Source organism: Sphingomonas sp. 3-13AW (assembly GCF_049311085.1).
GTDB lineage: Bacteria > Pseudomonadota > Alphaproteobacteria > Sphingomonadales > Sphingomonadaceae > Sphingomonas.
Map to the genome: position 1 here is coordinate 224,172 of NZ_JASNVZ010000001.1, position 57,028 is coordinate 281,199.

The 57,028-nt window shown below is 60.4% G+C and carries 57 protein-coding genes and 1 tRNA gene (2 of these 58 only partly in view); 7 read left to right on the forward strand and 51 right to left on the reverse strand.

Annotation, left to right across the window (positions count from 1 at the left end):
• The 6 genes from QP045_RS01195 to QP045_RS01220 all read right to left on the reverse strand — a co-directional run.
• Positions 1–25 carry the 5' end (the start) of an ATP-dependent helicase gene (locus QP045_RS01195; protein WP_422513123.1) on the reverse strand. 2,036 nt of this gene lie to the left of the window's left edge, so 25 of the gene's 2,061 nt are visible here — the first part of the coding sequence; the start codon lies at positions 23–25; its stop codon lies off the left edge, out of view.
• Positions 26–74: 49 nt separating this feature from the next.
• On the reverse strand, positions 75–2,180 hold the full coding sequence (locus QP045_RS01200) for a type IV secretory system conjugative DNA transfer family protein (protein ID WP_422513124.1): 2,106 nt from the start codon (positions 2,178–2,180) through the stop codon (positions 75–77).
• Positions 2,181–2,857: 677 nt separating this feature from the next.
• Positions 2,858–3,499 carry a hypothetical protein gene (locus QP045_RS01205; protein WP_422513125.1) on the reverse strand — a complete coding sequence of 214 codons (642 nt, stop codon included), beginning with the start codon at positions 3,497–3,499 and terminating at the stop codon, positions 2,858–2,860.
• A gap of 19 nt (positions 3,500–3,518) precedes the next feature.
• Positions 3,519–4,157, reverse strand: a complete 639-nt coding sequence (locus QP045_RS01210; protein ID WP_422513126.1) for a ribonuclease HII — start codon at positions 4,155–4,157, stop codon at positions 3,519–3,521.
• Between the two features lie 37 nt (positions 4,158–4,194).
• Positions 4,195–5,976, reverse strand: coding sequence for a helix-hairpin-helix domain-containing protein (locus QP045_RS01215; protein WP_422513127.1), 1,782 nt, complete (start codon positions 5,974–5,976; stop codon positions 4,195–4,197).
• Positions 5,977–6,812: 836 nt separating this feature from the next.
• Positions 6,813–7,724, reverse strand: a complete 912-nt coding sequence (locus QP045_RS01220) for a hypothetical protein (protein ID WP_422513128.1) — start codon at positions 7,722–7,724, stop codon at positions 6,813–6,815.
• 256 nt (positions 7,725–7,980) lie between these two features.
• Here QP045_RS01220 and QP045_RS01225 point away from each other — a divergent pair.
• Positions 7,981–8,053, forward strand: a tRNA-Asp gene (locus QP045_RS01225).
• Here the strand turns inward: QP045_RS01225 and QP045_RS01230 are convergent.
• Positions 8,053–8,310 carry a hypothetical protein gene (locus QP045_RS01230; protein WP_422513129.1) on the reverse strand — a complete coding sequence of 86 codons (258 nt, stop codon included), beginning with the start codon at positions 8,308–8,310 and terminating at the stop codon, positions 8,053–8,055. The genes QP045_RS01225 and QP045_RS01230 overlap by 1 nt on opposite strands.
• A gap of 130 nt (positions 8,311–8,440) precedes the next feature.
• On the reverse strand, positions 8,441–8,755 hold the full coding sequence (locus tag QP045_RS01235; RefSeq protein WP_422513130.1) for a hypothetical protein: 315 nt from the start codon (positions 8,753–8,755) through the stop codon (positions 8,441–8,443).
• A gap of 1,283 nt (positions 8,756–10,038) precedes the next feature.
• Here QP045_RS01235 and QP045_RS01240 point away from each other — a divergent pair.
• Both QP045_RS01240 and QP045_RS01245 read left to right on the forward strand, forming a co-directional pair.
• Positions 10,039–10,245 carry a hypothetical protein gene (locus QP045_RS01240; RefSeq protein ID WP_422513131.1) on the forward strand — a complete coding sequence of 69 codons (207 nt, stop codon included), beginning with the start codon at positions 10,039–10,041 and terminating at the stop codon, positions 10,243–10,245.
• A 38-nt stretch (positions 10,246–10,283) separates the two neighbouring features.
• Positions 10,284–11,396, forward strand: coding sequence for a hypothetical protein (locus QP045_RS01245; protein WP_422513132.1), 1,113 nt, complete (start codon positions 10,284–10,286; stop codon positions 11,394–11,396).
• A gap of 370 nt (positions 11,397–11,766) precedes the next feature.
• Here QP045_RS01245 and QP045_RS01250 read toward each other — a convergent pair whose 3' ends face one another.
• From QP045_RS01250 to QP045_RS01295, 10 genes are all read right to left on the reverse strand, one after another.
• Complete coding sequence (locus tag QP045_RS01250; protein WP_422513133.1) at positions 11,767–12,225, reverse strand: hypothetical protein; 459 nt, start codon at positions 12,223–12,225, stop codon at positions 11,767–11,769.
• 72 nt (positions 12,226–12,297) lie between these two features.
• A complete protein-coding gene (locus QP045_RS01255) occupies positions 12,298–12,570 on the reverse strand; it encodes a hypothetical protein (protein ID WP_422513134.1) in 273 nt (90 codons plus the stop codon).
• Positions 12,571–12,581: 11 nt separating this feature from the next.
• The gene (locus QP045_RS01260) at positions 12,582–12,869 is read right to left on the reverse strand and encodes a hypothetical protein (RefSeq protein WP_422513135.1); all 288 of its coding nucleotides are present in this window, start codon (positions 12,867–12,869) and stop codon (positions 12,582–12,584) included.
• Positions 12,870–12,881: 12 nt separating this feature from the next.
• Entirely contained in the window at positions 12,882–13,961 is a 1,080-nt protein-coding gene (locus QP045_RS01265; RefSeq protein ID WP_422513136.1) for an AI-2E family transporter, read from the reverse strand.
• Positions 13,962–14,451: 490 nt separating this feature from the next.
• Positions 14,452–14,862, reverse strand: coding sequence for a hypothetical protein (locus QP045_RS01270; protein WP_422513137.1), 411 nt, complete (start codon positions 14,860–14,862; stop codon positions 14,452–14,454).
• 29 nt (positions 14,863–14,891) lie between these two features.
• On the reverse strand, positions 14,892–16,175 hold the full coding sequence (locus tag QP045_RS01275; RefSeq protein ID WP_422513138.1) for a class II aldolase/adducin family protein: 1,284 nt from the start codon (positions 16,173–16,175) through the stop codon (positions 14,892–14,894).
• A gap of 166 nt (positions 16,176–16,341) precedes the next feature.
• Complete coding sequence (locus QP045_RS01280; RefSeq protein ID WP_422513139.1) at positions 16,342–16,593, reverse strand: hypothetical protein; 252 nt, start codon at positions 16,591–16,593, stop codon at positions 16,342–16,344.
• A 76-nt stretch (positions 16,594–16,669) separates the two neighbouring features.
• Positions 16,670–17,785 carry a hypothetical protein gene (locus QP045_RS01285; protein ID WP_422513140.1) on the reverse strand — a complete coding sequence of 372 codons (1,116 nt, stop codon included), beginning with the start codon at positions 17,783–17,785 and terminating at the stop codon, positions 16,670–16,672.
• A 112-nt stretch (positions 17,786–17,897) separates the two neighbouring features.
• The gene (locus tag QP045_RS01290; RefSeq protein ID WP_422513141.1) at positions 17,898–19,259 is read right to left on the reverse strand and encodes an anti-phage deoxyguanosine triphosphatase; all 1,362 of its coding nucleotides are present in this window, start codon (positions 19,257–19,259) and stop codon (positions 17,898–17,900) included.
• Between the two features lie 215 nt (positions 19,260–19,474).
• The gene (locus QP045_RS01295) at positions 19,475–19,726 is read right to left on the reverse strand and encodes a hypothetical protein (RefSeq protein WP_422513142.1); all 252 of its coding nucleotides are present in this window, start codon (positions 19,724–19,726) and stop codon (positions 19,475–19,477) included.
• A 179-nt stretch (positions 19,727–19,905) separates the two neighbouring features.
• Between QP045_RS01295 and ruvB the strand changes: the two genes are divergently transcribed.
• The gene (gene ruvB, locus QP045_RS01300) at positions 19,906–20,865 is read left to right on the forward strand and encodes a Holliday junction branch migration DNA helicase RuvB (protein ID WP_422513143.1); all 960 of its coding nucleotides are present in this window, start codon (positions 19,906–19,908) and stop codon (positions 20,863–20,865) included.
• Between the two features lie 12 nt (positions 20,866–20,877).
• On the opposite strand, the gene QP045_RS01305 is transcribed toward ruvB, so the two are convergent.
• The 22 genes from QP045_RS01305 to QP045_RS01410 form a co-directional block, all read right to left on the reverse strand.
• On the reverse strand, positions 20,878–22,860 hold the full coding sequence (locus QP045_RS01305) for an ATP-dependent helicase (RefSeq protein WP_422513144.1): 1,983 nt from the start codon (positions 22,858–22,860) through the stop codon (positions 20,878–20,880).
• Entirely contained in the window at positions 22,857–23,138 is a 282-nt protein-coding gene (locus QP045_RS01310; RefSeq protein ID WP_422513145.1) for a hypothetical protein, read from the reverse strand. The genes QP045_RS01305 and QP045_RS01310 overlap by 4 nt, the downstream gene beginning before the upstream one ends.
• Before the next feature lie 49 nt (positions 23,139–23,187).
• Positions 23,188–25,356 (reverse strand): NAD-dependent DNA ligase LigA, encoded by a 2,169-nt coding sequence (ligA, locus tag QP045_RS01315; protein WP_422513146.1) that lies wholly within the window; start codon positions 25,354–25,356, stop codon positions 23,188–23,190.
• 15 nt (positions 25,357–25,371) lie between these two features.
• Positions 25,372–26,169: a hypothetical protein gene (locus QP045_RS01320; protein WP_422513147.1), complete on the reverse strand. Its 798-nt coding sequence runs from the start codon at positions 26,167–26,169 to the stop codon at positions 25,372–25,374.
• A 33-nt stretch (positions 26,170–26,202) separates the two neighbouring features.
• On the reverse strand, positions 26,203–26,901 hold the full coding sequence (locus QP045_RS01325; protein WP_422513148.1) for a thioredoxin domain-containing protein: 699 nt from the start codon (positions 26,899–26,901) through the stop codon (positions 26,203–26,205).
• Between the two features lie 89 nt (positions 26,902–26,990).
• The gene (locus tag QP045_RS01330; RefSeq protein WP_422513517.1) at positions 26,991–28,391 is read right to left on the reverse strand and encodes a DNA cytosine methyltransferase; all 1,401 of its coding nucleotides are present in this window, start codon (positions 28,389–28,391) and stop codon (positions 26,991–26,993) included.
• A gap of 5 nt (positions 28,392–28,396) precedes the next feature.
• On the reverse strand, positions 28,397–28,720 hold the full coding sequence (locus QP045_RS01335; RefSeq protein WP_422513149.1) for a hypothetical protein: 324 nt from the start codon (positions 28,718–28,720) through the stop codon (positions 28,397–28,399).
• The gene (locus QP045_RS01340) at positions 28,717–30,090 is read right to left on the reverse strand and encodes an Eco57I restriction-modification methylase domain-containing protein (RefSeq protein WP_422513150.1); all 1,374 of its coding nucleotides are present in this window, start codon (positions 30,088–30,090) and stop codon (positions 28,717–28,719) included. The genes QP045_RS01335 and QP045_RS01340 overlap by 4 nt, the downstream gene beginning before the upstream one ends.
• Before the next feature lie 286 nt (positions 30,091–30,376).
• Complete coding sequence (locus QP045_RS01345; RefSeq protein ID WP_422513151.1) at positions 30,377–30,994, reverse strand: hypothetical protein; 618 nt, start codon at positions 30,992–30,994, stop codon at positions 30,377–30,379.
• A 627-nt stretch (positions 30,995–31,621) separates the two neighbouring features.
• A complete protein-coding gene (locus tag QP045_RS01350; protein WP_422513152.1) occupies positions 31,622–32,074 on the reverse strand; it encodes a tellurite resistance TerB family protein in 453 nt (150 codons plus the stop codon).
• Positions 32,075–32,116: 42 nt separating this feature from the next.
• Positions 32,117–32,521: a hypothetical protein gene (locus tag QP045_RS01355; protein ID WP_422513153.1), complete on the reverse strand. Its 405-nt coding sequence runs from the start codon at positions 32,519–32,521 to the stop codon at positions 32,117–32,119.
• A gap of 2 nt (positions 32,522–32,523) precedes the next feature.
• Positions 32,524–32,850: a hypothetical protein gene (locus QP045_RS01360; RefSeq protein ID WP_422513154.1), complete on the reverse strand. Its 327-nt coding sequence runs from the start codon at positions 32,848–32,850 to the stop codon at positions 32,524–32,526.
• A 460-nt stretch (positions 32,851–33,310) separates the two neighbouring features.
• On the reverse strand, positions 33,311–33,697 hold the full coding sequence (locus QP045_RS01365; RefSeq protein ID WP_422513155.1) for a hypothetical protein: 387 nt from the start codon (positions 33,695–33,697) through the stop codon (positions 33,311–33,313).
• Positions 33,698–33,876: 179 nt separating this feature from the next.
• Positions 33,877–34,959, reverse strand: coding sequence for a recombinase RecA (recA, locus tag QP045_RS01370; RefSeq protein ID WP_422513156.1), 1,083 nt, complete (start codon positions 34,957–34,959; stop codon positions 33,877–33,879).
• A gap of 44 nt (positions 34,960–35,003) precedes the next feature.
• Positions 35,004–35,252, reverse strand: a complete 249-nt coding sequence (locus QP045_RS01375) for a hypothetical protein (RefSeq protein ID WP_422513157.1) — start codon at positions 35,250–35,252, stop codon at positions 35,004–35,006.
• Between the two features lie 70 nt (positions 35,253–35,322).
• The gene (locus QP045_RS01380) at positions 35,323–36,495 is read right to left on the reverse strand and encodes a DNA methyltransferase (RefSeq protein ID WP_422513158.1); all 1,173 of its coding nucleotides are present in this window, start codon (positions 36,493–36,495) and stop codon (positions 35,323–35,325) included.
• Positions 36,495–37,505 (reverse strand): DUF7221 family queuine tRNA-ribosyltransferase-like protein, encoded by a 1,011-nt coding sequence (locus tag QP045_RS01385; protein ID WP_422513159.1) that lies wholly within the window; start codon positions 37,503–37,505, stop codon positions 36,495–36,497. The genes QP045_RS01380 and QP045_RS01385 overlap by 1 nt, the downstream gene beginning before the upstream one ends.
• A gap of 606 nt (positions 37,506–38,111) precedes the next feature.
• On the reverse strand, positions 38,112–38,648 hold the full coding sequence (locus QP045_RS01390; RefSeq protein ID WP_422513160.1) for a hypothetical protein: 537 nt from the start codon (positions 38,646–38,648) through the stop codon (positions 38,112–38,114).
• A gap of 325 nt (positions 38,649–38,973) precedes the next feature.
• Positions 38,974–39,906, reverse strand: a complete 933-nt coding sequence (locus QP045_RS01395; RefSeq protein WP_422513161.1) for an RNA polymerase factor sigma-32 — start codon at positions 39,904–39,906, stop codon at positions 38,974–38,976.
• Between the two features lie 4 nt (positions 39,907–39,910).
• Positions 39,911–40,762, reverse strand: a complete 852-nt coding sequence (locus QP045_RS01400) for a methyltransferase domain-containing protein (RefSeq protein WP_422513162.1) — start codon at positions 40,760–40,762, stop codon at positions 39,911–39,913.
• A 226-nt stretch (positions 40,763–40,988) separates the two neighbouring features.
• Entirely contained in the window at positions 40,989–41,420 is a 432-nt protein-coding gene (gene dksA, locus QP045_RS01405; RefSeq protein ID WP_422513163.1) for an RNA polymerase-binding protein DksA, read from the reverse strand.
• Positions 41,421–41,552: 132 nt separating this feature from the next.
• A complete protein-coding gene (locus tag QP045_RS01410; RefSeq protein ID WP_422513164.1) occupies positions 41,553–41,759 on the reverse strand; it encodes a hypothetical protein in 207 nt (68 codons plus the stop codon).
• Positions 41,760–42,170: 411 nt separating this feature from the next.
• On the opposite strand from QP045_RS01410, the gene QP045_RS01415 reads away from it, so the two are divergent.
• Positions 42,171–42,830 (forward strand): MucR family transcriptional regulator, encoded by a 660-nt coding sequence (locus tag QP045_RS01415; RefSeq protein WP_422513165.1) that lies wholly within the window; start codon positions 42,171–42,173, stop codon positions 42,828–42,830.
• 18 nt (positions 42,831–42,848) lie between these two features.
• Here the strand turns inward: QP045_RS01415 and QP045_RS01420 are convergent, their stop codons facing one another.
• The 6 genes from QP045_RS01420 to QP045_RS01445 form a co-directional block, all read right to left on the reverse strand.
• The gene (locus QP045_RS01420) at positions 42,849–44,171 is read right to left on the reverse strand and encodes a cation:proton antiporter (RefSeq protein WP_422513166.1); all 1,323 of its coding nucleotides are present in this window, start codon (positions 44,169–44,171) and stop codon (positions 42,849–42,851) included.
• Positions 44,172–44,392: 221 nt separating this feature from the next.
• Positions 44,393–45,934, reverse strand: coding sequence for a TerC family protein (locus tag QP045_RS01425; protein ID WP_422513167.1), 1,542 nt, complete (start codon positions 45,932–45,934; stop codon positions 44,393–44,395).
• Between the two features lie 165 nt (positions 45,935–46,099).
• The gene (locus QP045_RS01430; RefSeq protein ID WP_422513168.1) at positions 46,100–46,948 is read right to left on the reverse strand and encodes a M23 family metallopeptidase; all 849 of its coding nucleotides are present in this window, start codon (positions 46,946–46,948) and stop codon (positions 46,100–46,102) included.
• A 440-nt stretch (positions 46,949–47,388) separates the two neighbouring features.
• On the reverse strand, positions 47,389–49,176 hold the full coding sequence (locus QP045_RS01435) for an ATP-binding protein (RefSeq protein WP_422513169.1): 1,788 nt from the start codon (positions 49,174–49,176) through the stop codon (positions 47,389–47,391).
• Positions 49,177–49,272: 96 nt separating this feature from the next.
• Positions 49,273–49,938, reverse strand: coding sequence for an outer membrane protein (locus tag QP045_RS01440; RefSeq protein ID WP_422513170.1), 666 nt, complete (start codon positions 49,936–49,938; stop codon positions 49,273–49,275).
• 403 nt (positions 49,939–50,341) lie between these two features.
• A complete protein-coding gene (locus tag QP045_RS01445; protein ID WP_422513171.1) occupies positions 50,342–52,672 on the reverse strand; it encodes a hypothetical protein in 2,331 nt (776 codons plus the stop codon).
• 499 nt (positions 52,673–53,171) lie between these two features.
• Here QP045_RS01445 and QP045_RS01450 point away from each other — a divergent pair, with 499 nt between their 5' ends.
• The gene (locus QP045_RS01450; RefSeq protein WP_422513172.1) at positions 53,172–53,468 is read left to right on the forward strand and encodes a hypothetical protein; all 297 of its coding nucleotides are present in this window, start codon (positions 53,172–53,174) and stop codon (positions 53,466–53,468) included.
• A gap of 96 nt (positions 53,469–53,564) precedes the next feature.
• Here QP045_RS01450 and QP045_RS01455 read toward each other — a convergent pair whose 3' ends face one another.
• The 4 genes from QP045_RS01455 to QP045_RS01470 all read right to left on the reverse strand — a co-directional run bounded on the left by QP045_RS01455 (position 53,565) and on the right by QP045_RS01470 (position 55,478).
• On the reverse strand, positions 53,565–53,945 hold the full coding sequence (locus QP045_RS01455; RefSeq protein ID WP_422513173.1) for a hypothetical protein: 381 nt from the start codon (positions 53,943–53,945) through the stop codon (positions 53,565–53,567).
• Positions 53,946–54,071: 126 nt separating this feature from the next.
• Positions 54,072–54,380, reverse strand: coding sequence for a hypothetical protein (locus tag QP045_RS01460; RefSeq protein WP_422513174.1), 309 nt, complete (start codon positions 54,378–54,380; stop codon positions 54,072–54,074).
• A 160-nt stretch (positions 54,381–54,540) separates the two neighbouring features.
• On the reverse strand, positions 54,541–54,921 hold the full coding sequence (locus QP045_RS01465) for a hypothetical protein (RefSeq protein ID WP_422513175.1): 381 nt from the start codon (positions 54,919–54,921) through the stop codon (positions 54,541–54,543).
• A 38-nt stretch (positions 54,922–54,959) separates the two neighbouring features.
• Positions 54,960–55,478, reverse strand: a complete 519-nt coding sequence (locus QP045_RS01470; protein ID WP_422513176.1) for a hypothetical protein — start codon at positions 55,476–55,478, stop codon at positions 54,960–54,962.
• 137 nt (positions 55,479–55,615) lie between these two features.
• On the opposite strand from QP045_RS01470, the gene QP045_RS01475 reads away from it, so the two are divergent.
• Complete coding sequence (locus QP045_RS01475) at positions 55,616–56,581, forward strand: S8 family serine peptidase (protein WP_422513177.1); 966 nt, start codon at positions 55,616–55,618, stop codon at positions 56,579–56,581.
• Between the two features lie 91 nt (positions 56,582–56,672).
• Here QP045_RS01475 and QP045_RS01480 read toward each other — a convergent pair whose 3' ends face one another.
• Positions 56,673–57,028, reverse strand: the 3' portion of a protein-coding gene (locus QP045_RS01480) for a hypothetical protein (RefSeq protein ID WP_422513178.1). Its footprint extends 34 nt past the window's final position; 356 of the gene's 390 nt are visible here — the last part of the coding sequence; its start codon lies off the right edge, out of view; it ends in the stop codon at positions 56,673–56,675.

Consider the following 57,028-nt stretch of genomic DNA (forward strand, 5'->3'; position numbering starts at 1 on the left):
CGTTCTTGAGCTGCGGGTTCGCCATGATAATTCTCCTTGAGAGTTATCCCGAGGCCCATCATGGCGATGGAGCATCAGGCAGCTATTAAATCATCCGGATCCAGGTCGGTGTTACGCCTTGGAGGCGGAGCGATAGTTTTGGGCTGAAGGTGATTGTTTAGCTTTTTCCACTCTTCAATCCGCTTCTCACGGATATGAGGAGGAAGGGGCTGGGCAGGGGCTGGTCCCTTTCCGGTCCGCGGGTTGAACACCTTCGCGGCCATTTCCTTGTTTTGGAACCAGAACACGCTATCCATGATGAACGGCCGGTTCATGAATCCCTGGCAGATCAGCATATGAGTGCCCGGCTTCATGCCGGCGATGTCGCCCGGGCGGATCAGATCGACCTTTTCCAGCCCCTCGGAAACATTGGATTTGCCCCATTCCTTCATGTCGCCGCCGCGGCTCTTCGAGCGCGAGTGCTTCTTGATGGTGGTAGGGCCGACCATGCTGCAGATCAGCTGGACGGTGTCCTTGTCGTTCTGTGGGAGGACATACTTGACCGCTGTCGTCGCATAGATGATCTCCTGATCCTCTTTCGAGTACAGCTTGCCGATCTGAGCCGCCGACTGCGCGACGAGGCAGTAGTAAGTAGCCTTCCCGCGGCCGAGGTCCGGACCGGTCATCACGGCTTCGATGCGGGGCAGCTTTGCGAACTCGTCGAGCATGAAGCAGACAGGGTATTTGCCTAGCTTTACGCCGTTTCGGTTGACCTGATTCGGACCGTACGCGAGGAACTCGCGACTAAACACCTCATAGAGCAGCGACGTGATTGTCGCGAAGGCGGCGGCCTCTGCCTGGTTGACGCAGACGAACAAGGTTACCGGCTTGATCTCTCCCGTTACCGGATCGGGCATCCCCCGCAGGTCAGAGGGAAGGAAGTCGCACGACATGGTGCGTTCGCGCACGGCGGCGTTCTTGAACGGAATGAACGCTTTGTCCATCGTACCGAGGATGCCGGACCGTTCGTTTGGAGCCATCGAGATCAACGGCGTGATTTCCGTCGAGGCGCGTGGATTGTAGAGCTTTTCCTCGCACTCGCCCACGATCGCTTTCAACCAATCGCTGAGCGCATCGCCCTGGTAGAAGCTTTGAGCTTGTGCGGCCTCTTCCTTCTTCCGGTCATTTTCCGCCGCTGCTCGCCGCAGCCCCTCGTTGATCATATCAACGATCATTGGGATGCAAGCTTCCTTGCCGCGCCAGAAATCGGGCAACCCGTCGTAATCGCGGGAGTCATTCACCTTCGAGCAGATGTAGTGGAGAAAGCCGACGAGGGCCGCGCGCCCCTTCTGTTCGAAGTAGTCGTTTTTCCCGCCCTTGTCGCCGCCCGGGGAGAGCACGTTCGCGATCGCGTCGAGGTAGGTGTCTCGCTCCGCCGTGCCCGCCGGCGGCGTTAGCTGCGGAGAGAGCACGTTGAAGCGCGGATAGAAGACCGTCTTCTCGGGGTCATCGAGGTGGTCCGGATCGACCTTGTCAGTCGCCGACCAGTTTATCTCGAAGACGGGACCGATCGACGCCCGATGGCCTGAGCAGGCCTCAAACAGTTCAGGCTTCGGATCGTTGACAATAAAGCTCGAACCGTCCGTCTCGATGATCGATGGCACCACAAAGGTGGCAGTCTTACCCGTACCGGGAGGCGCGAGCACGAGCACCGATAGGGTTTCGATCAGCCCCATCCGATTCTGTGACTTGGGCCAGTTGCCGAGGACCAGCTTGTCACCGCCGATGATGCCGACCTGCTTGCGCTTTTCCATCTCACGCACGTCACGCATGTTGCCGAGGCGCGCGTCGCCGTGGATCAGATCGAACATCCGGAAGGGGTTTACGGCTGCGGCGACCACGGCGGGCGCTGCGCCGATGGCCATACTGAATAGCCCTGCGGCCGCGGTTGCCATCGGCCACTGGTCCCAGGAGTACCTGTAATAGTCGATGATCGAGCGGGGGTTATAGAGGCCACCCATATAGTTGCCGACCTGCTCCCAGGTCTTTGCGTCGAAGTCGCTGTGCGCGAGAAGGGCCGCCAGCGGCGCAAATTGCACCGTCGTTGCGATAAGCGGGAGGGACGCGGCCACGCCGCCCGCTACTACCAGCATTCCCTTGTTCTTCTCAGAAGAATGGTGCGTGGGGATGTTGTCTGCCATTGTGTGATCCCAAACCGTGGTAAATACCGGTTATAGGATGGAATAGGCATAATGGAAGCGCTTTCGGCAAATCCTTGCTTCTAGTCATTCGCCCCGCATCGCGGACGCGAGGATGAGGCATGTTTCAGCCGAGATTGTTTCCCAATCGTCATAAGTTACAAGGGGTACGCCCCTACGCAGTGCGGTCGCGACGGATGCCCCGGTAGTGCCGGCCTCCGGAACCACAAGGTATGCGCATCCTTCAACGAGGGTTCCGGCGACTTCCCAGCCATGCTCGATAGACATGTACTCGAGCGTAGTCCGACGAGAGCTCCGGCCGGTGAAGGAAACGAGAGGCTTCCGATGCTGAACGGCTCTTAGCGCGGCCGCGCTACGCACTGTAGGCAGCCCTCGCCACCGTCTGTTATCTCGCCAGGTGGCCTTCCACCCTTCGTGAGGGGCGATCTTTCCACGGGATATCACGCCGGCAAGGTTGGCCGCGCGCCAGTCCTCCGGCGGCACCATGTGCCGCTCTCCGGCCATGAGAGTGGCGTCGATGTGTGAGCACCAGCTCACTCCATTGCATGAGCACTCGACATCGCCGTCGAGAGGAACCGAGATGTAGTGGTGGACGCCTTGCTCGCTCATGCTGGAGCATCTGAAAACGACGCCCTCGGCTGTTACGATCGCGCCCGCCATCAGGTCTCTGTGCCCCCCGGTTGAGCGTCCTGGGCTCCATAGGATCCCAGCCTTTCAGAAATATCCGAGTTCATCAGCTGGGCGGACTCCTTGGCAGCTGAGGTCTCATCCTCAAGTCGTTCCGCGCGACGGCGGTTCTCCCGCACGTCAACGAATAGTAGCAACACCCACGCTAGCACCAGGACGGCGAGCGCGGCCTGCAGGCCGACGGTCAGTCGCTGATACATTTCGCCATCGTACCCACCATAGATAGACGAGAAGGCGCCCGCTACGACGGCTGCCAGCAGAACGGGCAGACGATCGGCTGCGAGCTGACCAGGGCTGCGCACCGCTGGGGCATTTACCTCGCGATGCTGGTGCCCATTGCCGGCGTTGAACAGGAACACAGGCCGCTCTGGATGGACGCTTACACCAGTCTCGACGTACAGCGAGTACAGACGGTCCCCGGTGCGCACTTCGGCTGGAAATCGTCGCACGATTTCACCAGCGTCGCCGGTGTCCCATACCATCGAGATTCTCTCCATGGTCGCGGAGCCAATCCCCGCCTGCAGAAGAGGTCCTTTGCCTTGGTCGACACCGGCCACGACCCCGGCCCGCAGGCGGTACGTATTGTGACGCCTGGGTATGATTTTGTCGTTCATCTTAATGTTCAGTTCCCTGTCAGGCTGCCGCCCGTGCCATTTCCTTCACTGGCGAAAAGCTCCGCCTGTGATGATCGGTAAAACCATGAGACCTGAGTCCGTCCTGATGCTTTTTCGTGCCGTACCCCTTGTTGGAGGCCCAGTCGTAGTGGGGGAACTCCATTGCAAGATCGGTCATCAAGGCGTCGCGGACTGTTTTGGCGACGATGGATGCGGCAGCGACCGTCGGGCAGTAACCGTCGAGGCCGTCGTGCGTGATCACGTTGTATCCCCTCTGACCGATGCCTGGGTCGAGCGGTCCGTCCACGAGGACAATCTTGGGGCGTAGCGGCAAGTTGCCGAAGGCTCGGCGCATCGCGAGGAAGGTCGCTTCAAGGATGTTGTAGCGATCGATCTCCTCGACCGTAGCGATCCCGATCCCGACGTGAGCGCAGCTCATAATCTGGGGGTACAACGTCTCGCGGCGCTTCGCGCTGAGCTTTTTTGAGTCGTTGATACCCAGGGGGAGGTCCCTGGTGCGGAAGGAGACTGCGGCGGCATAAACCGGACCAGCGATGCAGCCACGGCCAACCTCATCGATGCCACAGATTATCTCATCCGTTCCGCGGCAGCAGGGCACTGACGGATGGTAGTCCATATGCTTGAGCGGTTTTGCCATGATGACCTTTTAGGATGGGGGTTCGATGCGCGCAAATTCACGCACCGGCACGTAAGACCTCGTGTAGCTTTTCGGCCGTCTTCTTGCCGATACCGTCGATCTCGGCGAGGCGCTCGACGGTAGCTCGGGCTATGCCGGCGACGGAGCCGAACCTCTTCAGAAGCGCCGTGGATCGGGCGGGAGAAATACCAGGGATCGTTTCGAGCATCACTTTGGCGATCTCGATTGGACCTGCGCCTTTGAGGCGGACTGGTTCGAGGTCGAACTTGTTTCCAACGCCGAAGAAGTGATCTCTGATCGAAGTGACGATAGCATATACGGTGTGGGCCTGGTCGATCGTCTCGACGATGGGCATACGCATTCCGAAGACCAGCCTGCTCTGCATTGCCGCCAGCTTCGTGATCGGCAGGGACCGAGAGCCGAACACCCCTCCTTCAATGATGAAGCAGCAGGGGGAACCGTGCTCGCTGAGAGCACGGACCTGAGTGGTCATCCGTCCATCCTGGAGGGAGGCCACCAGGTCTGAGGATGTCTTTCGCTCGAACAGCAACTCGCGCGAGCCGTGGCGAGCTCGAAAATCTCCGATCGGCAGTCTGCTGCGGATCACGTGCAGGTTTGGCACTCCCGTTAGGCGGGTGAGCAGCCAATCGTTTTCCCGGTCATCGATCTCAAGCGTCACGGCCTCGGGCAGTGGGGTAGAGAGGCGATCCGGGTGAAGTCGGTCGGTATCTTGAGTGCCGTACGGCCCCTTTTGCTGATACTTGGCTTCGCCACGATCCTGCGACGGCCTGCGTTGATGTTCCTTTCTCGAACGGTGCTGGCCCCCCTCAGCCGCATAACCGTGAGGTCTCTCGTGGCCCTCGCGCCGGGCGTGACGTCGGTCTTCGCGATGCGGCGGACCTTCTGAGGTTTCCGGGCGCGGCCGCCAGCGATCGTCGACATCGTGGCCTCCGCTACGGCGACGTACATGGCGGGGAGCGCGTTCTTCACGCACGATCCGCACAAGGGCAGCATAGGTTTCGGGCATTGGCTCGAAGATCATTCGGGCCAGATGGTCGGCAGCGTGGCGGCTAAGGCCGCCGTCCTTAGCCCCATTCCATGACGGAGCTCCCGCTTGGCCGGCGGAGGCATAGATGACGGGATATCCAGGGATCGAGACGTAGACGCGAGTTCGAACCTGAACGCCATCGGGAGAAGGAGGGGTGTAGACGCTGTAGGATATGTCGGAATGCTCGAAGGTGCAGTGCTCCGGCAGCTTCCGCCTCGCCTCGTCGATCTCGCGCTTGATCGTAGCCAGTTCGATGCTGTTCTTCTCGATATAGGCCCGCATTACGGATCCCAGAGGATCGACCGTAGGGCGAGCATACAGCCCGTTCTCGACCCGACGTATGAAGCCCTCCTTCACAAGGGCGTCGAGACCTGAAGCTACGTTTGGGCCGATCTTGCGGCGCAGTTCGCTGACGAGCGCGACATCCTGCCGCTTGAAGAACCGCCTGAGTTGGTCGGGAACTGTCTCCCGTTTTGCCTCTTTGACGATCCGGCGCGCCTCTTGTTCTTCGAGGCGCCTCGCACGGGCTTCCAGCGTTTTACGATTGACGGGCTTCGCCCCTGTCTGCTCGATCTTCGCCAGTACCCGCGGGTCGTCGGGGAGAACGCCTGGGAAGGTATAGATGCCCACTGCGGGGTTGCCGAGATCTCCCCGCGAGACCATTGGCTGAAGTGCTCGAGCGGCCTCTTCGCCCAACCGCCGCACGAGATCGGCCTTGGCGAAAACCCGAACGTCAGACGCATACATCCGTACCTTGTCCGTCGAAGTCATGCCCGACGGCATTGACCTGGTAGCGGGCCGGTCCAGAAGTGCTGTAGCCATTCGTATATTCCCCTTTCGTTCTCCTTCGGCCTTCCCCAATGCGTCGGCAGGGAACAGGCTCGGATAAAGGCTTGGCGCGCCACATCACAGGGCGTGCCCGCGAAATATGATCTTATCCGCCTATCCCAGTGCTATCCTGCTTTTGTTGTTACAATCTTTCGCGATAAGGGCAAACAGGAATACGTAAGATCCTACCCGCGACAACTCGAGGGTGGCGCCTGAACCGGCGGAAAGCCTGCCCAAAGCCTGGTCGCCCAGCCTAAAGTTCGTGCTTTCGAGTATAAAATCGCGAGCTCAGTATCCGCTGTCTCACGGGAGAGCTTTGGCTGCAAAAGTGATGTCTTCAAGTTTGAGCTGGCCGGTCCCAGCGACCGAGTTCGCCGCGCGAACCAGCCGGGCAGCTGTCAGAGCCCGAAAGCCGGGCGTTTCTCAGGCTTTGACCTGCAACGTCACCCTCGACGCGCAACCGAGAATGTTACCTTTTCGATCGCTGGCGTAAGCCTCAGCGACAGCTGATGTAGTGGGATGAAATCGGACTGTGAACGTCACTGCCTCGGTATTTTCGTCGATTCCCTGACAGCCCCGTTTAAGATAGACCGTTCGAGTCCACTCGTCACCAGGAACTGTTCGTGCCCACCCGTCGGCCCCACCGAGAAGGGCGTCGTTGCCAAAGTCATAGTCTTGGAGGGCAAGATTAGCAGCGTTCTCGCGAAGCCTGTCCAACATAGTTCCTCCTATTGATATTGCTGCGCACGTGTCATTTGTCCGACGCCGGCCCTTACCAGCTAGCGCGCAGCCCGAAACGAACTATTCTGGAATCGCTCGACCCCGTAGTGGCAAATGACTGCAGCAACGCGCATTGTGTCCATCGCCCTTATACCTTTGAGCCACGCTTCCATTTCCCGAGCCTTGGCCTTGTTTCCAGCGAACCGATGATCCGTCCGACCGAGAAGGGAGGTCACCATGTTCTGCTCGAGATCTTCGAAGTCCATGAGCAGGCCGGCGGCTAGGGCGATTACTGCGGCGACCCGCTCGCAAAGTGAGCTATGCTCGGTATGGAGAAGGCGCGTTCGTCGCTCGAAAAGGTCGTAGGCTTTGTTTTCGGGCGACGACCAGGCGGTAACGATGGCGTCCACCTTCGCGTGGAGCTTCCCCAGTCCGTCAAACTCGTTGACCAGGAGATAGTCGTGAGGCAGCGACTTGGTCTCAGAAACATGACTGTTGGCTGCTACAGCGCCGGGCGCGTCGACCAAAATGACGACGCCGCCACGATTATCTGTCCAATTGATTTCCACGGGGTATCGCGCGGACTCGTTCACCAACCTCTCAAAGTGAGAATGCCGACGCTCCCACATATCGAGGAAAAAGTGCGCATCGACGGCCCCCGTCTCACTGCTCGTCGTCCTGCCGAGCGCGTTGCGCAAATCGTACCCGACAGCCTGCAGAACTTTCCTGCCACTGAGCCACTCATAGCCAGGGATCGGCTCTGCCTTTCGCTCAGTCGTCAAACGAGCCACCGCATCGCTGCGCGAGCAGCCCATCCGCTCGAGCAGAGGAATGGCCATTGCCACCATCGGCTCATTGATGTGATCTCCGCCGTAGCCGTATCTTTCCCTCAGATAATTGGCGACCTCGGACTTACCGACCTGGCCAACGCCGGTTAGCGAGATGACCGGGGGCAGGACTATGTGCATCATAGGCTCTTCCAATAGATGGTTCGTTACCGAACGAGACGGGATCAAAGCCACGCACGAGGTCAGATCGACACCGGGGGGGGCATGTTTCCGGATGGGATGCCCGGCGATCCGCAGTACTGCGGGGGGCGCGGGGTAGCAACTCCGGTTTTGCGGAGTCGCTGCCCGGGAGGTGCTCTTTCGCGCGGAGGTCAAAGAACTGGGCGCTCGCCGATACAGACCCCTCCCGGACGCTGAGCACATCGAGCCGGATCCGGTGGCGGCTGTAGTTCAGGCGGTAGAACGCCGGCTTGTCACGCCCGATGCCGCGGATTCAAATTCCGTCGGTCGCTCAAAGCGTGATTGCAACCTCCTGAAGGTCGCTCTCGATCGTGATCTTGTAGTCCAGGCCGGTGTCGACGTTCATCTGCATGAGTTCGTCGTGCGTCAAATCCTCTTCGCTCGCAACGTTCTCGTACACGATCCACGGTTTGATTTCCGTGCCGTCCGGCAGGCGAAGGCACGTGATCGCGCCGGTGGGCGCCCGAACGATGAGGGTGTCCTCAGGTACGTTGATGTCCTCGGTGACGGTGACGCAAATGGTGGGCATGGTATTGGTCCTTCTTCGGGGCTGGGATTTCCTGCAGGGCCTGTAACTCAACGGGATAATACGCCGCATTACGAAGCCAGAGGCTGCAGTTTAGAATGATACCGGGGCGGCTTGGTTCAGCGACGCAGCATCATAGCTGAGTGTGGACAAAACTGGATGCGATGACCGTGTCATCGATCAGAACATCCTCGATGGCCATATCAACAATGTCATCGGGTAGAATACCCCGACTGGAGAGCAGAGTTGCAGCCTCGCTCAACGGCGGCGCTCCCGCGGGGCTGAAGACTTCGTGAACATCGTCTTCGTAGACGCCGCGAGCGTTGATGTTGTCCGCCATGATCTTCGGCGTTGTGGGCCCGCTATAGGTGCCGAGCGTGATTGAGAAACGAGCGTCAGCGATCGCTTCGCCGTTCGATGTCATGATAACGCTTCGGGTTTTCACCATCCAGCGGATATCGACTCGCTCAAGGACCAGCGCGCATGAAGGCATACAGGATTCTCTTTTGTTCGGGGTGGAGGGGAGCCAAGGATGACCCAGCGTGGTTTGGCACCCCGAGGCGGGCGCCGACGTCGTAGCTTGGGAAGCTGGGGGCTAAGACCCCGGTGTGGACAACTGCGCTTCGGCTGTCATTTCGATCCCTCATCAAGGGTCCTGTCTGTGCCAGCCTCTACCACTCTCATAGCGAGATCTGGTTGATCGTGAGCGCCCGTAGTTCACCAGTTCACCCTCACCTCCATCAGGCGTATCGGTGATAGACCGCGTTACGAACGCCGTGATAACTTCATCGAGCGGCGGACGACTCGGTTTGTCGGCAATGGGGATGCGGTTTTCATGTCCAGCACTCGAAGACCTGTTGTTGTAGCAGCGTTGCTCTTAGGCACGGCGAACCCGTTTTCGGCGATAGCCGGGCTCCCTCTTCAAGTCGTTCCTGCCAGTGCGCAAAGCTCGCCTCCCAAGATCGGGTCGAACGACGTGCTTGTCCTTGGGGAGAGCCACGGCACAGAGGAGGGGCCCCACGCCGCCCTTGCCACCGTACGCGCTCTGGCGAAGCAAGGACGTGTCTTAGTGGGGGTAGAATTATCCCCGGACACTGGCTCGCTATCCTGTGATCCGGGCAAAGCACCCGTTCCGGCAAGCTGGCGACTGGAAGCGGCGGACGGCCGGACGAGCGCAGCTCAGCACGCATTCATTTGCGCGCTGCGGCCCCTCGTCTCCTCCAAGCAGGTTGAATTGGTTTACCTAGACACTTCTCCGCGTTCGCGCGGGTTCGATCAGAGAGCTGCAGACCTGTTCGGTGAAGTGCTAGCCCGGAGGCCCGGTTATCGAGGCTTTGTCTTCATCGGCAACACGCATGCGCGCAATAAAGGAAAGTCGGTCGCCGCGTATTTGAGAGAGAAGGGGCTTGCCGTTACCTCCGCGACGCTGTCGAGCACCGACCCTTCAGGAAAGGCTTGGCAATGCGGCCCGGACGGTTGTGGAGACAAGCCGGTCCGATTGGCTTTTTGCCAGCCTACAGCCAGTGCGACGCAGCTGCTGTGGATCCAGGCGGCTGCCATTGACTGGGACTATTGCGCTTCGGTGCCCCGTCTGACCGCGTCGCCACCGCATGCAAGTCGCGTTAAAGAATAGCTAAGTAACGGCTTCTCTATTTACTTGACAGGGGCTTTCATCGACTTAGGCTTCTCGTGCTCCGGATGGGCCTGGAGCAATGAGAGGAGTGTATCCGTATGTCAGCCGATCAGGTTCGCATCCTCGGCCGTACGATGGCCACGGAACTCACCAGCGACGAGGTTAACTCCGTTGCCGGCAGTCTTTTGTCCTATACTGGCAACGGCGGCGGCGGGAGCAACCCTAGCTGGACGTACATGGGGATGAGCGGAAACGCCAAGATGTATGACGAAGACGATTGCAACGTTGATGAATCCTTCCCGTGATCCGCTAGGGTCGCCGGGAAATAACAAGGAGGTGCTTCGTGGCTAAAGTGCTTATTGTCGGAACGCCGAATGACTCTCACGTTGCAGCTGTGCGTACGGGTTTAGCACTCTTTGGAAGCACCTCCTATGTTTGGGCTCCCGGCGATCTGCCGGACTACGCATCTTCGTCTGTTCTGATTTCGGATGACGGAAAACTAGAAGCAGTAACCGTCAACCACGCAGACGAGTCCGTGTTAGCGAGCGACTTCGATCTGCTTTGGAATCGCCGCCGGGTGGCATCCAGGGCTCCGGAATTTGCCTCCGAGTATGACGTCAAAGTCATCGAAGAGGAATGCTCCAGCCATAACGAGGGAATGCTCTACATATTTTCGATGTTGATGCCGGCAGTCAATTGCCCGAAGGCGCAGCGGGTTGCCGACAGGAAGTCCGTGCAACTCCTGGTCGCAAACTCCGTCGGTTTGAAAACGCTGCCAACGCTATGTTCGAATGATCCGCGGTCAATCGAGCAGTTTTACGATCGCTTCGCACCTATTGTCGCGAAGCCCTATCGGCCTCACGGTTGGATCGCCGGTGACAGCACCTTGAATGAATTCACATTCGAGATGCCGCCGCCCGAGCAGTGGAACCCGAAAAGCATCGAGCTTTGCCCTATGATCTTTCAGAAGAAGGTCGAGCGCCTCTATGAGGTTCGAGTAATCGTTTTTGGCGACAACATCTTTGGAGCAAAAGTCGTAGGCAGTGAAGGTGCCACCGACTCAAGGCTCGAATCCATGTTAAGCCGGTTTTCTCTTGTCAAAGAGATTGAGGTTCCGGCGGAAGTGCGCGGTGCGTGCGTGGCCTACTTGGAGAGCATGGGCATCCGATACGGCGCGTTCGATTTCATTGTAGACGCGGACGAGGTTTGGCATTTTCTCGAGTGCAACGAAGCCGGCCAGTTTCTGTTTCTCGAAGAATTCGATCCTTCGATGAGGATTCTGGACGCTTTTTGCCGTTGGCTAATCGAGGTCGCCGGCGAGACGGTCCCCGCTGACGCTCCAACGCTATCGTTTAAGGAAGCGATCCATTCAGAGTTGGGGCAAAGGTTTGTCGCTGAGAGCCGTAGCCACAAGACCGTCCCACGGGACGTGGTCGAAGAGCGCGTGCCAGCGTAGCAGGTTGGTGGGTCTGGATCCCCCGCGTCTGGTCCCGGGTTACACTCCCAACGGTGGTTAGACCCTTATCCACCTCTATGGAGAAGTGGCGCCGGGCCCCGAGCCTAGGATCGTGGAGGGGAAGCTGGAAGAGGCTCGACAGCCTTCCATGCACTAAGCGCCTCGTCGTCGGTGTACTGGACAGGGAAGACGATCGGCATGCCGACTGCTGTGCAAAAGGCCTCCATAGCCTCGTCCATTTGTTTGGCGGCCTGCATGTGCTGAAACGTCACTCGCTGCCGGCCGTCACGTCCTACGGGCGCTGACGAACGGGCAGTTCGATCGCGCATGATGGCTCGCGCCATAGCGGCCGCCAGTTCCAGAGGATCGCTCACGAGCGGCACTTTCCAGCGGCGGAGACCACCGTCGCGATGTCGCCGGCTTCTGAGACGACAGCGTCTTCACCGTCGTACAAGGCCCATAACGGCTTCCGAGGGCCGCCGTCAGTCTGGGCGACGATGCACAAGGGGCCGTCCTTCTCGACAAAGCTCAGGCCGTCTTCCAGGTTTACACTCCAAACAGCTGGAGAAAGGCGAGCTTCTGCAAATAGGCAAGCATCGAGCGTTGTCTCGGCGTCGGCAATCGCTTCGTCTCCGGCTGCTTTCGCCGCGCCGACGTCGTCGTATGGGGTGGCGCCCGCCGCGCGCGTGTCGCTCAGCCAATATTTGCCGTGCTCGCGGGAAATTTGAAGCATCTCGCGTTCTTCGGTGAAGAAATCGACGAGGCTCATCTCAGGGAAGTGGCGGTAGAGGAACGCGCCAGCGTCATCCCATAGATCCATGGTGTTCATCGTATCATGCTCTCGTGCGGGTTTGAATCCGTCCCCCGGATTTGCTCGTGCGACCTCGGTTGCCCGGTTGGCTCAAGGGGCAGTTTCGTGGATCCTGAGCGCAGCAGCGCGCAAGGCGTCAGCATTGCTGTCGTAGACGGCCCAGTCTTCGCCATCCAGCTCGACAACATCGTATAGCCGCAGACCAGTTCCGATGACCTCGGTAACCAATGGCGGATTATCGGCGTCGATTTCTTCCGCAATTTCCCGTGCGGTACTGCCCGGTAAAGCGTGGAAGTATGAGATAGTGCCGTCGGAGGCGGGGATGGCGTACCATCGCCCCTCTTTGATCTGAAGCGTCTTCATGCTTGATCTCGTCAGCGATTGCTGATGGAGGTGATCTCGATCCCCATCTCGTCAGGACCAAGGGGATCGGGATTGCTGCCGAAGATCGCTTCGTAGGCGAGCTCGTGGAGCGGAAGTTCCATGTGGTGGTGGGGATCCACGTCGAAACCGGAGCGCGACATGCGATCCGCTGCGATCCGGCGCAAACGCTGTTCGTTGAGCACCCGCAGATTCACCACGAGCGTCACATTCTGTTCCTCGCCTTCGGCTCCTGCAGTTTCGCCAATGATGATGGCTTCACTCGACTGGATAGTGTCCATGGTCGGATTCCCTCAAGGATTGGCAGGCGCAGGCGGGGTGCCTGGCTGAGGGGGGCTCGCAGGCTGGCGGTCGATGAAGTCACGCCACACGAGAATAGAGGCAGCCATGACTGCGGGTCCGACGAACAGACCAAGCAAGCCGATTGTCTCGACGCCCCCAACGATGCCGATAAGCACCCACATGAAGGGCAGGCTGGTTGAGCCACCGATGAGCTGCGGGCGCACCCAGTGGTCCGCGACGAAGTTCAGGACGAACCCAAAGGCGCCGATCACGACCGCCGCAACGATCGCCCCCTTGATAAGGAGTAGTGTGAGAGCGACTAGCATCACGACCAGGAGGCCAAAGGGCACCATCGCGCCGATGCCGGTAAGGAGACCCAGCAGGATCGGGTGGGGTACGCCGGCGAAGGCGTAGGCGATGGCCATGATTACGCCTTGGGCCAAACCGACAAGCACAAGGCCGTCGATCGTACCGCGGACCGAAGCAAGGATCTGACCTCCGATGCGTTCTCCAGCCGGACCGAAGGCGCGCGTCGCGCCGAGGCGAAGCTGCTGAACCACCTCGTCACGATCACGAATGAGGAAGAAGAGCGTCGTCATGGAGAAGCCGAAGATGACCGCGCGGTGCATGACATTCTGGCCGACGACCTTGGTATGCGCGAGGATGGTGTCCGCGTTGAGGCGGCGCAGTTGCTCGGCCGCCCCCTCGGGCGTCGAAAGATGGGTCTGCCACCACACGATCGCACGTTCTGACGCCCAGGGAATGTGGGACAGCCACGCCGGGACGGGCACCCCATTCGCGGTAGTAGCTGCATACCATGCCGCTATGCCTCTTGCCTCGAGCAGAGCGCTCGTGAGGGCCATCGCGAGCGGAACCACAACTAGGAGGGCAACGGCGGCCGTGAGGATACCCGCGACTGTCGCATGATGGCCGGGAAGGCGACCCAGCATTTTTCGGCGTAGTGGGTCAACCGCCACCGCTACGACCCCAGCCCACAGGACTGCCGGGATGAAGGCGAAGCCGATCCAACCGGCGGCCAGGGCGAGGATGATAGCTAGTGCTATCCGCGCGGCCATTTGTCTACTTTCCATCAGCTGTTCTCTTTCCAGGCATTAATGGGCCGGTCGAAGGGTTAGTATTTCTGAAGCTCCGCGGCACCGGAGTGGTCCAGTCGTGAAACCGGATCGCAGCACGTTTCCATCCCATCCATGCGAGGATCTGGACCAGCGGATGTGCGACAAGGTTATGAAACGCCCAGGCGTGCGGCCTCCAACGCAATCGTAGACCTTCTACAGCGCTAGGCTTCAGGGCCATGATGGCCTCGATTGCATCGAAACCACGAGCGTCGTGCTCCTCACCGCTTTTCGTGACGATGCGTATCACACCGTGCTCGAGCTTAGATATGTCGAGGTAGTTTACATCGGTGAAGGGTATCAGAAAGCAGTCGGCTTTGAGGGCCAGAGGCGGCGCGGCATCTTTTAGGAAAGGCACCGGCGATCCAGTTCAAAAAGGTGGATTTCTTGCCAAACCTTACATCGCCTGGCGGTGGTCGTCTCGCCGGGGCACCCGGGGCGGGCTTGCCTATGCATGGTGAGACCGTTGAGAGGGACTAGCTGACCGTAGGCCGGCTACTGTCATGGCCATTGCCTCGTTCACGCCGGCGTTGGGCATGCTCCAGCCGATCGCGGCTTTGGTGGATACCGTCGGCTTCTCGCCGAGTGGGGAATTCAGAACGAAGCCGACCTTCTGGAGGAGCAATCGAGCCGCATCGATCGATAAGGTGAACTTCGGCACGCGCCAGTTCGACGCAACCCCCTCGACGTCGAGCGGGTATTTCGCCAGCGCGGAGCCGAACCACCTTCCCTGTACGATTTCTGCCGGCAACACTGGATCCGATCCCCGCGCTTGATACGGCTTGCCCAGGGACGATCCGATGATGAGCCACACGTAACAGTCGAGCAGCCGTGAGGGCGCGTGGGCAGCTTCGATCATGTCGGCCAGCGCGAGGCGCTCAGGGCAATTCACGCTGCCACCAAGCCGCCGGTTTTCGCCTGCAGGTCGAAATTGCGCTCAATGAACGCGATAACCTCGTCCGGGTCGGCATCCTTGGGAAACACGACATTGGGGCCATGGTTGTCGAGCATGACGGCATGGATGCCATTGCTGATCGGGCGGAGCCCGCTTGAGGTGGCCTGGCCGCATTGGTGGCTTCCGCACTCATTGCGCCACTGATCTGCTGTGCCGATCGCCAGAACGTCAGGAGCATCTTCACGCATCGGAACATGCGCGTGGACGATGCAGTCGAGGTTTGGGTGCTCCGTGAATACGATACGCTGGGACTGCCCTCCGACAGAGGGCTTCGCGCCATAGGCGAGAACACGGTCGAAGCCTTCGTATTCAACCTGCACCAAGCCGATCTCCGGGAGGCGGTTGAAGTCCTGCTTTCGCTTGGAGGTCAGGATCGTGCGATCGTCAACACGGACGGCGAAGTGACCAGCCGTCACGCCGTTTACAGGTTTGTAGGCTCCGCGTTGTATGAGGTGGTCAACGACACTGCGGAGGCTCGCCGGAACACGCGGATCAGACCAGGCGACGGAAGGCGCGTCGATAACGGTAGAACGAGTGAAGGTGTTCTGCAGACGCGAATGGAGCATCAGCGCAAGAGCGGAAAGCACACTGGCTCGGTCTATGGTTTCACAGTAGCGCGTCTCTTCAGGCGCCACGATCATGTTATTGCGAGTGACGGTGTCGTTCGCCAGCATGAGGTTCAGCGAATCCCGCTTGAGGGCCTTCAGCGCTATTGCGTACTGGTCGTCCGACGATGCGCCCGTTGTGGTCTTGAAGCCTACAACAAAGATATCCTTCCGCTCCTTGCGGATGCGCGAGATCAACTTTTCTGCCGGCGTGATGTTGATGACCCGTGGACCGTCGGCAGTCCGGAAGCGATCGCCGTGGAAATCTCCCGGGCGTCCTTCCACCACCGCATCATAGTCGCACAGCGCAACATTCATGATGATGCAACGCGTGTCAGGATCGGCGATCAGCGCGTCGATGTGCTCCGCAACGTCGACGTTCGTGACCAGGCTGCTCGCGGGATCAGCCATTTTGGTCAGTGTGAGAACGACCTCGCAGCCGATATCTGCTACCCGGGCCGTCCCGTCACCGGCCAGGTCTTCAACACGAACTCCGTTTCGAAGACTATGGGCGATCTGCCGAGCTGTGCCTCCGAAGGCGGGAGCGCACAGAGACAAGTGGTTAGCCACCGGTGAGAATGTACCTCCCCCGAGGACGTGAATTTTCTTCATTTTCATTTCCTTGTGCCGGATGACTAAGCGCAACCGCCCGCCGAAGTGTAGCAATGATTAGGAAAGGCATGTGCCAAACCGTAGCCGACCGCGCGACCGCGCGCGATCCGGAAAGAGATCAAGAGCTATCAACGCTCAGAGCGCCTCGGATCGCTGGGATCGGGTGTTACTTCGACAGACTGGTCTCAGGCTGGAGCAGGCCGGTGCGAGCTTGCCACTCAAGGTGCTCCATGAGATTGCCGCGCTCTCCCATTGGACGCTTCATCCAGGCCTGGGCCTTCTCGGGGGTGTTCACTTCCCCGAACGGAGCATCTCGTTCGGTAATCATTCGCATGATGCGCCCGTTGTAGCTGACCGTACCGCTTGCGGCTCTGTCGGCGATGTCAACGCACAGGCATACCGAGAGCTTGTCGAACACGCTCTTGCAGACAAACATCGAAAGCATAATTCGCCTTTCCCGGATTGTTTCATCACACCGATGTTCGCCGATGGGCCTATGATCCCGGTTCGATGATCATGACCGGATCAAAGCCGGGGATCTTGAGAGGGTGCCCCTCTTCCAGCGCGCCCTTGATGGTACCGCGGCCGCTGCTCAGGACTCTATAGCGGCCTTCCGGCAGGTCCACGAGAAGAGTTCGACGGTCCCGTTCGACCTCCTCGACGATTTGACGAGCCTGGGATACCCGGCGAATGCTCGTGAAGAGCGTTATCAGAGTGGAACGGTCTGCAAACCACACCTTGGGACTATCGATTACCAGAAGGTCCCGGAGTACCCGAAACCCCTCAGGAAGCTGGTACTCGCCGTCCTGAAAATAACGGCAGACGATGATGCTCGTGGCATCGGCCAGTACAGTGAGGCGGTCGTATGCAGAGGCGACTGACACGAAGCCGTAGTCCCGAGCGTAGCGCTCGGCCTCCCGCTCGTTTTCCATCTGCAATCCCACACGCCACGAAGTCCGCACATCAACGAGCGCGGCGAAGTCCGGCGCAAGCGCTTCGGTGACAAGCGATGGCGCCAGGATGCAACGCCCGGTTGGGAGGCATATTTCGAAACTATGGAGCTCGGCTGGGGGCAGATCTTCCACCGGCTGCAGATCGTTAGACCTGTCAGTGCGGCGGCCGATCACCAGGTTCCAGCTCCGGATCTCATAATCGAACTCTTCACCTGACACGAGGTCCGCTTCGCGGCTGCCGATATGCCACCAGCGAGCGTCACCCCGATTGATCTTCGCCATGACCTCGTCGAGGGCTTCGTCGAACTTGCTGTCATCCACGGGCGCCCGTCGAAGCCCGGACGCGAGACGGATGAGATGGATGAAGATCAGGTGGTGCCCGAACTGACTGGCCACCTCTCTTGCTCCGCGAAGCCCCTGCTGCGCATCCGTGCTCCACATCAGGTTCCAGCTATCAACAAGCTTTAGACGTCGATTAGCGAGGCCTTCGTAAGGCTGGATGAGCCTTGCCACCCGAAGGGACTGGAGGTGATCCGTAAGCAGTTCCAGGATTTCAGCTTCAACCACGGCTTCCCGGGTGCCTTTGGCCCGGGATCTGAGCAGCGCGCCTAACCTTCCGCGGCCGATCCGCGCAGATAGCGATGGCGATCGTGTCATCTCACTCCCTCCTGATACGGAGTACCGAACTTGGGGCTGAGGTCATTCGAGGAGATCATGACGCTGTCCTTTTGGGAGGCAGTCACAGGCGAAATTGTTCGCCAAGCAGTGATCACAGGATCTCGATGGCCTCGCCGCGGGACGGAATGAACAACCTCGTATAGAAGGATGTGAGTTCCGCGTCCGTCATTGCTGCGAGGTAGTCACAGATGGCCCGCAGGCTTTCTCCCGACTCCGCATAGCGTTTTCGCTCTGCTTCCGGCAGATACGCATATGGCTGGGACGCCAAGACATCGAAGCTCTGCATCAGCATTTGTTGCCCGCGGTGTCGATGCGCTTGAACGCGGCTCGATTTGATCACGCGCTGATGCACGAAGCGCTTGAGGGCGTTAAGCAGTGGTTTGGCAGTCTGCTTCATCACAGCCTCCCATCGGTACAACGGGTGACGGAACTGCGACCGCTCGCGGACGTCGCCAGATTTAATGAAGAAGTTCACGATCTGGCCGATCTGCTTCTTCGTGGTCGAGGGGTCGCGGAAGAGGGCGCTAACGAACTTGTCGTAGTTCACGTTGACGGTTCCGTCATAATCGTCGGGATAGCGCCTCGCGAGGTGCCCCAGGAAACTGCCAAAAACCTCGGCGGTTATCTCTTCCCGGAACTGCTCCTCTTTCACGAACTTTAAGACGATGGCATCTTCCAGATCGCCGGTCGAGTATGCTGCGTCGTCACTCAAGTCCATGAGCGAGCAATCGAAGCTTTTGTGCCCACCAGTGCGGATCAGTTCCGCGTCTTCCTGCGCAAAAGGCGATAGAAGCCAGTCCACGACGTCCCGCTCGCAGTCCATGTAACATTTGGGCGGCGAGTAAGCTCGATCGTCGAGGATGATGCGGCCGGTGATTGGCGACCGGGCGTCGGGGAATGCGGGAGTGAGCCCGCCGGCCGGTTCCAGCCGGCGCAGTTCCTCGGAAAACGAGCGTGGGTACTTCAGCACGCCGAGCATCGTGCGCCGCGTCAGATTTGACCCGAAGCCTGGGGTATACTTCTCCAGCTTCGAGATGATGCGCAGCGTCTGCCCATTCCCTTCGAACCCGCTGTCGAGAGCCGGATGAGCACGCATCATCGAATAGTGCAGGGCGGTCTCGCCTGCATGCCCGAACGGAGGGTGCCCTATGTCGTGCAGCCAGCAGATGGCCTCCATCTGCTTGTCTGTTGGGAGTAAGCAAAGCAAATCCGCCGGGTAGGGGCGGCAGCGGATCTCCTCGAGCACACCCACGCCCACCTGGACCACTTCGGCTGAATGAGTCATCCGCGTGCGATGGAACGAGCCGTCCGAGATTTCCAGGATCTGGGTCTTGCCCTGAAGCGCACGCCAGCTCTGGCTGTGCATAACCCTGGAATAATCGATACGGTCTGGGCTGCGCACCTCATCGTCGTGCGGCCGAACCGGGAGCCGCCGTTCGCTTAGAATCTTCATGATTTTCCTCTTTGCGGATGGAGACGACTCTCACGCTTCCCTGCGGTAGCAAACCTAACACCACACCGAAACTCGTATGCCTTACGTCGTATCCTAAAACATGCTGAGCGTCTGCGGGTTCTACCCCGCCTTCGACTCTGTGATGGATGAAGAACAAAGGGGGCTCGAGCCCCCATCCCATAAGGGCCGGACCGCAAACCCTGCGGTTCCGCAGCTTAGGCGGACGCAGCCGGCTCTTGAGCCTCCTGTTTTGGCAGGACGACGTTGAAGGCGTCTCCACCCGGCGCGGGAAAGGTGCCTCCGTTCGGTTGCCACTTCCAGCCACGCTCGACCCTCAACCAGTGGCCGCCCATCAACGCGAGCGCCTTAGTTCCAAGCGGATATTCGGACCACGGACGGTCAACGCGCCGACACTGGCGAAACTCATGGTCGAGACCGCCCGGGCGGAGGTTCGCTTGGTTCTTCATCGATCATTCCTCCCGGCACTTCAGATTGGGCAGCCCAGCCATCGCCAGAGAGCTGAGTGTACAGGGTTCGAGCGCCTCTCTGCGCGCGCTCTTTCCCCGATACTTCCCGCTCTGGTCCTGCTTTGTTCGCTTTTCGCTCGGTGCCATCCTATAATCGTGGGGAGCCAGCGAGGGTAGATATGACGACCGTACGGCCGAAGGACATAGACGGGTTCGTAGGCCAGGCGGAGGCCGTGGCTAATTTGGCAGTTTTCACTACCGCAGCGCGAGCTCGTAGCGAACCGCTCGATCACATCCTTTTCCATGGGCCGCCGGGCTTGGGAAAAACCACTCTGGCGGGCATCGTCGCCTGTCAGATGGGGGCGAAGCTCCACACCGCGACAGCCCCGGCCCTTTCGAGAGTGTCCGACATCATCGCGCTGCTGATGGGGCTGAACGATGGCGACGTTCTCTTCATGGACGAGATTCATCGGCTTCCGATCGAAATCGAGGAGACGCTCTACGGAGCGCTCGAGGATCGGAAGGTGGATCTTCTGGTCGGAGAAGGGCTCGAGCAGCGCCCTGTCACGATGGACCTTCCTCGATTCACCTTCGTCGGCGCTACCACGCGCATCGGCGCGATCTCCAAGCCCTTATTCGACCGCTTTGGCATCGAGGTCCGCCTGCAGTTTTATGCTGATGCGGAACTCGCTGAGATCGTGCGTCGGCAAGCCGTCGCTGGCTCAGTCGAGATCTCTGACGATGCCTGTCTAGCGATCGGCCGCCGGGCCCGGGGCACCCCCCGGATCGCCGGGCGCCTCTTCCGGCGCGTGCGCGATTTCGCGGATGTCGCCGGCGACGACCTGATCGAGGCCGTTCGCGTGAACGAGGCATTGGAGCGCATGAACGTCGATGCCATCGGGCTGGACTGGTCGGACGCGAGGTATCTGAAGATCCTCGCGACGCACTATGGTGGCGGTCCAGCAGGAGTGGAGACGCTGGCGGTCGCCCTGTCCGAGCCCAGAGACACCCTGGAGGATGTGATCGAGCCGTTTTTGATCCGTCAGGGCCTGATTGCCCGCACCGGCCGCGGTCGAGTGCTTACCGAGGCGGGATGGCGCCACACCGGTTTGCAGCCGCCTGAGAAGGAAGCTGCCTGAGCCGGGTGGGCCTCAACGCTGAACCAGGCTGGGGCGAAGCGCAGGGATCGAGATCCGGGACTCCGTCTCGATCGGGCCTGCGCTTATCTGGTGAGCCTTGACGCCGTTCTCGCGCTCCACGAACCGCTGGATGGTCTCTTCGAATACTGAGCGTTCGATGATCTTTCCGTTGTTCGACAAGCGCGGCTTGTAGAGGCGGAGCGTGCGTTCAGCCCGAGATACAGCCACGAAGAACACTCGCCACTCCTCAGCAATCTCCTCGTCTGTCTCCGCCATCGCAGACGGAATGCTAAACTGGGTGAAGCCAGGGATGTGCACGTGCTTCCATTCCAGGCCTTTGGCCGAGTGAATGGTCGAGATGGTGAGCGGCCACTCATCCGGCATTTGCGCCTGGTCCTTGGTGGCCCTGTCGTACGAGCCATCCAGCGTCACCGCTGTGATAAAGTCAGAGATGGAGCTGTACTCCTCGGCGATCGTGTTGATCGCGTCGAGGTCGCGCATGCGTGCCTCCCAGTCCTCGAACCACACGGCCGACCAGATGGGCTTCATCGCACTGATGACCTCTTGCACTGCCTCTGCCGGCATTCCAGCCAAGGTCGCGTCGCGCAGGGCGTCCGCCAGCGGCTGGAACGAGACTTTCGAGGGAACTGCTCCGCCTTCCAGTACGTCGATCGCCTCGGCAATGTTCGCGCTCTTCATGAGCAAGTCGATGACGGGGCGAGCCCCCTTCGGACCTACCTTCGGAAACCGGGTCAGAACCGCCATCCAGGCAGGCTCGTGCTGAACGTTCTGCGTGAGGCGCAGGATGTCGAGAAGATCGCGAACATGCAGGGCTTCATTGATCTTGATGCCGCCCATTACCTTGTAGGGGATTTGGCGTCCGATCAGTTCAGTCTCGATGCGGCGCCCCGAGGTCATCGAGCGCACGAGAATGGCATGGTCGGAGATTTCTCCGCCGTCGGCCTTGTCTTTCAGGATGCTTTCCACGATCGCGGCCGCTTCCCCGGCAGTGTCCATCACGTCCACGAGAGTTGGCTTGATGCCGCTCGAAGGCCGTCCCGAGACGAGCGTACGCTGGAAGGGGAGTCCCATCTTCTTGTCTACCGCGTTCACGAGATCGATGATCTCAGGCGTCGATCGGTAGTTGACCTCTAGGTTGATCACGCGGGAATCGGGATACGCGTGTTGGAACTGCGTCATGGTCGCAGGGGCAGAGCCGCGGAAGCCGTAGATCGACTGGCTCGGGTCGCCGACGACCATGAGGTCCATGCCGTCCATTGCGAGCGCCTGGACGATGTTGAGCTGCAAGACATTCGTGTCCTGATGCTCATCACCCATGACATACCGCCAGCGCTGGCGCAGCAACGGCCCGATCTGCGGATCGACCAGCAATGCGCCGAAATACTGAAGGCAATCGTCATAATCGATCATGCTGTGATCATATTTGTAGCGAGCGTATAGATCGGCGATCTTCTCGATTTGAGGAATGAAGTCGGCGTACTTCGCCCAGCCGGACTTGGCCAACATTACCTGCTCGATCGTCTGCCCGGTGTTCACCGCGAAGCTGATCACCTTCGCGATCGAACGTGCGCGCGGCCAGTTCTTCTCGACGCCTTTAATTGGCTCCATGATTTCCGAGATGATGGTCGCCGGTTGATCGCCATCAAGAACCGTGAACGGCCGCTTTTTGTCAAAAAGGTGGAAGTTCTGATTGATGATCTTGGACGCGATTGCGTGATAAGTTCCGATCGTCAGGAACTCACAACGGGGATCGATGGCTTTGGCGCGCTTCAGCATCGTCTGATACGAAGCCCGCGTGAAGGTCAGCATTAGGATCGATTCCGGAGGAACGCCCTCCCGTACCAACGCCCCCGCGCGGGTCGTGATAGACCGTGTCTTGCCCGAGCCGGGACCGGCCACGACGATACAGCTGCCTCCACGGTGCTTTACGACCTCGAGCTGCTGTTCGTTCAGGCCCTGGTAGATGTCCTTCATTGTTTTCCTCCAGCCCTTTGCTTTTCGCCGACGTCTCCAAGGACGCCGTCGGGCCCGGTCACGTATCGGGGGGAGCCTGCGTCGTCGACGAGACCCATCGCAAGAAGATAGCCCATAAGGGTCTCATCCTGCAAATCCGTTGCTCTCTTCGTGATGTCGTTCAAGTACCCTGCCAGGCCTGCCAGGAACGCCCTCCCTGCTGGATCATGATAGGATAGCCGGTTTTGGAGACGCGCGGACTCACGTCCAAAATCAAACTTGAGACGGATCGTGGTCATTTAGTCGGTACTCCTGCAGGCGGCCGGCCATAGGCCGGCCGCTCTTGGTTTATTGAGCTGAGCGCACAATCGAGAGCCACGCTTCCTCGTCCATCGTGCGGACACCGAGGCTTTGAGCTTTCGCGAGTTTCGATCCCGCGCCCGGTCCTGCAACGAGGATGTCGGTCTTGGCGGAAATGGAGCCAGAGACCTTGGCGCCCAGCTTCTCAGCTTGAGCCTTGGCCTCATCACGGCTCATGGCAACGAGGGTCCCGGTGAACACGACGGTTAGTCCCGAAACCTCCGATTGGAGCGTTTTGACCTTCTCGAGATCTTGAATTTCAAGCTCCTTCCAGAGGTCAAACGCAATTGCCCGGTTCTCCTCGTTCGCGAGGAAGCTCAACATGCTGCCGATGATCTCGGGTCCGATTCCCGCGATCGCCAGCGTCTCCGCTGCCTTCTTCAGCCCGCGGTCTCGCGCTTTGGCCTCGTCCAGCCCGCGCGCGAGGTAGTCGGCCTTCGCCTCCGTCGTAATGACCTCGAGATCGCGGAAGCGAGCGAGGATTTCCTCCGTCCCGCCAATTTCCCGTGCCAGTGCCTTGGTTACGGTCCTGCCGATGTGTCGGATCCCCAGTGCGTACAAAGCGCGGTCAGTGGTCGGACGTCGAGCTGCCTCGATCGAAGCCAGCATCCTGTCGACTGACGAGGTGCCCCATCCTTTTCGTGTGAGGATGGCGGCGCGGTGTTCGTGAAGCCGGAAGATGTCTCCCGGTTGAGCGAGAATTCCGATCTCGTGAAACTCGCGGATCGCCTTCTCGCCGACATCGTCGATGTTGAGCGCATCCCTGGAAACAACGTGCTTAAGGCGCTCGACGATCTGCGCCTCACAGTGGAGACCGCCGGTGCAGTAGGTGTCAGCTTCCCCTTCGGCGCGCTCAAGTGTGGAGCCGCAGGTCGGGCAGTTGGTGGGGAACCTCCAAGGTTCGAGTTCGGCATGTCGATCCGGAGTGCTCGAATAGGCGACGATCTGGGGGATCACGTCCCCGGCGCGCTGAAGGACAACCGTGTCCCCGATGCGCAGGTCGAGTTCGCGGACATGATCCTCGTTATGGAGCGTCGTGTTCGACACGATCACGCCGCCAACATTGACCGGCTCTACGCGCGCGACCGGGGTAATACGCCCCGTGCGGCCGACCTGGATCTCGATGTCATTCAGCGGAGTGCGAACGCGCTCTGCAGGGAACTTGTGTGCGAAAGCCCAGCGAGGTGTACGCGAGACCTGTCCGAGCCGGTCCCGAAGGGAGAGATCGTCGATCTTGTGCACGACGCCGTCGATGTCGAACGGCAGGCTCGCACGCTCTTCCTCTATGCGCTCGTATATCTCCATGATTGCGTCAACGCTTCCGTCGTGATGCCACACTCCCGCCTGCGGTTGCGGAGCGCCGAAGCCCCAGCCTTGCAGGAGAGTAACGACCTCGCTCCAGCTCGCATGGAGAGGCTCAGATGTCTCACCGAGCCCGTGGATGAGGAAGCCGAGGCGACGTTCCGCGGTCTTCGCTGCGCTGATCTGTCGTAGCGAGCCAGCAGCCGCGTTGCGGGGATTTGAATAGAGCTTGGGCTCCTTGCCCGCCGCTTGCGCATCGCGAGTGATACGCTCGTTGATTTCCAGGAACGCCTGCTTGCTCATGTAAACCTCGCCCCGGACCTCAAGCAGGTCGGGAGCGTCTTCCGGCAGGCTCTGGGGGATGCCGGCAACGAAACGCGCGTTAGCCGTGACATTCTCGCCAACCTCGCCAGTTCCACGCGTAGCCGCGCAGGTGAGCTGACGATGCTCATAGCGGAGAGAAACAGATAGGCCGTCGATCTTGTATTCGCTGTCCATGGGGAGCGGCGCATTAAGCGCCACGCCCAGGAAGCGACGGATCTGACTGAGCTTTTCCGCGACGTCTTCCCGCGTAAAGGCGTTCTCTAGGCTCAGCATAGGACGGGCATGAGTCACTTTGGCGAACTTGCCGGAGATCGGCCCGCCTACCTTCTTGGAAGGCGTGTCTTTACGCACGAGATGTGGGAAGCGCTTCTCGATGGCCTCGTTGCGGCGGAAGAGACCGTCATACGCAGCGTCCTCGAGAACCGGTCGATCGTGAGTGTGATACAGTTCCGAATGGTGAGAAATCTCACCCGCGAGCCGTTCGAGCTCAGCGGCGGCCTCGACGTCCGTCAGGTCTTCTACTTCCTTCATCTTCCCTGTCTCCCCTTAGGCCGCCAAGCGTGCGACATCGATCCCGCGCCGTCGGCAGGCAGTTGTAATGTCCCGCATCTTCATTCCGTAGGTGCGGCACAGCTCTTCGAGGCCCTGCTCGGTGACGAGGCGCGCAAGATCCTCGCGCTCGAGGGCCAAAAGGCCGCGCGTATCTGCCGGTCGCGCCTTGGCAGCAGCGACGCCGCCGGCCTCAATTCGTAACGCAAGCAGCACGGTCCCACGAAAAGACCGTGCCAGGTGGCGGCCAACGGCGCGGTCCAGGCTCTCCGTATCGGTACAGTACGGTTCAGGCGCTGCTCGACACATGTTTGAGGTGCCCATGAGCGCGAAGGTGCCTTCCACTGGCAGCACCATGCGCGTCCCGAGGCAAGCGAGATGAGCGACTGCGTGACTGACCAGCTCGTTTGAGGCCGCGATCGGCCAGGAGTATCGCCGCCGGTTGCTCATCGTCACATGGCTGTGCACGAAGGCGGCGGTTAGCACGGCAGTCTGCGCGTCCGCGTCGCCAGAGTGGGTTAGGAGATCCGCCAGGACCTGCCGGCGTGCGAGCGTCCGGGCATCACAGAGCTCGGTGGGCGGCGCCCAAGCCCCCCGAGAAATCGGCAGCGCCACATCTTCGATGCGGCCTTCGACCTTGTGGATCGGGACGAGCGCATTGAAGGCGGCGCCGACGTGCTGACCGTGCGGATCACCCACCGTTGCGATGCGCACCAGGCGTGCAACATCAAACCCCTCGACTGCAGCCGAGCGGCGGATGGCGGCACTACGCTGCCGCCATGCATTTTGGGTCATGGTGTGTCTTTCAGTTCTTAGCTGGCGCTTTGATCAACGGGACGCGGCCTTGAGCAACGCTTCCAGCTTCGGCCAAGACGAGCCGGTGCCGGTAGGCTTGCCATTGATCCAGATGGCGGGCGTCCCGACGAACTTGTAACGGGCCTCGATCACCTTCTGCCGCTTGGAGATCGCTTGACGGATACCCGGGTTCGATAGGCACTGCCGAAAGGCGGCCTGGGTCACCCCGACGCGAGGCGCGTAGTTTGTCAGCCCCGACAGGCTCGCAAGTGCGCCCGGAACATTAGCGGCTGGCCCCTCCGCGATCTTGCTGCGGGACGCAGACGGTGCGCCGGCGAAGGCAGAGGTCACGACCTGCTGGATCTTGAAGATGCGTCCTGACCGATTGAAGAAGCCATCCACCCGGCCGCATTCGGACAGAAACAGGGAGGGCACGTCAGTGGGGAACATCCCGTACGGGACGTAGCGCAGCGAGACCTTACCCGTGTCGATCCAGTCCCGTTTAAGGGGAGGCATCATGGCGCCGTCGATAATACGACAATGAGGACAGCCAAAAGCCGATAGAACCACCAGCTTTACCGGGGCTTTCGGATTCCCCATGAGGTAGCCATCATCCGTCCTGATGACCTGGGACGAGAGCGGGGCCGGGGCCGGGGCTGGGGCTGGGGTCGCGGCGGCGGCGACCGGAGCGGCCGCGAGCAATGCTGCAGCGAACAGGGTGGTGATACGCATTTTTTGGTACAACGCCTTCAATTCTTCGGTCGGAGACCTCGTTATAGGATGGAATGCTACGCGGGGCCACATTCACCCCTTGGATGCCCTCAGGCTACGAGGCGAAACTCATCAGGTTCCTGCCTCGCCTCATGCCAGTTTAGGATGGATCGACCGACTGCCGCTCCGACGGCCCGAAAGGGCGGCATGAGAACGGATTGCCCGAGGACCTCGTGCGCCCTGGTCATCGGCATGCCGTGGACGAGATCCTCAGGGATTGCCTTACAGCGAGCGTGTTCTGCGGGGGTAAGCTGACGCAACAGTGTGGGATCCGTCGGGTGCCGCAGCTTCGGCTCGGTGCTACGGACTTTGGCGTAACCTCGGCCGATCGTTGAAACGCGCGTCGAGTCCGGGCCGAACACCTGCATCTGGAAGCCCTTGCCCTCAGCCATGTCCCGCTCCTCCTTTTCCTTGAGGTAGCGCATGTCCGACCAGGTTGGGTCGTCGTTGGCCACGTCGTCCAGGACGTCGCCGAGGCGGAGCGTCTTCGGTTCGGGACGCGTCACGTCTGAGACGTCGTAGTCCATGCCACGCGTAACGGCGACAAGCGCCATACGGTCGCGGTGTTCGAGAGTGTTGAACTCGCTCCCTTTCAAGACGTCCGCTCGGACTTCATAGCCCCATTCAGTGAGCTGGTTGCGGATGATCGAGAAGCTGGCGGACGTCATGTAGCCGGGGACGTTCTCGACGAGGACGACTGCGGGATTCAATGTGGCCACGATCGCCAGAAAGCCCACCGCCAAGTGGCCCACCATCGGGTCATCCTCAGGGATAGGATTGCCCTTCTTCGCGCGACCTGCGTTGCTATGTGCCGTGCAGGGGATGCCAGCTTCCAGGATTTCGATCTCCGGAAGGCGTTCTACCCGACGATGGTCGAACGCGATTTCCTGGAGCGGTGCCGACACGACGACGGTTTTCTCGCCGAACATCGGGTTACTTGCCTCACATTGAGCAAGATAACCGCCGTCGAGATCGCACACAAAGGCCGCCTCGGCGTCAAGGCCGGCCTCTTCGAGCCCTTCGTGAACAGCGAGAGACAGCACCCCCACTCCGGTGGAGAGGGAGCCAACCCGTAAAGGTTCGCCGCGATCAAGACGTCCGGCGAGGCGGTCCAGCCGCTCCTGCACACGTTCGTCCGTGGCGAGAGGAGTAATGACCAGAGCGCCGTTCTCGTAAACGACGAGCACGCGATCCAGCCCCTCGAAGGGGGAAAGCGCCGCTCCGCTCGAGATGTCAATGATCGGGAAGACGCGGCCATCTCGCTCTTTGCGAGTAACAATGCGTCCACCCGTGCGGGTCGCTCGCAGAGTGAGGGATCGGGCCTCCCGATCAATCTGGATGTCATAGCGGCCGTTCGGCGAAAAACCGGCCTTTTCAAGGCGACGTCCTTCCAGCCAAAGACGACGGGAGTACCGCTGCTGCCCCAACTTCTGGATCGAATAAGTCTGCATATGCGTCACTGGTACGTTCCTTTCTCGATCGCTACTGCCTCACCGCGGTCGTCCCATGCGGTGATGTCGACCTGCTCAGCCGTGCCGAGTGCAGAAGTGATGATGTGATGCTGTTCCCGGGCGTCCTTAACCACGAGCAGGAGGTAACCGTCGGTGTCGAGTATCTGGACGGCACGCTCTCCGAAGGGGCTGACCAGCTTTTCAAACTGACGCCGGCCGCCGCGGCGAGCTCTAAGAATTACGACTGGTCGCCCCATCGCCTCGGCAAGCACTCGGGGCATTTCCATTGCGGTAATCGCCCGAGTGGGCAGTTTGGCCTGAAGGTTCATGCCGCCTCCTTCCATTTACTAGGCAGATCGTGAGCCGGCATCCGGCGCAGCAGGGTTGTGGTGATGGAGAGGTAACCCCCCTCCAAAGGTGGCGCGTTGCGTGCGATCCACTCCTGCTGGGCAGGATCGTTCAACCAGGCAGCGAGAGCTGCGGGATCATCGCAGTCCGTAATCACGAGGTTGCTGTTGACCGGCATGACTCCGACGGGGAGATGGATGGGCCTCAACCGCCTGGCGATGCGGGGGATAAGGAGCCCGGGACGTTTCAGCGGCAGTTTATGCGCGAAGCTCGTGGGCGGAAGCCATGCGGGCGTTCGGCGCCCCCGGGGTGCCATCCGGGGAAGCTCCTGGCGGAGGTGTTCCATGACCAGCGGGTGCGGCGTTTCAAACCCCGTTCGGATTACCGCACAGCTTAGGGGGAGTAGGCGATCCTCAGTTGGATGGATGTCACCCGTCACCACGCAGGGGATGAGCACCTCATCCGGCAAATCTGTTCGATCTCGTCGAACGACGAAGATGCCGTCGGCGCCCATCCAGGGAGCGACCATGACCTTCACGTGGTCGGCGAGGACCGGTCCTTGGGCGGAAGCCCGTGCATCATCGAGTGGCACGGGAGCGGCGTCCACGCGTATGCCTCGGCCTGCCGCATTGCGGGCAACGACTATGACCGGGTGAACGCGAGGGGGCGAATTTCGACGCCGTGTCTTCGGAACGTAGAAGGGATTGTCGACGCCGAGCCGTTCGACGACGTCGAACGTGAGACGGCTTCCTAGCACCTCTCGAAGAGCTGCAGTGTTCTCGTTGATCAGCCAACGATCAGAGGTCACCATCGCCATGCACCCACCCGGGGCAAGGTGACGTGAACAGGCTTCCAGATACGGATGCATCATGTCGTGACGTGCGTACCGGGGAACGACCCGGTCCATCTTGACCCTGTAATCGCCCGGGATGCGTGAGCGGTGGATGTAGGGCGGATTGCCAACTATGACATCGAAGGTCCTCATCGCGGGCCCGTCGAGCAGGAAGTCGCGTTCAAAGACGACCGCCTTGCCGGCTGCTGACGCCGCTACAGTCGTCCAGCCCCGCTGCTGCAGAGCGTCGGCAATTCGAGTCCGCGTGATCGCAGCCGCTTGCGGATGGAATTCCCAGCCTTCGACGCGAGCAGCCAATAGGTCTACGTCATCCTTGGCGAGATCCAAGCGCGCGATCGCACGCAGGAGAACGTCGCCGTGACCAGCGCCGGGATCAAGCAGCCGCCCCTTCCGTGACGGCCATTCCACTTGGTCGAGGAGGCGATCAATAACATCGTCGCAGGTGAAGACGGCAGTGTGGGAATGGATGCGGTCGATCGCACCTTCCATATCGGTCATTTGTCACCCTCTTTCGACTTTTTGGATAAGACGCCATGCCCGGCACCCCGGGCGGAGGCTGACCGCCTGAAGGCTCCGCGGCTGGTGCGCAGGTGTGCGCTCGCGCTCCCACGCGCGTTTCGTCGCCGGGTGTTCGGTTTAGCTGCTGGTGTCTTCGCCCGCGCGTGGGCGGGGCATGAAACCCCTAGGAGCGGCCGGTGACGGACTTGGGCGCGCGGCTGCGCCCCCGCCTAAAGGCGAGTGGGTGCTCGTTCAGCCGATATCCCGGCAAAGGTACGCAGCGACGTTACGGCGTTTCCCGGCCGCCTGGCTCGACAACATAACCGTTGCGGGTCCGGCGATCCCTGAGGATATCGGAACGCTCGCGGGGGTGTCGATAAGTGCCATCGGGCCCCGCGCATGGAGCGGTTCCCTGCCTTGTCATCTCTACCAGAAGGTCAATGACTGCCCACGCGTCGTTCCCGGCGTTGTGGATGCCTTCGGTGCTGATCCCATAGATCTGCAGCATGGCCCGCAACTGAGCCTGAAGTCCGGGAGTGAAAATCCGCTTCGAAATCTTGGCGGTATCGTATGTCGGGAGATGGCGAAGGCTCAAGCCGACCTTGTTGAGGCGAAGCCGATCCCCCGACAAGTCGTGGCCTGCAATCGCGTCAGCATCCCAGAGTTCGTCTGTCAGGACACGGCACGCCGCACCCAGCGGCAAGCGTTCGGTCATGCCGTGTCGGTAGATGATCGGCCCGGGGTGTTCGCCAACGATGATGTGCCGACCGCTCCGTACCCCGCAGTCCCACCTGGCGATTCCAAGCTCTACGAAGGGTTCGGTATCATCACCGTACTCCAGATCCATGGCGACGATGCGCATATCGGGCATTGCCAGCGCGAGCTTGGCCAGGTCGCCGTCCACGGCGGTTACGCGCCTGGAGTGTTCCATCTGTCCTCCAATCTACCTACATCGCGCTTAGCGCTTTAGGGTGAGAATAGGGCGACCCTTGGCGCCGGCTCTGCGCTCTGCAGTTTCAACCTCAGACCCGCGTCCCTCTGCCTTCGGCTGAGAGTCTGCAGCACGCATTTTCTTGTTTCGAGATCCGAAAAGTTGCGCAATCTCGTGGTTTAGACCTGGTGGTATGTTCGTCATCTTTTTTCCGTTTTCCTGGAGCCAGAACCGTTCTGATATGACTTCAGGGAGTTCGTGTGGATTGGAATAGGATCATTCATCCGGTCGCGCACATCTAAAGCGCACAGCAGAAGTGAACGAATGGTTCTTCTTTCGAGTGTATCCATCAAGAGTCTGCGTCGCAAGCGAGCCAAACCCCATGGTGAACTCGTGCCGCGTTTCCGCTCTGCCATCGGCCGCGGACTGGGGGCGGGCGCTCTAGGGGTGCGACCTACAAACGCGAACTGGTCGCGTCGCCACGTATCGCCGGTCGCCTTCCTGTGATCACTTCGACCCCCTCGTTCTTCCGGCTGATCTCGCCCGAAAGGGCGCATGCCATAGCACGCGCCCTTCCTGCGGGGGGCAGACTTCAGATGATCAAAGATCAAAATCAGCCGGATTTAGGTCGAGCTCGCGGGCGATCTCGCCCACGGCGCGACGCTCGTTCTGATCGAAGTCGCCGTCCGCCTTGCCGATGACGATGCACGTGCGAACGAGCATGCCAGCCTCAGGCTTCCCCTTGAGCTTGGCGATGATGCGCAGTGCCTCGATGCGACCGGAATCGTGATCGAACTCGAAACGCTTCGAGTTCTCCTCAAAGATTTTCACGACCTCGTCCATTCCGTAGATCGCGGTCAGCGGGCTGCTGCGAAGGAAGCCGAGCATCTTCGACTTCTCCGCGGAGGAAATCTCACCGTCGGCGGCCGCGATATAGGTGCAGCCGGCAACGATCGCCTGCAGAACGTCCTTGTTCTTATAGCGCGAGATCTCTTCGCTTGCTCGCGCGCGAGCGTCGGTGAAGCCCTTTTTTAGATTGTCGAGAAAGCCCATGTTATTCTCCTTGGTGGTAAACGGTTGAGGTGTCGACCGAGGTCACCGGGTGAACCAGCCGGCATCGAAAATGGACATGGGTTTCGGGGTAGCACCCGGCAGAAGCCGTCCTCTTTCGAGATCGAGGTCTTCCGTCCGTATGGGGGTTGGAGTTGCCTCGTACCCCGGATGCGGACACCCTTCGTCGTCAACGATCCAGACGTCATGGATGTAGCAATCTCCAGGATCCGCCTCGCTTGGCACTCGTGCGTACGCGAAGCGCTTGTCCGGTTCGATGTCGTACTTGTCGGCGTCGTCTTCATCCCAGTATTCATCGGGATCTTTGAGAGGGTAGATCCAGCCGGCGCGAAGGCCAAGAGCTGGAGTAGCCGCCGACTTCCCCGCCTCAGAGTACACGGGACGGTCGCCCGCCTCTGAGGAAGGGCTACAACTTTCTAAGGCCCGCATCGTCAGAACATCCCCAGCACGGCGTCGGTTCGCAAAGCGTCGAGCTGCTCGGTGGCCGCCCGGCATTCGTAATCCTTGATCCGGTTCACGATCGCTTCGGCTTCCTGAGTTTGCAACGCCCGCTGATGCTGCACGATCTTGTTCTTGAAACTCTCGCGCACCATCGGCCGACAATCATCTGCTTGCGCTCGGACGAGGGCCTGGATCTGCTCCGGAGTCATAGGCTGTAGCGTGCCGCCCCGCATGAACGCGAGTCCGGCCCCCATGCATATGGCGAGTGCCAGGATGATGACGAAAATGGCGGCGCTGAGGTTCCGGTTACTCTTCATCTGTATCTCCTGACAGAATTTCGATCGAGCATCGGTCTTCTGGTTTCTTCCGGGGCAGCGGTTGCTACTGTCCCGCGCCCATCCCCGGGCTATGCCAATGCTCTCGGTCCGGTGCTGGCCCGCCCTCCTGTCTGGCGGGCAAAGCGGTTCTGGTGGCGAATTTCGCCGGGCCGGGTATTCTGACGCTCCGGGTGTTTCCCTGGCGTCGGGCTGGTTATCTGCGCTCTCTTACCCGGCTGCTGGGGATGACCGCCAACGTCGATAGCGCGAAACAGAAGAGCGGGCCGAAGCCATAACGCCGGAAGGCGTGCCGAGCTTGAGGCTCAATCCTTGGCTTCGGCTCCCAGGCCTAGCCAAGCAGCAGGCTCGCGCCGATCGCTTCAGGCTAGGCCTTGATGTGGCGCCCGACCATCTCGGCCATCCGAGGCCGTCAGGACCGAGCGCCGGGAAATGACCATGCCTATTGTTCGATCCCGAGACAAACTCCCAGGATCCGGGCGCTAACCCGGTAATCACCCCCTTCGGCCTTTTTGTAGGTGTCGCCGAAGAACTCGACCTTGCGTTCAGCGCTATAGCTTACAGCCCCTCCCAGGACCGTCGGCTCATATGCGAAGGTGGCGAACCCGACGTAGCCTCCGAACTTGTTCTTCGAATTGTATTCGCCGCAGACCACCGTGATCTGGCTTTCGTCGATGGTGACCTTAGCCGTCCGGAGTTTCCGGAACTGAGCACTGCCCGGATCGACCAGCTCGGCCGTGACCGCCTTCTTTGCCTGGGTGATCAACGGCGAGGACTGGACTGCTGGGGCGGCGGCGAGAAGAAGCAGCAGACTGGAAGTTAGAAGCATAATCGGCCTTCGTGTTGATCCGGAACGCGCCGGAGTGGAGGGATAGCTTGGAGAGGGACTTCTGAGTACGCGGTCGATGAGCGAAGTGGGGAAACCGGCTCAATCCTGGGATACAAAATCGGCGCCAAAAGAGAAGGGGGAGCCGAAGCCCTCCCTTCCTATATTTCCCGTGCTGAGCCTCAGTCTTCGACGTCGTCTTCAGGAGTCGGGCCGACCAGCATTCCCTCGCCGATCGCTTCAGCCTTGCCCTTGATGTGACGCTCGATCATCTCGGCCATCTCGGGATTGTCGAGGAGGTACTGCTTGGCATTCTCCTTCCCCTGTCCGATCCGCACGGAATCGCACGAGTACCAAGCGCCGGCTTTCTCGACGATGCCGGCGGCCACGCCCAGATCGATGAGCTCTCCGACCTTGGAGATGCCCTTGCCGTACATGATCTCGAACTCGACCTGCTTGAACGGCGGGGCAACCTTGTTCTTCACGACCTTCACTCGGGTCGTGTTACCGACGATATCGCCATCCTTGGCCGCGGCACCGGTGGCCTTGATGACGCCGGTCTTGCGGATGTCGAGACGCACTGAGGCGTAGAACTTGAGTGCGTTGCCGCCAGTCGTAGTCTCGGGATTGCCGTACATGACGCCAATCTTCATGCGCAGCTGGTTGATGAAGATCACCATGCATTTCGAGCGGCTGATTGAACCAGTCAGCTTACGAAGCGACTGGGACATCAGGCGAGCCTGAAGGCCGACGTGGCTGTCGCCCATTTCCCCCTCGATTTCAGCCCGCGGGACCAGAGCGGCGACAGAGTCGACCACCAGGACGTCGACTGCGTTCGAGCGGACGAGGGTGTCGACGATCTCAAGTGCCTGTTCGCCCGTGTCAGGCTGCGACACGACGAGGTTGTCGATGTCCACACCGAGCCTCTTCGCATAAACTGGATCGAGCGCGTGCTCGGCGTCGACAAATGCCGCGGTACCCCCCATCTTCTGGCACTCGGCGATGACGTGCAGGCATAGAGTGGTCTTGCCCGAGCTCTCCGGCCCGTAGATCTCGATGACGCGCCCCTTGGGCAGACCGCCGACACCCAAGGCCATATCGAGGCCGGTCGAGCCCGTGGGAATGACCTCGACCTGCATTGCCTCCTTCTGGCCCAGCTTCATCGCTGCACCCTTCCCGAAAGCGCGATCGATCTGTGCCAACGCCGCTTCAAGCGCCTTCTGTCGGTCGCCCTGAATCGGAGCGACCTTATTCGTTGCAGCCATGCTTACTCCTCTGTGTTGAACTTGTACCCGGGATCCCCGGGGTATCAGCCGCGACCGACTTCTGCCGGAAGTGCATAGAAACGACGGCGCAATGGCCCCTCGGCGCGCGGGGTCTTGGTTTCCCAGCGCGAGGTGATGCGTCCACTGTACTCAAGCCGCATCAATACGGGATAGAGGTTCCCGACGCGCACTCCCGTGACGCGCGAGAGTTCTCCGCCGGTCATATCTGCCCGCGCAGAAAGAGCATCAAACACAAGCTTTTCGCGAACGTCTCTGTGGCGTGCGAAGATCATGAGTTTTCCTCGTTTGTTCCACCTTGCCCATGACCATTTTAGGATGGAATATGCTCAGGCGGTAGAGCGATTATGCCGCGAAGCGGAGCCGGGCGCCTTCTGCGTACTCACGCATGGCTTCAATGGACACCCAACGGCGTCCCATATCCTCGGCAACCCGCGCCGTCGTGCCGGATCCACCGAATGGGTCCAGGACTGTCTCGCCCTGCTCGGTCGTGAGCCCGATGAAGAACTTCGCAAGATCGGCTGGGAAGCGTGCTGGGTGCACGGGCAACCCTGCAGCGCGGCAAGCGGCAAAATAGGCTCGGTCCTGGCTGCCATTGGCGATCGGGAGCACATTCGGGGGGATGGCACCTCCGTTCTCCCTCTCAAAGCCGTGACCGCGCATCCAGTGTCCGTTTGGCCGCTTCACACGGGGACCAACTTGTACCGGGCGGTCGTCAGCGTAAGGGACGAGGACCCGCTGATTGTCACCCCGGGCGTGGCCTGAGCGGGACAGCCACCAAATCGTCTCCGCAGCCTGTTTGACACGCACCTTACGGATGCACGTCCACAGCGTCGGGCCGGGCGGTGCTGAAGTATTCCACCAGGTGAACCGCTGGGCGAGCTTAAGGCCGAGACGGTCCTCCAGGCGGACAATGAGACGCTCTTGGTAGGTCGAGATCGACGGCATTCCAGGCATCCAGGCGTCGCCGAGATTCAACAGGACCGAAGCGTCATCTCCGTCGAGCTTCGGTAACCAGCTCTCGACCATTCGCGTGAGCCAGTCGACGTAGCTGACGCCCGCCTCCATGGGATTACCGTAGCGCTTCTGAGTCAGGAGCGGATAGGGCGGGGAAGTCCAGATCGCCGCAATCGAGCCATCATCAACATGGCCAATGGCATCCTCTGCCAGCCCCCACAGGAAGGCGCCGTTCTCAGTCGTGAAGATCGTGACCACTTGGCCCGGTACTGCCTTTGTGAGGGAATCTCGCCCCTTCCTCGTAAGTCGCCACGCGCCGCCGGAACGCTCGGCGAGACCTTCGAACTTGGCGATCTGTTGAGCCCAGCGGAGGCGATGGCGAAAATGCGATCGCGATTGCCCAGAAATCTCAATTCGTGCCTCGCGGACCGCGTCTGACAACCCAAGCCGTTCCGCGACAGCGCCGGCGAGATCACGGGTGGTCATGCCCTTCGGTGTCTCTTCGAGCGCGTCGAGGAGCGGCAGGACGAGCTGTCGTTGCGTCGGCAATTCGTCGCTCATCAAGCTACTCCCATGGTCACGTGAGAATGAAGGTCGTCTTCAACGAGCCACGTGGCACTTTCTTCGTGTTCCCACCCCGCGTGTGCCTCCCGGAGCTCCGGGGGTAGCTGATCCTGTGAGATGTATGGGTCCGCGGAATGGACCCCGTGCGGGAGGGACCAATCGGCCATCCAACCCTGCAAGGTGTGGTGAGAGACGATCTGATCGTGGTCCAGCTCACCTTGTTCGATCAGGTCGTTGATCTGCCTGCGAGCATGGAGCTCCAGTGCCTCGAGAACCGTCCGAGGGGCAGCCTCTGAAGCCGGAAAGACGAACCCCGGCTGACTCGTTCTCGACCGTGGAGCCCCCATCCGGCACATTTGCCCGCGATACCAGTTTGCCATGATTCCAGCGACATAGCTGTTACTCTTCGAAAAGGCCGGATCGAGCTTCCTGCGCTCGTTCGCCTCCTTCCGGGCGGTCACGCCGTATGCCTGGCTATCAATCGACGCCACTCGATCGTCCAGATCAGCCACCGCCTCAGCGCCGTCACTTTTCAAACCAAATAGGTGAATCCTCACGCCTGGCGGCAACTCGCGGTGCAATGCTTCAACCACAGCAATGATACCGTCGTCCCCCGAGGTTTTCCGGCGGCACATTGAACCTACGCCAATGATGCGCTTTTCACCGATCATGCCCGACAAGGAATCGTAACAGCGTATATAGTCCTCGGGCAGCGAACCCTGAATGACTGGCATGAGACGATCGCCGATGCCTGCGTCTTCAGAAAGTTTCGCACAGAGCAAGTTAAGCGCTACTGTTTTGCAGACCCGTTCACGGACTTCGATTCTGTCTCTTGCGACCTCCTCCTCGACACACAGATCGAGCGAAGAAAAACGTTTCCACGGGTAGGCGGCACATAATCCGAAGATATAGGCTTCAGCCGACCACGGATATCCTCCCCATGCGGCTTGAGCGTAAAAGCCTGCGCTGTCGAGGTGGACCTCATGAAGGCCATGAGCGTGCTTCATCTGGGTGAGGTTCCAGCCAGACCATTCCTTGACGCGACGTCGTTGCTGCGCCGGCGTCGGAGGTCGGGTATCGGAGCGGAGTGCACGGACGCGACGCTCGAGAGCATTAAACTCCCAGCCAGGTGGAACCTGTCCGTCATCTCGCCACTTCGAAAACGAATTCGCACTGAGAAGCACGGGAGCCTTGAGCTCACGGGCGGTTGCGGTGAGGGGGCCGCTCGAGAGATATGGCAGTCCGAGTAGGACCTCTATGGCCATAGACGCCTCCCTTTGATGAATTGTTCGTGAATTTTTTAGCGGATGCGTGACGCACCCGGCCTGCCGCCTTCATGTGCCTTCGCCGGACATGAGGCGCCGGCCCTAGGGTCGGCGCTCGGAGGATCGGCGTGCTGCCGCACTCTCGGAGGCAGGGGCGGTGAGAGGTTGCCGGAAGCGCTTGCTGGAGCCGCAGCAATCCACGGGCTGGCGATTGGGCCCCCGCCTTTCACCGTTTCCGGGTGGGCCGCGGGCGGCGCTGGTGTGATTATGACCGCGGGCTTAGACGGTCAGCGTTGCAAGCAACCGAGCCCCGCTACTGGATCGTACCAGTGCTTGAGCGGAGAACTGTCAGGCGCTCGGTCGATTGTGTCGTTCGGATGCGTCCTTGGGAGACGGCAGGCGACGACTTGAGGCCGCAGGCTCTTCTGCTTCATCGTCGACAAAATCGGACAGCCGGGCAGAACCCAGGTTGAGCAGCGATGTGAGGCTATCGGGCAGCGGGTCCTTGTGGATGTTCTGCACCCGGGGAACATACTGCAAATCGGCCTCCGCGTCGAAGGGCCGGTCGCTGACACCGGCGCCGCGAAGCATGTCCCCGATGGTATAGGACTCAATCCGGCTCAGATCGACAATCACGCTCAAGTCCTGGCCCGAGAACCGCAGTTCAACCGGCTGGTGGTGGTGAGGAAAGTGAACGATCTCGAGCGCGCCATAACGGACACGCCCCTCCCTGTTTTCCTTGGGCAGACGTGTGATCGCATTGGCTGCGCACTGCGCCTCCTCGCTGGTCATGCAGAGGCTTTCGCTCGTACCGCCGGGGAGGCCTGCCAGACGGAGCATGACCTTGCGGTCCCTCTTCATGATCTTGATCTGGGCCTGTTCCACCGTTCGCACTCCACCAGCGCGCCATGTCGCGCTTGCTCCTAGATGCGCTATTTGCCATCATCCTGCAATATCCTGTCGAACTGGCTTTTCGCGCAACTTGTTCGAGGAATTTTTGCCTCGTCGGGCCTGGCGGCTGTGAAGCGGAACGACCTTGGTGAGTAAGGACCTAAGTTGCGGACCCTTGAAGAGCCATGCCCCGAAAAGGTGGTCGAGTGCAGGGGATAGGATGCCCCTGCGAAGCCGCCTTCTTCGGCCACATCATCCGTCCCGAAGCCCGATAGGACACTAGCTCCGGATCTCTAAGCTCAGGCGTTCCAGCGTTCTACTACGCGGAGAAATAGTTGCATTCCTGAGCAAGTTCCACCACGCGTTTCTGGAGGCGCCGGAGCGCCCTTGCCTCGATCTGACGAATACGTTCGCCTGTCACACCATACACCTTGCTTAGGGCATCCAAGGTCAGCGGTTCGCTCTGGAGCTGGCGGGTCTCCACGATGTGTCGCTCGCGAGCATCTAGCGTTGAGAGAGCTTCCCGGAGGAAACTTTCTCTCACCTCGCTCTCCTCTCGATCCGAGTAGATCTCGTCGGCGAGGGGCGCCTGGTCGACCATCCGCTCCAGAACGGTCAAACCTGTCTCCGGATTGCGAGCGTCGAGGCTGACGTCCGAGCGCATCCGCCGATCCATTTCCTGGACCTCGACGCCCGTCGTACCGGTGGCTTGGGCGATTGTTGCGGCGTGTTCCGCGCTGAGCACTTCATCGTCCAGGATACCCAGCCGTGCCTTGGCTTTCCGCAGCGTGAAGAAGAGCTTCTTCGACGCCACTGTGGTGCCCATAGGAGTTTGGTAGGTGGTCCGCATTACGAGATCCAAGACAGCTGCCCTGATCCACCAGCTGGCGTATGTGACGAACCGGAAGCCCTGGTCGGGATCGAACTTGTCTATCGCTCGGCTTAGGCCGGCAGCCCCTTCGTCCATCAGGTCCTCAACCGGGATGCCGTAGCGCGAGAATTGCTGGGCGATCTTTACCGCCACCCTGAGGTGCGCAGCCATAACCCTTTCGCGTGCGGCCGCGTCACGTTCGTCCCTCCAGAGCCTAGTCAGGCGCTTTTCCTCATCCAGGGTCAGGAGGGGAATCCGCATAATGCGGGCGATATAGCGACTGGTCTCCGGGGGCAGGTGAGCGGCGGGAAGTTTTGCCCTCATCACATCTTGTCCTTCAAGCGCCGTTCTGTGGACGGCTTCATTAAGCGAGGCTGCCAAACGGCTAGGCGACCAAGGTAGAGGGGAGGCGCCACCGTCGATCATCAACCCGCTCGAAGTGGAGGCGCAGCGTCTGACGGCATTTGTCTCGCCACCATTGGTTTTCGCTTGGGCGGCGGGGCTCAAGCGCTGCATAGATCTCCCGTAGCGTTGCCTCCCCGTTGAGGCTTTCGAGGGCATGATGCACCGCTTCGCGCCAGGTCCCGGCAGCGGTGAGCCGCCTGCGGATTTCCTTGGGCATACTCTCGACGTCGCCCTGACGGTCGAAGAGCATAAGGCCTATCATTTTCCGCGCTCGCGCCTTGATGAACTTGGCCCAGACCAACGACGTCGAGATCCGCGGGAACAGCGACCTTGGTATCATCTGCACGTCCAGGTTGAACATGGTCGCCCACGGCCTCACCCGATTGGTCGTTGAGAAGAGGTGAGCTGGTAGGATGAACGCTGCGACCCCGCCATCAGGGAGCAGGCGGTGGCATCGCCGAATGAACAGATCAACGGTGTCCGCGCCAAAGGGTGGGTTCCCGATAATCGCGCCAAACTCGATCGGAGGAAGATCGACGCTGCGGAAGTCACCTTCGATGACATGGCGGCCCGTAGCCCGGCGGGCACGTTCCGCCATCACGGGATCGATCTCGACCCCGTACGCCTCGTTCGCATCAGGTATCGCTGAAAGAAATGATCCAGCCCCGCAGGATGGTTCAAGAACCGGAACTGCGCCAAGCGCGTGCAAGACGTCATGCGCCAGCTCTTCGGCTGCCCAGTATGGCGTGAGCCACTGGTCGAGCTCGGGGCGGGTTTCTACGCCCAAGGACACGGCCCTGCGGTCCTGAAGGAACAGGTCCTTCTGGTGCATCTTCAACTCCATTCTGTAGTGATATCGGCCAGTTGAATGGTCCAACACTCAGCCTGCTTCCCCGCGCTGTCGTACGACGACATTCGATGGTCCCGCAGGCGCGACGGCCATTCACCTCAGGATGCGAGGCGACGATTTTCCAGAGGAAGGGAGGCACGCAGGCAGCAGGCAAACGTCGGACGCTAGGAGAGCCCGCCAGCGTCGGGCCGCCGCCCTGAAAGCCAGATCATTTCTCGCGGAACGAGCGCTCACGTCGTTCGTGTCGCTCTTGCGCGTCGACAGTCATCGTCGCGACCAGCCTGGCCTCGAGACGTGCGAGAGAGATTGGTTCTCCGGTCACCTCGCAGTACCCGTACTCACCTTCCTCGATCCTGCGGAGGGCGGCTTCGATCTTGCCGATGAGTTTGCGCTGGCGATCGCGCGCTCGGAGTTCGAGCGACCAATCCGCTACTGACGTCGCTCGATCGATCACGTCGGGGTCCCGAAAACTATCTTCGCGAAGGTTGCCCAGAGCCTCTTCCGCTCCTTGCAGCAATTCTTCCTTCCACGCGATCAGCTTTGCGCGGAAGTAGGCGAGTTGCCGCCCGTTCATAAAGGGTTCGTCGTTGTGCGGACGATAATCTTCTGCGTAACCGTGCGGGAGGGGAGCGGTTGCCATTTCAGTATCCTACGCTGGTGCGCGCTACAGCCGCACAATTTTCGTTTTCGCGCGGATCAACTTATAGCAGTCGGTCAAGTAGCCGCGCAATGAATTTCAGGATGGCACAAGCGCTGCTGGTCTGAAAGACCGTTACAGCCTGGTCCGCTGCCCGGAGAAGACGTCGACCACCGTGGCGCCTTCTCCAAACACGCTGCGCATCTCGGCCAGCGCTTCCTGGTCATAGTGGCGTGGCGTTCGACGGTATGCGTCGAGGAATGCTTCGGCCTCCGCACGTTCGACCTTCTCGCTCCCCGGGGGCGGATCGCAGTACGCATCTCGATAGGTCGAAGCAGGCACCACCCTGCAGTTGGATCTCCACCGGAGGATGCCTGCGTCTTCCAACGTGGAGTTCTGGAGCCAGTCCCGCAGGCGCGTGGCCTCTCTGATGCGCCACGGAGGAGCGTCAGGGGGAAAGGGCCTCTCTTCGTAAAGCATCATCGGGGTCCTCGATCCGGGTTCTATGGTGAGAGTTCGCCGTGGTCCATCGGACGACGGATGGGTGGTGGGCGCACCGCAGCGGCGTGATACCGGCACGCGTCCGCAAAGGCGCTGTGTTCCCAAAAGCTTAGTGGAGCGGCTCGACTACTCCGCAAGGGGTATTGCCTCGACGAAAACTCGCGATACGGACTGTTGAGCCCATCTCCGGTGGGTGGTGGCGTTACGCGATCTGCGCGTGACGTCGCCCTCTCTCAATAAGGAGGGGTCGCAATGCAATTTGGTGACACTCTCGACATGACGTCGAGCATCGTGACGGCGTTCGTATCGAAGAACCAGATCGGCATGCGAGACCTGCCGGTCGTGATCCGCAGCGTACACGAAACGCTGGAGGATCTCCGCTCTAGGCGCGATGCGTCCAGGGCCAGCATCTCCGAGGAAGACTCAACGAAGATCCGCGAGGAGGTCCCCGAGGCCACTTCGGCAGTTCCCGAGCAAGCGCCGCCCAAAGCGGCGGAGACAACCCCGGAGGCGCAGCTCGCGGAAGCCTCGCGCCCGAAAGCGGTCAGTCCGAACGTCCTGGAGGATACCGCAGATGGGACGATCCGGAATGGCATCAGGACCATCTATGACAACCACCTCGTATGCCTTGAAGACAACCGCGACGTGGTTTTCCTCACCCGGCATCTTCGTCGCCTGGGGATCTCGCCCGACCAATACCGGGCGAAGTGGTCCTTGCCGGCTTCCTACCCCATGGTCGCCCCAGCTTATTCGGCTAAGAAGCGAGATCAGGCGCTCGCCTCAGGGCTTGGAAAATCAGGAGGTATCAGGCCGCGTCCTGATACCAAAACGCCTCCGGCCGAGCCGGAACCGCCCCAGCCTGCGGCTCGCCGGCGTCGATCTGGGATTCTGACCCCGAAGTATGGCGCGTAATCTCCCGCCCCTGAAGGTTTACTCCTCGAAGCGAAGGTGATCAGCCGCGTACTCTGCGTCGAAGCGGCGCTTGTGCACTCGAATGATCGTGACAAGCGCCAAAGGATACAAAAACGTTGACAGTAGAATATTCCCGATTACTACTGCTTCAAACATTTCGTGATATGGGAATTGCTTAGAAATCATATGGAGCATCAAAATTGAGAAAGCTCCTTTGACTCCAGCCGCGGCAAGAACTTTCCACCAATGCAACGGAATAGTGACGACCTTATCAGTCCACCTGCTGAGCCGCGCAAAAATACCTAGCATGGCCATACGAATGTATGTCGCGCCGATGAAGACTGCGGCGATCTCTCGCCAGTAGCGATATAAAATCTCAAGGCGGACCATGTTAGCCATGGAGATGAAGAGGACAGTTGCCGCAAGGATCGCTGCAAACTGGATGTTCCCACGAACGACCCGGTAAGCCGCTGCGTCCTTCACCAGACTATCGAAACCGGCAATGAAGTTCCTGATTGCGCTTGCCGCCCCTCGGTTGCCGGGCTCGTTCATCTCTTTTTCCGTGTCACGCAGCCGCCGGGTGATCACGGAGTTGGCGAACATGATAGATACGATGACGGCGAGGATGCCCGACGAGTGCAGATGCTCGGCTGCTGCGAAGGAGCCAAGTGCCATGGCCAGAACCAGCATCGTCTCTGTCATGGCATCGTGAACCCAGCGCAAGGCCTGAAGTCCAACCCAGCCAATAACGAGGCCGACGACAAGCGCGCCTGCAACCATCTGCAGCGAGTAGGTCACGGGATCACCTGCTGCGCGCGCGCCGCCGTAGCCCATCAGGGTCAACGACACCGAAAAGGCGATAAGTGCGGTGGCGTCGTTGAAAAGGCTTTCACCTTCAGCGAGCACCTTGAGGTTGTGCGGCAGGCGAAAGCGGCCAAAGACCGAGCTAACGGTCACCGGATCGGTCGCAAGCACCATGCAGAAGAGCGCCGAAACCGCAGCCGGCTCGAGATGGTAGTCCGGAAGCATCACCCGGTTCAACAGAATGGCGGTCCCGACCGAGAGCAGGATCATGATGCCGGCGACATACCCCAAGCTGAGTGCGTTGCGTCGGATCTCGTCCCACCGGAGGGCCAGCGCGTCTGAACAGATAAGGATCGGCAACATGAGGTAGGTCAGACTGTCGAAATCCTGATCTGTCATCGAGAGCCGTTGGTGGCCCAGCGTCGAAAGACCGATCACCGATAGGATAATCGTGATTGGCGTGGGGACGCCCCACCGGTGCTGCAGAAGCAGCGAGGTGGCCGCGATGGCGACCGTGAACAAGGCAATCTCGAGCAAGAGCTTCTCCGTCCTTCTATCTCATCAGCGTCGGCGCGCCTCGGCCTCGTCATCGCCGAGCTGGGACAGGAGGGATCAAGACTGAGGCGGTCGTGGCCCATTGGAAGCAAGTTTGATTGCCTCCCTCAGCCAACGGCGCTGCCGGGAAGTAACGCAGCATAGCAGGGCCGCCCTCATCCTCTTGATGTGGGCGAGGCGCTCGGCGGACGTTTCTTCCTCTTTCATTCTCCGTCCCCTTTGATGCGCGCGATATCGATCAACTCGATCTTGCGCCCGTCCACTGAAACCACAGTGAACCGCAGGCCTTCATGCTCGAAGCTATCCCCCTCTTCCGGGATGCGGCCTGCGATCGCGAGAAGGTGACCGGAGATCGTTTCGTAGTTCCGGTTGCTCTCGCCCAGGGGCAAGGTGAAGTGCGTCTCGATATCGACCACGCGCGCAAGACCACGTACTCGCATCCCGTCGGCCGATGCAGCGACGATCAGATCGTCGTCTTCGTCATCGGCAAGATCGCCGGCGATGACCGCGAAGATGTCCGTGGTGGTGACTACGCCTTCGACGTTTCCATCCGCATCGGTGACGACGGCGAACCGCTCGTCTCGTCGACGCATTTCCTCCATGAGCTTGGAAGTCGGCATAGTACGGAGCACGTACATCGGGCGAGAAGCCAAGGTACGCACATCGAGATCTGGTGCGATGATGAGCGCCTTCAGAGCGGCGCGGACATCGATCACACCCAGGACGTGATCAATGTCGTCGGCGCAGAGTAGAACCCGGGTACGGCCGTTCTCAAGGAGAGTGCCCCGGATGGTCTCCATGTCGGCATCGGCCCGGATCCAGACGATCTCCGGTCTAAGTGTCATGATCGATCGAACCGGTAAGGACGGCAGAGATATCACGCCACGGATCATGCTGCTCTCTTCGGGCGCCAGCTCCCCCAGCGGCTCCTGACCGTGTGGCATCGGACCGCTATCGGGCTCCGTGGAACCACCAGGCGCCGGCGAGAGGAGCCTCTGGATCGCCGCAGCTGCTCGCTGGCGACTGGGCAGGCTCATCGCTGCCTTGCGGCGTCGATGTCCACCAAGCTGATTAAGAGCTTCGATCAGGAGTGAAAATCCGATGGCAGCATACAGATATTGCTTGGGAAAATGGAAACCGAGCCCTTCCGCCAAAAGGCTGCAACCGATCAGAAGGAGGAAGCTGAGACACAGGATGATCACCGTCGGATGTCGCGAGACGAAGTCCGTGAGAGGCCGTGAGGCTGCGATCATGATGCCCATCGAGAGGATGACAGCGGTCATCATCACCCATAGATGCTCAACCATCCCGACCGCCGTGATGATCGAGTCCAGGCTGAAGATGGCGTCTAGAATGACGATCTGCGCGATGGTTACGCCGAAGGACGGCGTACGTCGGTCATCCTCCGCGCTCTCGGTATGCCCTTCCAGGCGCTCATGGATTTCGGCAGTCGCCTTGTAGAGGAGGAAGACGCCGCCGACGATGAGAACGAGGTCTCTCCAGGAGAAGTCTCGCCCTGCAAAACCGAAGACCGTCTCGGTGAGCCCAACCAGCTTCGACATGACGGCGAGCAGACCCAGCCGCATGGCCATGGCCATACCGAGACCGATAAGTCGGGCGCGGTCACGTTGATGGGGTGGGAGCTTCCTGGCGAGGATAGCGATAAACACGAGGTTATCGATGCCAAGGATGAGCTCGAGCACGACGAGCGTCGCCAAACCGGCAACTATCTGTGGGTCTATCATAATGTCATTCCTAGGGGCGGCAGCGACCCTTCAGCTTACTGCTGCGGTCGGCTTCGCTCTTATTTTCCGTCAAGCTTCTCAGCTGTCTCTGACCGCCGCCGAAGCCTGCTGGGCTCTATCCTACAAAAGGGCGGCCAGAACCTGCGCTTCGCTGGTCGAGCTGCGTCAGGAGATCCATGGCTTCTCGGGCGATCGTCCGAGCGGCAGTGATAGCAGTTGACCGAGCCGTGCCCGGTAACCCGCGAGATCGCTCCCTGTCAGCTGGCTGGTGGACGTGAACTTCACAGTCGCCGGATCGATCGCTTGCCCGTGGCGCCGCAATTCGTAGTGCAGGTGAGGGCCTGTCGCGAGCCCGGTCGCGCCTACGTAGCCAATTATCTGCCCCTGCTGGACCAATTGCCCAGCACGGGCCGTAAGCCGGCTCATGTGCGAGTATGTCGTTGTAAGACCGGCGCCATGCTGAAGTTCGATGTGATTTCCATAGCCACCGGAGTTCCAGCCGGCCGTCCTTACATAGCCCGTCTGAACCGCGAGGATCGGCGTGCCGTAGCCAGCCCGAAAATCCATACCTTTGTGCATCCGGGTATAACCCAGGATGGGGTGATGCCGGGGTCCAAAGTTAGAGGACACAACCCCGGGCACGGGCCGCTGGATCGCTTGATACGTCCGGCCGACCTCTTCTGCTTCGAACCAGGACCGGCGCCCGCGGAGTTGCCACTCGGCGAGGCGTACGTTCACACCGTCGGTGCGATACAGCCCGGCGTACATGATCTTCCCGATCTCAGGCTGTCCTTGCGCGTTCAACTTCCGAGCGAGCACAACGTCAAAACGATCTCCCGGGCCGACGGTGTCCGGCGACACCTCACGTGAGATCAGCTTTACATACTGCTCGACTTCGCCGTCGGGGACCCCGGCGGTTTCAAGGGCGGGGCGTAGATCGACATCGACCTTGCCATAGATGCGCAGGGGCTCGATCTCAGCAGCCGCCGGGGCGCCGTGCCGAGCGGTCGCCACCGTGTCATGCTTACCCCAAGTAGCTATTGCGGGGTAAGGAGTACCGGCTGGCGCCGCAGCCGACGCTCTGCTGCCACTAGCCTCGCCGTAAACGGAGAAAGCCGCAACAAGGAAGGCGAGGAGGCCTACTCCCGCAGTGCCGTGTCCAACCCACCGCCGTGCTTCCACGGTCTCGCGCAGGACGTCCCGACGCGTGCGAGCGACCTTCTCGGGGCGGCGCGTGACTGTGCGACGCCACATCAAAGGGTGTTCGTCGCCGAGCGGTGCTTTCGAGGCTGCGGAGTTCATCTTTCCATCCTGGTCGCACAAACGTGCTCAGGAACGGTTTTAGGATGGTTCTCGGCTCAGCGGAAGCCTTCTGGTCGGCTTACGACCCGTGCCGCGATCGCCCAGGCACACGGCCCGGCGAGTCTGCGCCTGCCTCGGCCGTCAGCGTGCTCCTATGGGGCGGCGGCGACCTCGGGGAGATTCGTTGCGGATCCTTGTACGAGCGCAAGCACCTCTTCGCTTCCGCTTGATCCTGAGCCGCCTTCCTGGACGATACGCGCTTCCATATCTTCGAAGAGGGAGACACGCTTGACCGGTGCTTTACCCCGCTTCCGGGCGTCGTAAGCGAGATAGCGCATCATGGAAGCGACTGATTTGCCGATTGCATCCGTGTCGAGCGAGAGATCATGGTGGCGCTTGTAGAACTCACCGTCGTGCTCGTGCGTGTCCGTGTCCGGGCCCTCATGCATGAACTCATGCAGCATGAGAGCCGCGAGGCGGGTGCAGCCCTGATATCCTTCGCCGATCAGGGGTAGCATGTTCTCGTTAAACCACACATGGCCAACCCCGTCTGTCCACGCCTGTGCGACATCAGAGTGTCCAATACCGATCTTCCGGGGACGCTGTCGGGTGGCCTCCGCGATCGGGTACATGCCCGCTTCGAGCACACGCCTTAAAATCTTTTGGCGAGGGTTGAGCTTCTTTTCCGGGATCGGCTCGAAGCTCTCGGTGACCAGGGTGTCGAACACAGAAACGTCGACTGCCTTCGCCTGGGCCAGAGCGGCACGTAGGGTATTATATGGTTGGTTGTCACGATACGAGCCGCTCTCGCCGGCCCAGGTCGACACTACGTTACGCAACTTCGCGATGAAGTCGTAGATGTCCTTTGCATCGAAGCGATCGAGCGTCTCTTGCGCGACTGCGGTGCCCAGAATCTGTTGCGCGACGGTGATTGCCTGACGATTGCCACGCGGGGTAGCGAACACCCTTTCTGCGTGCTGGATTCTCCGGGCAAAATCGTTCAGCGATAGGTGACGCCCTTCCACATCGGTTATGACCGGAACCTCAATCGCCCTCGCCGGGTCAACACTTCCTTCGAGGATCCTACCAGCGAGGTGCGCTCTCTCGTACTCTGTGATGCGCTTCTTGCGGGTCACCTGCGTATCTGAATGACGTCGGAGCTCAGCTTTGATGCCGGCGAATACCTTGCAGGTATTCTGCACGTCGTTGCGGGCGAAGTTGACGTCCAGGCGGCTCTTCGAGACGACAACCCCGCCGGTGCCGAAGCGATGCGCCGGCGCATGTGTCACAAGGACACCGAGATTGTAGATGGCCAGGGTGCCCTTGCTAGGCGCCAACTTGAACCATGCGTCGTCGGTTTCGACATCCCACTTCGCAGAGGATGGATCCTCGCTGATCAGCCTGTCGTTCAGGTAAACTGGGGTGCCGACGTAGGCGACCCACTGCTTCAGATCCCGCTGGATGGAATCGCAGTCCGACGGCAGAAGTGCATCGTAAAGGTCGATTTTGATTCGGCAGCCACTGAAAGCCTTGGATGAGGCAACGCTGTCGACGAGGTCGTAATCCAGCCCCTTGTTTTTGATGTCGACCTGCATCACGAAGGTGTTCGTAGTCCACTGGTTGACCCCAAACGCCATCATCTGTCCGCGGCCCATGCGGAAACGACCGTAAACCGCATCACCTTCTTCGTGCGGAGTACCAAAGGTCTCGAAGTATTGTTCGATCTCATGGCGATCCGTGAAGCCCTTGCCGTTGTCCGAGATGATGACCCGACCCGTATCGATCGAGATATCGATACGGGTTGCTCCCGCATCCACGCCGTTCATGACGCCTTCGAGAATTGCTTTTTGAAGCGTGCCAGCCTGTTTCGTAATGACATCGAACAGCAGGTTCGGGTGCATCACGAAGGTGCGGCGCTCCGCACTTTTCGAGTTTGTCATGGGTTGTTTCCTTTAGACATCAGGCGAGGTGAGTTCACGAGCAGATGATAAAGGCGCCGGAGATCTGCTCCGGCGCCCCAGCGTCGTGCGCTTCGATTAGAAGCGGTAGCCGATGCCGAACCTGCCCTGGTCGCGGCTAGCGTCGATGAACGTCGCGGTGTCGATGCGGTACTTGGAATAGTTCACGTGCAGGTATTCGCCCTTCACGTAGAAACGACCGATCGGGAATTCGACACCGGCACCGACATGGAAGCCGTCCCGGTTCACGCCGGCCCGGACACTTTCGTCATATGCGAAATCGGTGTACTCGACCGAGACGCGGCCGTTCGAATAGCCGCCCTTTGCGTAGACGAGCGCGTCCCCCGCGAAAGCGAAGCCCAGCCGAGCGCCGACATTCAGGTTGCGCTTCGACTTGAAGCACAGTTCGTCCGTACCGTAGACCTCACTGCACAGCTCGGCCGTGCTATACTCGCCCCCCACGTAGGAGCCGAATACCACTCGGTTGATCTGCACATCGTAGCCGAGCTCGGCGCCGAACGAGGCGCCCTTGGAGTTCACGCTGGCAGTGGTGAAGGGCGTGCCCGCTTCCGTGGAAACCTTGAGGTCGTAGGAATTGCGGTCATAGCCGACTTGGCCTTCGGCCCGGATGCCGCCGAAGACGGCTTCGGCCGGGACATAAGCTTCGTTGACGATTTGAGCCTGGGCGGGGGCGGTGAAGGCGACGGCAACCGCAGCTGCGAGGATGAGCCTGGAGATCTTCATAATGTCTTTCTTGGTGGATGGCTGACTGTCAGATCAGCTGTTGAGGCGCCTCCCTGAGGAGGTGGCTGCACGTTTTGCCCCCATGAAGGGGACGCACGTTTGGTGACATGCCCCCAGGGCATGTAATCTCGCTGGTGTCCCGAGGCTTTACGGGTCTGCAGGCGTCGAGCCGGGCTCTGCCTACTCATTTGCCACGCCCTATCAGGGCCGTGGGCGAGACAGGTTCGGAGGGAAGCTCAGGGCAGGCGGCGCGACGCTGAAATAAGCGCGTGCACGGTCTCTGCTATCGTCTGGCGCTGATCGCGATCGGCGGCCGCTCTTTTCCAACTCCAAAACGCCCGCACTACCCCTGCGCAGACGCGTCTACGGACGCACCTACGACAGTGGTAGCGCGGACCAACGTTCAGTTGGCGGTTACCGTCACGTCGTCCAGCCAAGACGAACCACCGGAGGGAGCGTAGTGATAGAAGCCGATCTGGACGATCCAGCCGGTTCCGACGAACGTACCGGTATGATGCACCCACTGGTAGTCGGTGTTGGTAAGCTGACGGTTCTCGATCACCTTACCTTGCGCGCCGTAGGAGTTCATGAACAAGCCGCGCTTGATGTACGCCCAATAGCTCAGGGTGTACGTCTTCCCAGCGACCGTTTGGATATACTGACGAAGCTGTCCGTTGGGGTCCATCTTGATGCTGGTGCTACCGCCATGAGCCAACGTAGCCGTCGCGGTAACGGGCATCGAGTAGTTCCACGCCGTCAGGCCAGATTCGAACCCGCCGTTCACAAGCGACGTAGTGCAGGTTTCGACGTTTATCACCGTCTGGGAGGCAGCTGGCTTTGGCCCCATCGACGAGCAGAACGAATCCGAGACCGTGGACGAGATGTCATCAATGCGAGTGCATTCAACTCGACGCGTTTGGACGTCGGCTTCAGAACAGGAGTAGGTGGATTGCCAAGGGTACGTCGTCCACTTGTACTCGCAGCCCGTGTAGATGCTCGTCTGCTCAAGCTTTTCCGGGCGAACACCGGTGCACTTGTTGTCTTCGACAATCGTCTTGTCCGACCGTTCGCATTCCACCGCGCGGCGGCGCGTCGCCGTTGCCGAGCAGGCGGAATCATAGTTGGACCATGCACCGGTGGCCCACGCATAGGTACATGCGTTGTAGTTGGTACCCTGTCGTTCGGTGATTGGGCGCTCACCAGTGCACAGGTAGTCTTGCACGGCGAGGCCGTCAGTCCGCCGGCAGACCGGCGTCCGAGTTTCCGTTACTGGACCGCAATATGCGGCGGAGGTCCACTGCCCGGGATCCCACTCGTACGTGCACCCGCTATAGTTGCTCGACCGTTCGATCTTGCTTGGCGCATCTCCTTCGCACAGGGAATGATCCCGCGTTACGATGCCGGTGCTCGTCTGACACGTGATTTCGCGGACACGGGCTGCTTGATCCGAACAGCTCGAGTCCCATGCCCCCCAGGCACCTGCATGCCATGAGTACTGGCAGGCCCGGTAATCTTGGACCTGAGCGGTGTTCTCGGGGCGAGCGCCCTCGCAATGATCGTCACTCACGACAGCGCCGTTGCTGCGGCGGCAGGCGAAAGTTTCTGTGATCGTGGTGTTGCCGCAGGCAGGAGTGGGTGCGCTCCATCCCATTGAGCCCCACTCGTACGAGCAGCCGGTGTAGATGTCCGAGATCTCTGTGCTGACCGGCCTCGTGCCGGCTTCAAGGCAAAGTGCTTCTTCCGCGGCAGGGGTGCCGTCATCCCGGACGCACGTCACAGTCCTGTTGCGCGAAGCCCCAGCTTGGCAGGTCGAGCTCCACGCCCCCCACTCGGACGCCTCGTAGCGATACGAGCAGGCACCGTAGTCGGTGACCACTTCGGCCTCCGCAGGGCGGGTAGCAGAGTCACAGAACGTTCCTTCGACGCCCGTGCCGTCAGTGCGAGTGCAGGTGACCTGGCGCGTCTGAGTTACCTGACCGCATCCTTGTGGCTTCGACCACGGCGTCGTGGTCCAGTCATAGGAGCAACCGGAATAGATCTCGCTCTGCTCGGTGCTCGGAGGGGTGGGGCCCACGCAGTTTGCGTCAGCACTAAGCTTTCCATCAGAACGGATGCACTTCACCGAGCGATTTCGCACGGCCTTCGAAGAACAGGCGCTATCCCATTCGTTCCACGCCGATATCTGCCAGTCAAAGCCGCACGCCCGATAATCCTCGTCTTGCACTACGGTTTCGGGATTGCCGCCGCACATCTCCGCGTCGACGGACTTGCCGTCGCTACGGATGCACGCTGCCGTCCGTGTTTGCTCGACCTTGCCGCAGCCTGGTGTTTCCGTCCAAGGCGTGAACTCCCACCTGTAGGTGCAGTCCTCCGTCGTCTCCAACAAGCGGCTTGTCTCAGGCTTTTCGCCGCCGCATTGCGAGTCCTCGGCTCCGCTCCCGCTTTCGCTCACGCACCGCACGATCCGCGTCTGTTCGTGACTGCCACACATGGTGACAGGCCCCGCCGAGACCCACTCGGATTCCTCCCAGCGATACCCGCAACTTTCAAATACGCCCGCCTCTTCCATGGTCGCCGGCCGGCTGTCCGAAGGGCACTGTTCGTTCGGAAGCAGCGTGCCGTCAGAGCGCTCGCAACGCACCTGTCGGTAGCGCTCGGCGCTCGGGGAGCAGTACGAATCCCACTCTGACCACGGCCCCGACACCCATTCATTGGTGCACAGGCTATAGTCCACGCTTGGCTGGACGGTTTCGCCCTTGCGCGTCTCGCACTGATCGTCGGAGAGAGGCGTACCGTCGGACCGAACACATGTAATCGTTCGGCTCTGCGTGGTTTGCCCGCACGCTGGAACAGGGTCGCTCCAAGGGCTTGGCTGCCAGACGTTGAAGCAGCCACCGGTCCGGGGCTCCATACGTTCTGTCTCGGGCTTAGCCGACGCATCACAACGCCCGTCAGGGACAACCACGCCGTTCGCTACGCATTCCACGAGCCGCTGCTGAGGCGCAGCGTTGGTGCACATCTCGGTCGACGACCACGTCCAGTCACCGGCTCGCCAAACCCCGGGACCACCCGGGTCGACGATCGGGCCTCCCGGCGTGGGAGTACCTGGTGCGGGGGTCGAGCCAGCTCCTGAACGAGGAATGGCTTTCCGCATGATGACGACGTCACTGGACTGCGACTGCGCTTGAGCCAGAGACGGAACCAGAATGGCTGCGGAGGCGAGGAGGCGGAGGGTGCGTACAGACATGGTTGCCTTTTTAGGACAAATGGACGGCTTTTGCCATCCTGAAACACGCAAAGATTATCCGGAAATGCGCTCTGAACGGCCCGGCATTTGTCCCGATTTCGATCCCCGGATCCCCCTTCGGCGGCAGGAGAAAGTCAGGGTTCGCCGTAAAGTGTTCCCGCCACAGCATATTTTGAGGCTTGGCTTGCGGCCGGCACTCAGATCGATAGCGGGGTGCCAGGCTAAAGAACCGAAAATTTTATTCTATCGCGCGGCGATGCAGACCCGCCCACCCGACCCCTGAGGCGGTTGCGGGGCTCAGCCTAGGTCAAGAAAGGCTGGGACGGGGTATTACCAGCCGCATTAGCATGACGGCGATCAGTGTCGCGAGCAAGGCTCGTCAGCCGAGCCATACGCGTGCCCTGTCAGCCCAGTCGTAAAGCTCTTCGAGGCGTCCGTTCAACATTTCCACAGCTTCGACGTCTTCGCCTCCGGGCTTGCTCAGGCTCGCGACCGTGTAGCTCTCGAGGTCTTCGACCGCTTCATCGAGGTGCATTTCGTAGTCGTCGCTCGTGACATCGAAAAATGCAGCCGGGAGCCGTTCCCGCAGCGTCCGCGCGATCCGGTTAGCGACGTCTACCACCCGCTCGACGCTTTGGTCCCGACTTTCGTTGATGATCGGCCGGATCTCCGCCGTGTACGTCCAGATCGGTTTTCCCGCGGCGCGGAGCTCACGCGCCGTTCGGTGCGCTGCGACAATCGAATCTATGGAGCGGGCCATCTGTGTTCCTTCATCTTCGCTTATACGGCTGTCGAACGAGACTGCCATCTGTGCTGATTGGTCTCAGTCCCAAGGAGCACCCTCACTTGGCTTGAGTATGTCGCATCGGCGGACTTCGCGGCTGCCCTACAGACGGGTGCTGAGGCCGGTCATTTCGGTAAACGTCTCTCTCAGATTTTCGACGTACACGCACTCGCAAAGCTCCAGCCGCGTTACAGCGTGGTTCACCACCTTGAAGGTTTCAAGCGTGTAGTCGTCGTTGCCCGTGAGCACGATGCGAATCCCGGTAGCGCGCCCCTTCGTCATGCTCGCCGGAAGCCGGAAAGTCAGGCTGTTGCTATCTCCCGCAAAAGACTTCGCGCCCGTCATGGCCACGAAGCGGTTGCCGCCCAACTGGGTAAGGGTGGTCCGGGGAACAGTGAGATCGGTCGCCATTTTTGCATCCTCTCGATTTTCAAACGATGAACTCAACAGGCGCTGCATCGAGGTCCTAAGGCTCCGCCGCCTGGCTGGCCTGGATCGATGTTAAGCGGGCGCGCTCGATCCGAGATGAGGTCAGGCAATGTCTCTCAGGACAAAGAACTGACTGGCATCGTCAGTCGCCTTGCACCTCGTCTGAGAGTTCAAAGAGGACGGCCAGGGCTTTCTGGTTGCGCTCGATTTCGCTGCGAATCCGGCGCATGCTCGCATCTGCCTCGCTGGCGACCAAAGCAAGGGACAGAAAGGGATACCTACGGGTCACCTCCTGCGCTTCCGCGGCCCCCATGCCTCGCGCCCCGCTACCCGTGCGCAGGATCGTCAGCGAAGCCTTCTCAGAAAGGGGGATGCTATCGACAAGATCGATTGCTTGCTGCTCGCTATAGCGCCCGCGCAGGGAGTCCATGGCCTCGGCCAGTTCGCTTCGAGCAATATGGAAGCCGGCGTCCCACCGGCCTTCTCTCAGCAGGTCGCTGGCGCGCACGACGGCTGTCTTCATTTTCGATCCTTTCTGTCTCATTGTGGGCAGACCCGGGGTCAATCTTCAGGGTTTTCACGCTCCAGCCGATATACATCGACCAATCCACGATCGACACGGGCGAGCCGCGCGATGTGGGTAGCGAATTGTTCCGGGTCGGCATGGGCGATCGCTTGGGCTGGCGCAAAACCCGCTGGGACAGGGGCCGCGTTGTTCATCACGACGAGACGCAGATTGCCCCGCATCGCGACGTGGGGATAAATGGCTGCGAGAAGCGCGTCTGCAGATCGCGGATCCGAGCCCCAGCCCGTCAGATAAATGATCTTCACACCTTTGTCGGCGAAGATCCGAGGCAGAACGAGCGCTGGATCTGATCCTCGGGCGAGCCATTTTACGAGGCCGTGTTCCTCGCAAGCCTGATTAAGGCTCTGCACATCAATACCAGCGTTTCGGAACGCCAGCACGACCGGCCTTGCGGCGCCCCAGTGACGGGCATCTACATGCAGGGCCGTCACATGTTCGGAACTGCGCGAGAGTGCTGACCGGACGATCTCTAGATTCTCGTTTCTGGAAGTCATTCAGAAATCCTTTCGTACCCTTCTCACACGAGCCACGCTTGCAGTCGCCTCAGCAGTTCTGGATGAACTGAGTCCCGACACTTCCCATCCGATAACGTTTTCGGATACGCTACTCTCCGACCAAAGGGAGAGTCACAATGTCGGGAAATTTCCTCAAGGGCCTTCTTGCTGGGGCAGCGCTTGCCTCCGCCGTCCCCGCACAGGCTGAAATCACTGCTCCGGGTGCCGATCGCGCCGCGGTCGCGATCATCGACATCTCCGCGGACAAGATCGACAATCCCGACCCTAAGGTGCGCTTTATCAATCTTACACCCGCTCCCCCTGAGGGCCGGACGTTCGCCAAGAGCCGCAACGGGAATGGGGACCATGGCGATTACGTGGCTTCGGCGTTCGTCAGCGAGTATCGCAAGATGAACGCATCGTCCGCGATTGATATCTACTCAGTCAATCCGTTTCTCCAGCAGAATTCGCGCATGACGTTCAACAGGAAGGCGATCACCGATGCGATCCCGGTCCTGAAGCAGAATGGCGTGAAGGTCGTGATCACCGCCTTCGGCATAGAGAACAAAGAGGCCGGGGAATCGATCGTGAACCAGTTCCGCAAGGCAGGCATGGTCGTCTTCGCCGCAACTCCGAACTCCGAACGGGATGAAGGCATCTATCCGGCCGCGAACAAGGGGGCGATATCGGTAGCCGACGACAACGGTTCACGCGGCGCGCTTGCCCACCGGAAGGACTGGGCCTCGTGGGTTGATTTCGCGATCGACGGCAACCAGCAGGGGCAAAACGGCCAGTGGGCTGGCGCGTCCTTCGCTGTCGGAAAGGCCGCTGCATACGGCGTGCTCCTTACCAAGGCGGATCCATCTCTAACGGTGGATGATGTCCGCCAGGGGATGACGAAGTATTCTGATCCATCTCGCTACGGAGCAGTCCGAACCGTCGGCGGCCGCGGTATGGTTGCAGCGTTCTCCACCCCGGAGGTTGTCGCGCATCTCGCGTCCCTCAAAGCCCCGGTCCAAGGGCAGGTGGTTCAATCCGCGCAACTGACTGCGCGTCCCGCTTTGGCAGCGATCTCGGCCCAAGGGCAGGGGCCAGGCTTCTGAGCCGCGCGTTGCTGTAGTATTTGGCTTCTCACTACGCACCCCGTCGGTGCAGTTTGGAAGCGCGAAAACCAGGTTCTCCGGAGCGTCGGACTTAGCTCGACGTTCCGGAGATCTCCGTCCCGACAATGGCCATGATGGTCTGATCGCCCCGATGGATCGCACAAGCGAGCCGGTGCCACCCATCCCAGATGATGACGCCGCCTCCTTCGATGCTGATCACCACCGGTGAATGGAATTCGAGATCGGCGAAGCTGGGATCGGATCCACCTCCGCGCACGATCTCGTCCTGGTAGAATGCCTCCCAGTCGGTGGAGGTCTGGCGGAACAGCTCAAGTGGTTGCCGCTCCTCGAGCGTCCATCGGAGGAGGTCTGGCGGGCTCATTTCAGTAGTAGCCCATCCCACGTACTGGGCCGCCCACGAGCGGAGCCCAGCCTCGTCCAACTCGC

Coding starts and splice junctions, on each gene's coding strand:
- QP045_RS01200 (WP_422513124.1), bottom strand. CDS start 2,180: ATGGCAGACAACATCCCCACGCACCATTCTTCTGAGAAGAACAAGGGA.
- QP045_RS01205 (WP_422513125.1), bottom strand. CDS start 3,499: ATGAACGACAAAATCATACCCAGGCGTCACAATACGTACCGCCTGCGG.
- QP045_RS01210 (WP_422513126.1), bottom strand. CDS start 4,157: ATGGCAAAACCGCTCAAGCATATGGACTACCATCCGTCAGTGCCCTGC.
- QP045_RS01215 (WP_422513127.1), bottom strand. CDS start 5,976: ATGACTTCGACGGACAAGGTACGGATGTATGCGTCTGACGTTCGGGTT.
- QP045_RS01220 (WP_422513128.1), bottom strand. CDS start 7,724: ATGATGCACATAGTCCTGCCCCCGGTCATCTCGCTAACCGGCGTTGGC.
- QP045_RS01230 (WP_422513129.1), bottom strand. CDS start 8,310: ATGCCCACCATTTGCGTCACCGTCACCGAGGACATCAACGTACCTGAG.
- QP045_RS01235 (WP_422513130.1), bottom strand. CDS start 8,755: ATGGTGAAAACCCGAAGCGTTATCATGACATCGAACGGCGAAGCGATC.
- QP045_RS01240 (WP_422513131.1), top strand. CDS start 10,039: ATGTCAGCCGATCAGGTTCGCATCCTCGGCCGTACGATGGCCACGGAA.
- QP045_RS01250 (WP_422513133.1), bottom strand. CDS start 12,225: ATGAACACCATGGATCTATGGGATGACGCTGGCGCGTTCCTCTACCGC.
- QP045_RS01255 (WP_422513134.1), bottom strand. CDS start 12,570: ATGAAGACGCTTCAGATCAAAGAGGGGCGATGGTACGCCATCCCCGCC.
- QP045_RS01260 (WP_422513135.1), bottom strand. CDS start 12,869: ATGGACACTATCCAGTCGAGTGAAGCCATCATCATTGGCGAAACTGCA.
- QP045_RS01265 (WP_422513136.1), bottom strand. CDS start 13,961: ATGGAAAGTAGACAAATGGCCGCGCGGATAGCACTAGCTATCATCCTC.
- QP045_RS01270 (WP_422513137.1), bottom strand. CDS start 14,862: ATGATCGAAGCTGCCCACGCGCCCTCACGGCTGCTCGACTGTTACGTG.
- QP045_RS01275 (WP_422513138.1), bottom strand. CDS start 16,175: ATGAAGAAAATTCACGTCCTCGGGGGAGGTACATTCTCACCGGTGGCT.
- QP045_RS01285 (WP_422513140.1), bottom strand. CDS start 17,785: ATGACACGATCGCCATCGCTATCTGCGCGGATCGGCCGCGGAAGGTTA.
- QP045_RS01290 (WP_422513141.1), bottom strand. CDS start 19,259: ATGAAGATTCTAAGCGAACGGCGGCTCCCGGTTCGGCCGCACGACGAT.
- QP045_RS01295 (WP_422513142.1), bottom strand. CDS start 19,726: ATGAAGAACCAAGCGAACCTCCGCCCGGGCGGTCTCGACCATGAGTTT.
- ruvB (WP_422513143.1), top strand. CDS start 19,906: ATGACGACCGTACGGCCGAAGGACATAGACGGGTTCGTAGGCCAGGCG.
- QP045_RS01305 (WP_422513144.1), bottom strand. CDS start 22,860: ATGAAGGACATCTACCAGGGCCTGAACGAACAGCAGCTCGAGGTCGTA.
- QP045_RS01310 (WP_422513145.1), bottom strand. CDS start 23,138: ATGACCACGATCCGTCTCAAGTTTGATTTTGGACGTGAGTCCGCGCGT.
- ligA (WP_422513146.1), bottom strand. CDS start 25,356: ATGAAGGAAGTAGAAGACCTGACGGACGTCGAGGCCGCCGCTGAGCTC.
- QP045_RS01320 (WP_422513147.1), bottom strand. CDS start 26,169: ATGACCCAAAATGCATGGCGGCAGCGTAGTGCCGCCATCCGCCGCTCG.
- QP045_RS01325 (WP_422513148.1), bottom strand. CDS start 26,901: ATGCGTATCACCACCCTGTTCGCTGCAGCATTGCTCGCGGCCGCTCCG.
- QP045_RS01330 (WP_422513517.1), bottom strand. CDS start 28,391: ATGCAGACTTATTCGATCCAGAAGTTGGGGCAGCAGCGGTACTCCCGT.
- QP045_RS01335 (WP_422513149.1), bottom strand. CDS start 28,720: ATGAACCTTCAGGCCAAACTGCCCACTCGGGCGATTACCGCAATGGAA.
- QP045_RS01340 (WP_422513150.1), bottom strand. CDS start 30,090: ATGACCGATATGGAAGGTGCGATCGACCGCATCCATTCCCACACTGCC.
- QP045_RS01350 (WP_422513152.1), bottom strand. CDS start 32,074: ATGGGCTTTCTCGACAATCTAAAAAAGGGCTTCACCGACGCTCGCGCG.
- QP045_RS01355 (WP_422513153.1), bottom strand. CDS start 32,521: ATGCGGGCCTTAGAAAGTTGTAGCCCTTCCTCAGAGGCGGGCGACCGT.
- QP045_RS01360 (WP_422513154.1), bottom strand. CDS start 32,850: ATGAAGAGTAACCGGAACCTCAGCGCCGCCATTTTCGTCATCATCCTG.
- QP045_RS01365 (WP_422513155.1), bottom strand. CDS start 33,697: ATGCTTCTAACTTCCAGTCTGCTGCTTCTTCTCGCCGCCGCCCCAGCA.
- recA (WP_422513156.1), bottom strand. CDS start 34,959: ATGGCTGCAACGAATAAGGTCGCTCCGATTCAGGGCGACCGACAGAAG.
- QP045_RS01375 (WP_422513157.1), bottom strand. CDS start 35,252: ATGATCTTCGCACGCCACAGAGACGTTCGCGAAAAGCTTGTGTTTGAT.
- QP045_RS01380 (WP_422513158.1), bottom strand. CDS start 36,495: ATGAGCGACGAATTGCCGACGCAACGACAGCTCGTCCTGCCGCTCCTC.
- QP045_RS01385 (WP_422513159.1), bottom strand. CDS start 37,505: ATGAAGCACGCTCATGGCCTTCATGAGGTCCACCTCGACAGCGCAGGC.
- QP045_RS01400 (WP_422513162.1), bottom strand. CDS start 40,762: ATGCACCAGAAGGACCTGTTCCTTCAGGACCGCAGGGCCGTGTCCTTG.
- dksA (WP_422513163.1), bottom strand. CDS start 41,420: ATGGCAACCGCTCCCCTCCCGCACGGTTACGCAGAAGATTATCGTCCG.
- QP045_RS01415 (WP_422513165.1), top strand. CDS start 42,171: ATGCAATTTGGTGACACTCTCGACATGACGTCGAGCATCGTGACGGCG.
- QP045_RS01425 (WP_422513167.1), bottom strand. CDS start 45,934: ATGATAGACCCACAGATAGTTGCCGGTTTGGCGACGCTCGTCGTGCTC.
- QP045_RS01435 (WP_422513169.1), bottom strand. CDS start 49,176: ATGACAAACTCGAAAAGTGCGGAGCGCCGCACCTTCGTGATGCACCCG.
- QP045_RS01440 (WP_422513170.1), bottom strand. CDS start 49,938: ATGAAGATCTCCAGGCTCATCCTCGCAGCTGCGGTTGCCGTCGCCTTC.
- QP045_RS01455 (WP_422513173.1), bottom strand. CDS start 53,945: ATGGCCCGCTCCATAGATTCGATTGTCGCAGCGCACCGAACGGCGCGT.
- QP045_RS01460 (WP_422513174.1), bottom strand. CDS start 54,380: ATGGCGACCGATCTCACTGTTCCCCGGACCACCCTTACCCAGTTGGGC.
- QP045_RS01465 (WP_422513175.1), bottom strand. CDS start 54,921: ATGAAGACAGCCGTCGTGCGCGCCAGCGACCTGCTGAGAGAAGGCCGG.
- QP045_RS01470 (WP_422513176.1), bottom strand. CDS start 55,478: ATGACTTCCAGAAACGAGAATCTAGAGATCGTCCGGTCAGCACTCTCG.
- QP045_RS01475 (WP_422513177.1), top strand. CDS start 55,616: ATGTCGGGAAATTTCCTCAAGGGCCTTCTTGCTGGGGCAGCGCTTGCC.